50 protein-coding genes, 2 pseudogenes and 1 riboswitch (1 of these 53 running past the window's edge) are annotated in these 54,135 nt (G+C 62.9%); of the genes and pseudogenes, 26 read left to right on the top strand and 26 right to left on the bottom strand.

The window, feature by feature from the left end; all coding sequences use genetic code 11:
- The 3 genes from bamA to ACIP02_RS16950 form a co-directional block, all read left to right on the top strand.
- Positions 1 to 1,101 (top strand): outer membrane protein assembly factor BamA (gene bamA, locus ACIP02_RS16960; RefSeq protein WP_400618124.1); only part of this gene is annotated, 1,101 nt, incomplete at its 5' end.
- 252 nt (positions 1,102 to 1,353) lie between these two features.
- Positions 1,354 to 1,737: a hypothetical protein gene (locus tag ACIP02_RS16955; RefSeq protein WP_400618122.1), complete on the top strand. Its 384-nt coding sequence runs from the start codon at positions 1,354 to 1,356 to the stop codon at positions 1,735 to 1,737.
- Positions 1,738 to 1,751: 14 nt separating this feature from the next.
- Positions 1,752 to 2,717: an endonuclease gene (locus ACIP02_RS16950; RefSeq protein ID WP_400618121.1), complete on the top strand. Its 966-nt coding sequence runs from the start codon at positions 1,752 to 1,754 to the stop codon at positions 2,715 to 2,717.
- 175 nt (positions 2,718 to 2,892) lie between these two features.
- Here the strand turns inward: ACIP02_RS16950 and ACIP02_RS16945 are convergent, their stop codons facing one another.
- The 9 genes from ACIP02_RS16945 to ACIP02_RS16905 form a co-directional block, all read right to left on the bottom strand.
- Complete coding sequence (locus tag ACIP02_RS16945; RefSeq protein WP_400618119.1) at positions 2,893 to 3,855, bottom strand: 2-hydroxyacid dehydrogenase; 963 nt, start codon at positions 3,853 to 3,855, stop codon at positions 2,893 to 2,895.
- 10 nt (positions 3,856 to 3,865) lie between these two features.
- Positions 3,866 to 5,158, bottom strand: coding sequence for an MFS transporter (locus ACIP02_RS16940; protein ID WP_400618117.1), 1,293 nt, complete (start codon positions 5,156 to 5,158; stop codon positions 3,866 to 3,868).
- A gap of 57 nt (positions 5,159 to 5,215) precedes the next feature.
- Positions 5,216 to 6,166 (bottom strand): sugar kinase, encoded by a 951-nt coding sequence (locus ACIP02_RS16935; RefSeq protein WP_400618115.1) that lies wholly within the window; start codon positions 6,164 to 6,166, stop codon positions 5,216 to 5,218.
- Positions 6,153 to 6,938: a sugar phosphate isomerase/epimerase family protein gene (locus ACIP02_RS16930; RefSeq protein ID WP_400618113.1), complete on the bottom strand. Its 786-nt coding sequence runs from the start codon at positions 6,936 to 6,938 to the stop codon at positions 6,153 to 6,155. Before ACIP02_RS16930 ends, ACIP02_RS16935 begins: the two co-directional genes overlap by 14 nt.
- 66 nt (positions 6,939 to 7,004) lie before the next feature.
- A complete protein-coding gene (gene ptxS / locus ACIP02_RS16925) occupies positions 7,005 to 8,024 on the bottom strand; it encodes a transcriptional regulator PtxS (RefSeq protein ID WP_400618111.1) in 1,020 nt (339 codons plus the stop codon).
- 258 nt (positions 8,025 to 8,282) lie between these two features.
- Positions 8,283 to 9,530 (bottom strand): c-type cytochrome, encoded by a 1,248-nt coding sequence (locus ACIP02_RS16920; RefSeq protein WP_400618110.1) that lies wholly within the window; start codon positions 9,528 to 9,530, stop codon positions 8,283 to 8,285.
- 12 nt (positions 9,531 to 9,542) lie between these two features.
- Positions 9,543 to 11,327: a GMC family oxidoreductase gene (locus ACIP02_RS16915; RefSeq protein ID WP_400618108.1), complete on the bottom strand. Its 1,785-nt coding sequence runs from the start codon at positions 11,325 to 11,327 to the stop codon at positions 9,543 to 9,545.
- A gap of 3 nt (positions 11,328 to 11,330) precedes the next feature.
- Positions 11,331 to 12,071, bottom strand: a complete 741-nt coding sequence (locus tag ACIP02_RS16910; protein ID WP_400618106.1) for a gluconate 2-dehydrogenase subunit 3 family protein — start codon at positions 12,069 to 12,071, stop codon at positions 11,331 to 11,333.
- Positions 12,064 to 12,261: a hypothetical protein gene (locus tag ACIP02_RS16905; RefSeq protein ID WP_400618104.1), complete on the bottom strand. Its 198-nt coding sequence runs from the start codon at positions 12,259 to 12,261 to the stop codon at positions 12,064 to 12,066. The genes ACIP02_RS16910 and ACIP02_RS16905 overlap by 8 nt, the downstream gene beginning before the upstream one ends.
- Positions 12,262 to 12,356: 95 nt before the next feature.
- Here ACIP02_RS16905 and ACIP02_RS16900 point away from each other — a divergent pair, with 95 nt between their 5' ends.
- The 7 genes from ACIP02_RS16900 to alkB all read left to right on the top strand — a co-directional run bounded on the left by ACIP02_RS16900 (position 12,357) and on the right by alkB (position 20,616).
- Entirely contained in the window at positions 12,357 to 13,046 is a 690-nt protein-coding gene (locus tag ACIP02_RS16900; protein WP_400618102.1) for a histidine phosphatase family protein, read from the top strand.
- 2 nt (positions 13,047 to 13,048) lie between these two features.
- Entirely contained in the window at positions 13,049 to 13,885 is an 837-nt protein-coding gene (locus tag ACIP02_RS16895) for a phosphatase PAP2 family protein (RefSeq protein WP_400618100.1), read from the top strand.
- A gap of 311 nt (positions 13,886 to 14,196) precedes the next feature.
- A complete protein-coding gene (locus tag ACIP02_RS16890; protein ID WP_400618098.1) occupies positions 14,197 to 15,525 on the top strand; it encodes a hypothetical protein in 1,329 nt (442 codons plus the stop codon).
- 32 nt (positions 15,526 to 15,557) lie between these two features.
- Positions 15,558 to 17,789 carry an Ig-like domain-containing protein gene (locus ACIP02_RS16885; protein ID WP_400618096.1) on the top strand — a complete coding sequence of 744 codons (2,232 nt, stop codon included), beginning with the start codon at positions 15,558 to 15,560 and terminating at the stop codon, positions 17,787 to 17,789.
- Between the two features lie 15 nt (positions 17,790 to 17,804).
- Positions 17,805 to 18,278: a curlin gene (locus ACIP02_RS16880; protein WP_400618095.1), complete on the top strand. Its 474-nt coding sequence runs from the start codon at positions 17,805 to 17,807 to the stop codon at positions 18,276 to 18,278.
- Between the two features lie 16 nt (positions 18,279 to 18,294).
- Positions 18,295 to 19,740 (top strand): curlin, encoded by a 1,446-nt coding sequence (locus ACIP02_RS16875; RefSeq protein WP_400618093.1) that lies wholly within the window; start codon positions 18,295 to 18,297, stop codon positions 19,738 to 19,740.
- Between the two features lie 228 nt (positions 19,741 to 19,968).
- A complete protein-coding gene (gene alkB, locus ACIP02_RS16870; protein ID WP_400618134.1) occupies positions 19,969 to 20,616 on the top strand; it encodes a DNA oxidative demethylase AlkB in 648 nt (215 codons plus the stop codon).
- Positions 20,617 to 20,637: 21 nt separating this feature from the next.
- Here alkB and ACIP02_RS16865 read toward each other — a convergent pair whose 3' ends face one another.
- Complete coding sequence (locus ACIP02_RS16865) at positions 20,638 to 21,579, bottom strand: RHS repeat-associated core domain-containing protein (protein WP_400618091.1); 942 nt, start codon at positions 21,577 to 21,579, stop codon at positions 20,638 to 20,640.
- A gap of 270 nt (positions 21,580 to 21,849) precedes the next feature.
- On the opposite strand from ACIP02_RS16865, the gene ACIP02_RS16860 reads away from it, so the two are divergent.
- Positions 21,850 to 22,137: a hypothetical protein gene (locus tag ACIP02_RS16860; RefSeq protein WP_400618089.1), complete on the top strand. Its 288-nt coding sequence runs from the start codon at positions 21,850 to 21,852 to the stop codon at positions 22,135 to 22,137.
- Positions 22,138 to 22,223: 86 nt separating this feature from the next.
- A complete protein-coding gene (locus tag ACIP02_RS16855) occupies positions 22,224 to 22,838 on the top strand; it encodes a Yip1 family protein (RefSeq protein ID WP_400618087.1) in 615 nt (204 codons plus the stop codon).
- Between the two features lie 20 nt (positions 22,839 to 22,858).
- Here the strand turns inward: ACIP02_RS16855 and ACIP02_RS16850 are convergent, their stop codons facing one another.
- The 5 genes from ACIP02_RS16850 to ACIP02_RS16830 all read right to left on the bottom strand — a co-directional run bounded on the left by ACIP02_RS16850 (position 22,859) and on the right by ACIP02_RS16830 (position 27,069).
- Complete coding sequence (locus tag ACIP02_RS16850) at positions 22,859 to 23,119, bottom strand: DUF1652 domain-containing protein (protein WP_400618085.1); 261 nt, start codon at positions 23,117 to 23,119, stop codon at positions 22,859 to 22,861.
- 402 nt (positions 23,120 to 23,521) lie between these two features.
- On the bottom strand, positions 23,522 to 24,388 hold the full coding sequence (locus ACIP02_RS16845; RefSeq protein ID WP_400618083.1) for a pirin family protein: 867 nt from the start codon (positions 24,386 to 24,388) through the stop codon (positions 23,522 to 23,524).
- 107 nt (positions 24,389 to 24,495) lie between these two features.
- The gene (locus tag ACIP02_RS16840) at positions 24,496 to 25,470 is read right to left on the bottom strand and encodes a DUF294 nucleotidyltransferase-like domain-containing protein (protein ID WP_400618081.1); all 975 of its coding nucleotides are present in this window, start codon (positions 25,468 to 25,470) and stop codon (positions 24,496 to 24,498) included.
- A gap of 63 nt (positions 25,471 to 25,533) precedes the next feature.
- Positions 25,534 to 26,418, bottom strand: a complete 885-nt coding sequence (locus tag ACIP02_RS16835; protein WP_400618079.1) for an alpha/beta fold hydrolase — start codon at positions 26,416 to 26,418, stop codon at positions 25,534 to 25,536.
- Between the two features lie 21 nt (positions 26,419 to 26,439).
- Positions 26,440 to 27,069: a LysE family translocator gene (locus tag ACIP02_RS16830; protein WP_400618077.1), complete on the bottom strand. Its 630-nt coding sequence runs from the start codon at positions 27,067 to 27,069 to the stop codon at positions 26,440 to 26,442.
- Positions 27,070 to 27,192: 123 nt separating this feature from the next.
- Here ACIP02_RS16830 and ACIP02_RS16825 point away from each other — a divergent pair, with 123 nt between their 5' ends.
- Positions 27,193 to 27,672, top strand: coding sequence for a GNAT family N-acetyltransferase (locus ACIP02_RS16825; protein WP_400618075.1), 480 nt, complete (start codon positions 27,193 to 27,195; stop codon positions 27,670 to 27,672).
- 131 nt (positions 27,673 to 27,803) lie between these two features.
- Here ACIP02_RS16825 and ACIP02_RS16820 read toward each other — a convergent pair whose 3' ends face one another.
- From ACIP02_RS16820 to ACIP02_RS16805, 4 genes are all read right to left on the bottom strand, one after another.
- Positions 27,804 to 28,733 carry an aliphatic sulfonate ABC transporter substrate-binding protein gene (locus ACIP02_RS16820; protein ID WP_400618073.1) on the bottom strand — a complete coding sequence of 310 codons (930 nt, stop codon included), beginning with the start codon at positions 28,731 to 28,733 and terminating at the stop codon, positions 27,804 to 27,806.
- 3 nt (positions 28,734 to 28,736) lie between these two features.
- Positions 28,737 to 29,780: an L-glyceraldehyde 3-phosphate reductase gene (gene mgrA / locus ACIP02_RS16815; RefSeq protein ID WP_400618071.1), complete on the bottom strand. Its 1,044-nt coding sequence runs from the start codon at positions 29,778 to 29,780 to the stop codon at positions 28,737 to 28,739.
- A complete protein-coding gene (locus tag ACIP02_RS16810; RefSeq protein ID WP_400618069.1) occupies positions 29,777 to 31,111 on the bottom strand; it encodes an LLM class flavin-dependent oxidoreductase in 1,335 nt (444 codons plus the stop codon). Before ACIP02_RS16810 ends, mgrA begins: the two co-directional genes overlap by 4 nt.
- Positions 31,112 to 31,251: 140 nt before the next feature.
- The gene (locus ACIP02_RS16805) at positions 31,252 to 33,468 is read right to left on the bottom strand and encodes a TonB-dependent receptor (RefSeq protein WP_400618067.1); all 2,217 of its coding nucleotides are present in this window, start codon (positions 33,466 to 33,468) and stop codon (positions 31,252 to 31,254) included.
- A gap of 260 nt (positions 33,469 to 33,728) precedes the next feature.
- Between ACIP02_RS16805 and ACIP02_RS16800 the strand changes: the two genes are divergently transcribed.
- The 8 genes from ACIP02_RS16800 to ACIP02_RS16765 all read left to right on the top strand — a co-directional run bounded on the left by ACIP02_RS16800 (position 33,729) and on the right by ACIP02_RS16765 (position 41,664).
- Positions 33,729 to 34,775, top strand: coding sequence for a LacI family DNA-binding transcriptional regulator (locus ACIP02_RS16800; RefSeq protein ID WP_400618065.1), 1,047 nt, complete (start codon positions 33,729 to 33,731; stop codon positions 34,773 to 34,775).
- An 87-nt stretch (positions 34,776 to 34,862) separates the two neighbouring features.
- A riboswitch (cobalamin riboswitch) is annotated at positions 34,863 to 35,087 on the top strand.
- A gap of 92 nt (positions 35,088 to 35,179) precedes the next feature.
- Positions 35,180 to 35,368 carry a CbtB domain-containing protein gene (locus ACIP02_RS16795; protein WP_201207055.1) on the top strand — a complete coding sequence of 63 codons (189 nt, stop codon included), beginning with the start codon at positions 35,180 to 35,182 and terminating at the stop codon, positions 35,366 to 35,368.
- A gap of 9 nt (positions 35,369 to 35,377) precedes the next feature.
- Positions 35,378 to 36,064: a CbtA family protein gene (locus ACIP02_RS16790; RefSeq protein ID WP_400618063.1), complete on the top strand. Its 687-nt coding sequence runs from the start codon at positions 35,378 to 35,380 to the stop codon at positions 36,062 to 36,064.
- The gene (locus ACIP02_RS16785; protein ID WP_400618061.1) at positions 36,064 to 36,450 is read left to right on the top strand and encodes a cobalamin biosynthesis protein; all 387 of its coding nucleotides are present in this window, start codon (positions 36,064 to 36,066) and stop codon (positions 36,448 to 36,450) included. The genes ACIP02_RS16790 and ACIP02_RS16785 overlap by 1 nt, the downstream gene beginning before the upstream one ends.
- Before the next feature lie 34 nt (positions 36,451 to 36,484).
- Positions 36,485 to 37,237 (top strand): precorrin-4 C(11)-methyltransferase, encoded by a 753-nt coding sequence (cobM, locus tag ACIP02_RS16780; RefSeq protein WP_400618059.1) that lies wholly within the window; start codon positions 36,485 to 36,487, stop codon positions 37,235 to 37,237.
- Positions 37,238 to 37,303: 66 nt separating this feature from the next.
- Complete coding sequence (locus tag ACIP02_RS16775; protein ID WP_400618057.1) at positions 37,304 to 37,546, top strand: DUF1272 domain-containing protein; 243 nt, start codon at positions 37,304 to 37,306, stop codon at positions 37,544 to 37,546.
- A gap of 219 nt (positions 37,547 to 37,765) precedes the next feature.
- Complete coding sequence (locus ACIP02_RS16770; RefSeq protein WP_400618055.1) at positions 37,766 to 38,380, top strand: response regulator; 615 nt, start codon at positions 37,766 to 37,768, stop codon at positions 38,378 to 38,380.
- Between the two features lie 11 nt (positions 38,381 to 38,391).
- Positions 38,392 to 41,664: a transporter substrate-binding domain-containing protein gene (locus ACIP02_RS16765; RefSeq protein ID WP_400618053.1), complete on the top strand. Its 3,273-nt coding sequence runs from the start codon at positions 38,392 to 38,394 to the stop codon at positions 41,662 to 41,664.
- On the opposite strand, the pseudogene ACIP02_RS16760 reads toward ACIP02_RS16765, so the two are convergent.
- The 3 genes and pseudogenes from ACIP02_RS16760 to ACIP02_RS16750 all read right to left on the bottom strand — a co-directional run.
- A pseudogene (locus tag ACIP02_RS16760) lies at positions 41,639 to 42,064 on the bottom strand (methyl-accepting chemotaxis protein); the annotation flags it as partial. The gene ACIP02_RS16765 and the pseudogene ACIP02_RS16760 overlap by 26 nt on opposite strands.
- A gap of 111 nt (positions 42,065 to 42,175) precedes the next feature.
- A pseudogene (locus ACIP02_RS16755) lies at positions 42,176 to 42,853 on the bottom strand (PAS domain-containing protein); the annotation flags it as partial.
- A 470-nt stretch (positions 42,854 to 43,323) separates the two neighbouring features.
- The gene (locus ACIP02_RS16750; protein WP_400618051.1) at positions 43,324 to 44,343 is read right to left on the bottom strand and encodes a LacI family DNA-binding transcriptional regulator; all 1,020 of its coding nucleotides are present in this window, start codon (positions 44,341 to 44,343) and stop codon (positions 43,324 to 43,326) included.
- A 207-nt stretch (positions 44,344 to 44,550) separates the two neighbouring features.
- Here ACIP02_RS16750 and ACIP02_RS16745 point away from each other — a divergent pair, with 207 nt between their 5' ends.
- The 3 genes from ACIP02_RS16745 to ACIP02_RS16735 all read left to right on the top strand — a co-directional run bounded on the left by ACIP02_RS16745 (position 44,551) and on the right by ACIP02_RS16735 (position 46,939).
- Entirely contained in the window at positions 44,551 to 45,090 is a 540-nt protein-coding gene (locus ACIP02_RS16745; RefSeq protein WP_400618050.1) for a gluconokinase, read from the top strand.
- A gap of 109 nt (positions 45,091 to 45,199) precedes the next feature.
- Positions 45,200 to 46,552, top strand: coding sequence for a GntP family permease (locus ACIP02_RS16740; protein WP_201207320.1), 1,353 nt, complete (start codon positions 45,200 to 45,202; stop codon positions 46,550 to 46,552).
- Positions 46,553 to 46,636: 84 nt separating this feature from the next.
- Positions 46,637 to 46,939, top strand: a complete 303-nt coding sequence (locus tag ACIP02_RS16735; protein WP_400618048.1) for a hypothetical protein — start codon at positions 46,637 to 46,639, stop codon at positions 46,937 to 46,939.
- 125 nt (positions 46,940 to 47,064) lie between these two features.
- Here ACIP02_RS16735 and ACIP02_RS16730 read toward each other — a convergent pair whose 3' ends face one another.
- The 4 genes from ACIP02_RS16730 to ACIP02_RS16715 form a co-directional block, all read right to left on the bottom strand.
- Positions 47,065 to 48,492, bottom strand: a complete 1,428-nt coding sequence (locus ACIP02_RS16730; protein WP_201207318.1) for a sigma-54 dependent transcriptional regulator — start codon at positions 48,490 to 48,492, stop codon at positions 47,065 to 47,067.
- The gene (locus tag ACIP02_RS16725; RefSeq protein ID WP_400618046.1) at positions 48,461 to 49,954 is read right to left on the bottom strand and encodes a sensor histidine kinase; all 1,494 of its coding nucleotides are present in this window, start codon (positions 49,952 to 49,954) and stop codon (positions 48,461 to 48,463) included. The genes ACIP02_RS16730 and ACIP02_RS16725 overlap by 32 nt, the downstream gene beginning before the upstream one ends.
- Before the next feature lie 287 nt (positions 49,955 to 50,241).
- The gene (locus ACIP02_RS16720) at positions 50,242 to 51,702 is read right to left on the bottom strand and encodes a sensor histidine kinase (protein WP_400618044.1); all 1,461 of its coding nucleotides are present in this window, start codon (positions 51,700 to 51,702) and stop codon (positions 50,242 to 50,244) included.
- A gap of 143 nt (positions 51,703 to 51,845) precedes the next feature.
- A complete protein-coding gene (locus ACIP02_RS16715; RefSeq protein WP_400618042.1) occupies positions 51,846 to 52,439 on the bottom strand; it encodes a lytic transglycosylase domain-containing protein in 594 nt (197 codons plus the stop codon).
- 185 nt (positions 52,440 to 52,624) lie between these two features.
- Between ACIP02_RS16715 and gspG the strand changes: the two genes are divergently transcribed.
- Together gspG and ACIP02_RS16705 are read left to right on the top strand one after the other, a co-directional pair.
- Positions 52,625 to 53,050, top strand: coding sequence for a type II secretion system major pseudopilin GspG (gene gspG, locus ACIP02_RS16710; protein ID WP_400618132.1), 426 nt, complete (start codon positions 52,625 to 52,627; stop codon positions 53,048 to 53,050).
- Positions 53,051 to 53,061: 11 nt separating this feature from the next.
- Positions 53,062 to 54,135, top strand: partial view of a type II secretion system F family protein gene (locus tag ACIP02_RS16705; RefSeq protein ID WP_400618040.1) — the 5' portion only. The gene runs 117 nt beyond the window's last position; 1,074 of the gene's 1,191 nt are visible here — the first part of the coding sequence; it begins with the start codon at positions 53,062 to 53,064; the stop codon falls past the right edge of the window.

The raw sequence follows: 54,135 nt of genomic DNA, 5'->3' as shown, positions 1-54,135 counted from the left end.
TCCGGCTCGATCACCGCCAGCGTCGGTTTCGCCCAGAGTGCCGGCCTGATCCTGGGTGGTTCGATCAGCCAGAGCAACTTCCTCGGTACCGGTAATAAGGTGTCGGTCGGCCTGACCCGTTCGGAATACCAGACCAAGTACAACTTCGGTTTTGTCGACCCCTACTTCACTGCCGACGGCGTGAGCCTGGGCTACAACCTGTTCTACAACAGCACCGACTACAGCGACTATTACGACGATGGCGTTTCCTATTACGCGATCAACAGCTATGGCGGCGGGGTCAGCTTTGGCTACCCGATCAACGAAACCTCACGCCTGACCTACGGCCTGACACTGCAGCACGACGACATTTCGCCCGGCACCTACAGCGCCGACGAGATCTACGACTTCATTACCCGCGAGGGCAAGAGCTTCAATAACCTGAAGGCGTCGATCGGCTGGTCAGAGTCCACCCTTAACAAAGGCGTGCTGGCCACCCGTGGCCATTCGCAGAGCCTGACGCTGATGGCCACCACCCCAGGCAGCGACCTGTCGTTCTATAAGCTCGACTACAACGGCCAGACGTTCCTGCCAGTCACCAACAACACCACGCTGCGCCTGCACACCAGCCTGGGCTACGGCAACGGCTACGGGTCCACCGACGGTTTGCCGTTCTATGAAAGCTACACGGCCGGCGGCCAGGGCTCGGTACGGGGTTTCAAGGACGGCACCCTCGGCCCGCGCAGCACACCAGCTACCGGCACCTATTCCAGCGCGGGCCAGGCTTATTACTCCGACCGCGACACCGACGTGCTGGGGGGCAATATCCTGGTTACCGGTGGTGCCGAGTACCTGTTCCCGCTGCCCTTCGTGAAAGACCAGAGCCAGCTGCGCAGCTCGGTGTTCGTCGATGCCGGCAACGTGTATGCCGATACCTGCTACCTGTCGACCACCCAGGGCTGCGGTAGCGTCGACCTGGCGCAGATGGCGGTGTCGCTGGGGGTGGGTGTGACCTGGTACAGCCCGATGGGGCCACTGAGCTTCAGCCTGGCGGCGCCGCTGAAAAAACCGGATAACGCCGAAACCCAGATCTTCCAGTTCTCGCTGGGGCAGACGTTCTGATATCGGTCCCTGCAGCTCTCGCGATCCCCTGTAGGAGCGGCCTTGCGTCGCGATGGGCTGCGCAGCAGCCCCAAAATTGTTGAATTGGCGCTAAGTCCCTGGGGCTGCTGCGCAGCCCATCGCGACGCAAGGCCGCTCCTACAGAGGGGCGCGTTGCCAGGTATTACCCGCCTTTACCCCCGCTTAACCCAAGTTGACAGTCACCTTGCCTAAGCTGGCCAACCCTCGAACCCCGCCCAGCAGGACACATTCATGCCCCCGTTCACACCGTGCTTCCCTACCACCCTGCGCCACGATGAAGTGCCGGCCGCGTTGCTGGAGTTGGTCCAGCAGCGCCTGGCCAGCCTGCTAGGCCCCCATTTCAACGTGACACTGAACGGCAGCGGTAACGGCGACGGGGTCAGCCACTACCACTTGGCCATCCGCCACCCGCAGAGCGAGGTTTGCCTGGAAGACACCGGCGACGTCGGCAGCGGCTTCATCGAGCACCTGCTGCGCATGGCCACCCAAGTGCGGAAAATGCTCGACTCGGGCACCTTCAGCCGCATGGGCAGCAACGACCCCAACCGACCACTGGTGTGGCTGAGCGAGCTGGTCAGCGTTGGCGAAAGCATTACAATGCGCGCCCCAACCTGAAATATGTTTTCCTCATGAAATCACTGCTTTACGCCGTAACCTTATTATTTTCCTTTACCTTCCCCGCACTGGCCAACCCGCCAGCCACCTTCACTGAAGCCAAGGTGGTGGCCAAGCAGAAGGTGTACCTGGACCAGGCCAGCAGCGCCATGGGCGACCTGTACTGCGGGTGCAAATGGACCTGGGTGGGCAAGTCCGGCGGGCGCATCGATGCCGCCTCGTGCGGTTACCAGACGCGCAAGCAGCAAAACCGTGCCGAGCGCACCGAGTGGGAACATATCGTCCCCGCCTACACCTTTGGCAACCAGCGCCAGTGCTGGAAGAACGGCGGCCGCGAGCACTGCGTGGACAGCGACCCGGTGTTCCGCGCCATGGAGGCCGACCTGTTCAACCTGTACCCGGCCGTGGGTGAGGTCAACGGCGACCGCAGCAACTTCAACTACGGCATGGTCGCCGGCAATGCCGGCGAATATGGCCAGTGCAGCACCAAGGTCGATTTCGTCCAGCGCGCAGCCGAGCCGCGTGATGAAGTGAAAGGCCTGGTGGCGCGTACCACGTTCTACATGTTCGACCGTTACCAGTTGAGCATGTCGCGCCAACAGCAGCAGCTTCTGATGGCCTGGGACAAGCAGCACCCGGTAACGGCCTGGGAGAAAGAGCGTGACCGGCGCATTGCCGCGATCATGGGGCATGCCAACCCGTTCGTAAGCGGTGAGCGCAAATGGACAACGGGTTACAAGCCGGCTGGCGCTGGCATGGCACAGGCGGTGCCCGTGAAACCAGCCAAGGCCGAGGCCACGCCGAGCCTGGCCAGTGCCGGGTCGGTGGGGGCGGTGCTGGGCAACCGCAACAGCCATGTCTATCACTTGTCGGTCGGCTGCCCGGGGTACAACCAGGTAGCGGCAAAGAACCAGATCAACTTCGCCACCGAGGGTGAGGCGCAGGCTGCGGGCTATCGCAAGGCCGGTAACTGCCGTTAAGCAAGCTACTACGGTGCCTTGTAGGAGCGGCCTTGTGTCGCGAACGGGCCGCAAGGCGGCCCCGCGATATGTGCGCCGGTGCAAACATCAGGGGCCGCTCTGCGGCCCTTTCGCGACACAAGGCCGCTCCTACATAAACCGTGTAATCCTGTGGCAGCGGGTATACCTGCGAACATCAGCCGTTAACCAGATTAACCGGCCGCTCACCCGCCAGCGCACTGAGCAGGTTGTCCACCGCGCAACGCGCCATGGCCTGGCGGGTTTCTTCGGTTGCCGAACCGATATGCGGGGTCGCCACCACGTTGTCGAGCTGCAACAGTGGCGAGTCCACCGGCAACGGCTCCTGCACGAACACATCCAGCCCCGCACCGCGTATACGTTTGGCCTGCAACGCGTCGATCAACGCAGCCTCGTCCACCACCCGCCCCCGCGAGATATTCACCAGAATCGCCTCAGGCTTCATCAAGGCCAACTCCCGCGCGCCAATCAGCCCTTCTGTGCTGGCACTCAGTGGTACGGTCAGGCAGACGAAATCCGCCTGCTGCAACAGCTCATCCAGGCCGCATTGCCGTGCAGCATGGCGCGCCTCCACTTCAGGCTTCGGCCGCTGGCTGTGGTACAGCACGCGCATACCGAAGCCTGCCGCGGCGCGGCGGGCCAGCGCCTCGCCGATGCGGCCCATGCCGACAATGCCCAGCGTCTTGCCATGCACGTCGCTACCAAACTGCGCCGGCCCCAGGTTAGCCTGCCAATGGCCCTCACGCACCCAGTTCGACAGTTCCACCACCCGTCGGGCCGTGGCCAGGACCAGGGCAAAGCCAGTATCGGCAGTGGTTTCGGTCAACACGTCCGGGGTGTTGGTCAGCATCACGCCGCGGCGGCTGAGTTCGGCAATGTCATAGTTGTCTACGCCTACCGAAACGCTGGACACCACTTCCAGCTGTGGCGCCAGGTCGAGCAGGCTGGCATCCAGCCGCAAGCTGGCCCCCAGCAGGCCGTGCGCCCCCGGCAAGGCATCGCGCAAACGGGCCAGGCCATCGGGCTGGGCGGTATCCACCCACGTCACTTCAACCTGATCGTGCAGGCGGGCCATCAAGTCGTCGGACAGGCGCTTGTATAAAACGATTCGCTTCTTCATTGCAGGTTTCCTAAGGGTTCATGGCCAGGCGCGAGCCATTGCGCTTGGCGCGGCCAGAGGTTTGGGAAGTATTCAGGGCGGCGGTCAGCGCCACAGCGGTCAGCAACGCACCGCACATGAACAGGTAAGAAGCACCAGGGCCGCCGGTGGCGCCATTGAGGTAGCCCACCAGCCACGAGCCGCCGAACGACCCCAGCGCACCCATGCTGTTGATCAGCGCCATGGCGCCACCAGCCACGTTGGCCGGCAGGATCTCGGGCACGATGGCGAAGAACGGGCCGTAGGGCGCATACATGCAGGCACCGGCAACCACCAGCAACGCATACGACAGCCAGAAGTGCTCGGTACCCAGGGCATATGAGCCATAGAACGCCACGGCGGCAATCAGCAGCGGCGGCCAGACAAAGCGCTTGCGCTTTTGCAGGCGGTCGGACGCCCACGACACGCCCACCATGGCCAGTACCGCCGCCAGGTACGGCACCGACGCCAGCCAGCCGGCCTGGACGATATCGACATTCGCGGCCTGCTTCAGAATCGACGGCAGCCACAGCACGAAGCCATACACGCCAATGCTCCAGCAGAAGTACTGCAGTGCCAGGATGATCACCTGTGGCGAGCGGAACGCCTCGCGGTAGTTCTTCACCGGCTTGATACCCTGCTGCTCGGCGGCGAGCGCCTGCTGCAGGTCGGCCTTTTCCTGCGCGCTCAGCCAGTTGACCTGGGCCGGGCGGTCATCCACCAGGCGCCACCAGAAGAACGCCCAGATCACGGCCGGCAGGCCTTCGATGATGAACATCCAGCGCCAGTCGTAATGCTTGATCAGGTAACCCGACACCACCGACATCCACAGGATGGTCACCGGGTTGCCGAGCATCAGGAAGGTATTGGCACGTGAGCGCTCGGCACGGGTAAACCAGTGGCACAGGTACACCAGCATGGCCGGCATCACGGCAGCCTCGACCACCCCGAGCAGGAAGCGGATGCCAATCAGCATGTAGACGTTGCTGACCATGCCCGTGAGCGTGGCAAGGCCGCCCCAGAGGATCAGGCTGAAGAAGATCAGCTTTTTCACGCTGCGCTTTTCGGCGTAGATGGCCCCAGGCACCTGGAAGAAGAAGTAACCGAGGAAAAACAATGCCCCCAACAGGGACGACAGTACAGGGGTGATGTGCAGGTCTTCGGCCATGCCGGATGCGGCGGCAAAGCCGTAATTGGCGCGGTCCAGGTAGGCCAGACTGTAGGTGAAGAACACGATCGGGATGATGTACCACCAGCGGCGCGGTGCCAGGCGTTGGCTTTGCATGGTTTGTTTCTCCTGAGCTTGTTGTTTTTGTTGCAGCAGGTGATTCGGGGTAAGGGGTTACGCGCTTCTGCGCAGCTCAAAGGCCTCCAGCTCGTGGCGCAACGGCAACCCTTCCATGTCGCCACGCGACTGCACGGCGCGGCTGCCGCACCAGTTGCCACGCGCCACCGCCTCGGCCAACGGGCGCCCCTCCAGCAGCGCGCTGAGCACGCCGACGGCAAAGGCATCGCCGGCGCCGACGGTGTCCACCACACGGCTGACCGGCACAGGGGCGACTTGGCCCTCGCCTTTGGCGCTGCGGAAGTACGCGCCGGCATCGCCCAGCTTGATCACTACCAATTCCACCCCTTGGTCGAGGTAGAAACCGGCAATATCCGCCGGGTTGTGCTGGCCGGTCAGCAAGCGGCCCTCTTCCAGGCCTGGTAAAACCCAATCGGCCTTGACCGCCAAGGCGTTGATCTCGCGCACCATGCTGCTTTGGTCAGGCCATAGCGAGGGGCGCAGGTTGGGGTCGAACGAGATGCTGCGCCCGGCAGAACGCATGGCGTCCAGCAATGCGTGGGACAACCCCCGGCAACCCTCCGACAATGCGGGCGGGATACCCGTGGCGTGCAGGTGACGGGCCTGCAGCAGGCCAGGCTGCACCTGCGTTGGCGACAGCCGGCTGGCTGCCGAACCACGGCGGAAGTACTCCACGGCGGGATCACTGCCATCGTCGCAGCGGGCCTTGAGCTGAAAGCCGGTGGGGGCATTGCCGTCCACTTCGACAGCTGAACAGTCCAGGCCTTCGCGGCGCAGGCTGTCGAGCACAAAGCGGCCCAGCGAATCGTCACCTACCCGGCTCAGCCAGCGCACCGTGAAGCCCAGCCGTGCCAGGCCGATGGCGACGTTGCTGTCCGCGCCCGCGATGCGCTTGCCGAACTGGCCGACGCTGGCCAGGTCGCCCGTGTGCTCGGCCACGAACATGGCCATGGTTTCGCCAAAACACAGCACGTCATGCTGATGCAAGGGCCACCTCCTCGCCCGCGCCCAGCGCGGAAAGGCTATACACCTGGGCACGGGTCAGCGCCAGCAGGTCATCCCCGACCAAGGGGTACTCGACGGCGCGCACCACACCGGGGGCGAACTCGCCCATCAGCGCTGCCCACGCCTGCAGGTCCGCTGCTTGTGGCGGCACGGCAACCAGGCGACCATCGGCCCGGCGCTGAACCGCCTTGCAATGCACGTAGCGCACCCAGCGGCCAAGTTGCCGCGCGGCTTGCGCCGCCGACTCGCCTTGCCATTGCCAGTTACCGATATCGAAGGTCATGCCCAGGCGCAGCCCCAACAGGTCGGCCCCTTGGAAAAACCGCAGCAGCGGCTCGACTCTGCCGCCTTGAGCAGTCTGGTCGTTTTCCACCAACAGCAGCGGCCCATGCGCCGGTAGCAGCGCCGTTAAAGCCGACACTTCACAGCGTTCATCGAAGTGCCCGAGGGACACCTTCAGCGCAACCGCGCCAAGCGCCCGGGCGATTTCCAGCTTTTGCCCCAGCAATGGGTCAAGCACACCTTGCGCAGTCCACAGTTCAAGTGGCGTCGAGTACAAGCACTCCAGGCGCAGCGCGGCGATAACCGCACCCAGCGCAGCAGCGTCTGGCGCACTGGCGAACAATTCTTCGCGCAATTCCACGCGGCTTACGCCGGCGGCGGCCAGCAGGTCAAGGAACTGCTCCTGCCCACGCTGCCGGACAAAGTCGGCGCCGTAGCTGGAGAGGCTGATGGAAACGGGGTTCGGGTGCATTGTTTTTATCCTTATGAAACCGGTTTCATTTTAGATCAGCAGCAGCAAGCACAGGCCTGCCATCGCTTATTGGGGTTGGGTTGAGCCGCGGATGACCAGGTCGGCCTTGAAATCGATGCGCCGGGCTGCCCCGCTGTCGCCGCGCAGGCGACCGAGCAGGCTTTCGAAAGCCGCCACACCGATTCGCTCGGTGGGCTGCGCCAGGGCAGTGATGCCATTGCCGACCAGGGGGTACCAGTCGAGGTCGTCGAGGGCAATCAGGCCGACGTCGGCAAACAGGTTACACCGGGCCTCGTGCAGGGCCTGGGTAACCGCCAGGGTGGCGACGCCGTTGAAGGTGAAAATGGCCTGCGGGCCGTGGCCACGGCTGCTCAGGAATGCCGCCAGCTGCCCCGCCAGCCCGGCGCCGGTTTGCAGCACCTGCTGACGCATACCCGCGCGCCGGTTGATCGAGGCGTCAAAGGCCTGTACCCGCTCCAGGCGCGAGCTGGTGCCATCGAGCGGTTCACTGACCGCGAGAATGTCGCGGTAGCCTTGGGCCTGCAGATGGTCAAGGGCCTGCTCGACCGCGTCGGCGTTATCCAGGCCCACCAGGTCGACATTCAGCTCGGGCAGCTGGCGGTCGACCAACACCATGGGGATGTCACGCTGCAGGTTGAGCAGTTCACCCGGGTGATGGCCGAGCGTGTTCACGATCAGGCCTTCGACGTTGTAGCTCTGCAGGGCCACCAGATGGTGCCGTTCCTGCTCGTCGTCACGGTTGGTGTTGCACACCACAAGGCTGTAACCGTGCTGGCGGCAGGCGGTTTCCACACCATGCATCACGGCCACTGAATAGGGGTTGAGGATATCGGCCACCAGCATGCCGATCAGTCGAGTCTGGCCGCGCTTAAGGCCGCGGGCCATCTGGTTGGGGCGGTAGCCGAGGCGTTCGATCACCTCTTCCAGGCGCTTGGCCGTGGCTTCGGCCAGCAACTGCCGGTCGCCACCGATGTAGCGGGAGACAGTGGCTTTGGATACGCCAGCGACACGCGCAACTTCGCTGATGGTGACCCGTTCGCGGGCATGGGCAGGCGCGTCGGTCATGGGCTGTCCTTATGATTGTTGTGATAGCGATGAAACCGGTTTCAATACAGCAAGATTCTGAGAATTCGTCAAGCTGCCGTTGATCGCGAGTAGTTCGGCATCATGAGTAATGATATGAAGTATCAGGCATATATCTTTGATATTTATGAAGATTAATGTAGGAGCGGGTTTACCCGCGAATGCGATGGCGCATGTGCCGCCGCATTCGCGGGTAAACCCGCTCCTACAATGGATCGAGTCCAGCCTGGGAGCGTGCGGTTAGCGCAGCGATTTCACATCACTGGCCGAAACAGCTTCACCCTGATTACCCCAACTGGTCCTGATGAAGTTCACCACCTCAGCCACCTCCTGGTCACTCAGGCGCCAACCAAACGCTGGCATGGTGAAGTTCGACGGCGCCGTATGCGTGGCGGGGACCGTGCCGCCCGCGAGTACCACGTTGATCAACGACGTAGCATCCGCTGTCTGCACCACCGGGTTACCGGCCAGCGCCGGGAACACGCGGGTGTAGCCCTGGCCATCGGTACGGTGGCAGGCTGCACAGTTGTCGATGTACACCGCCGCGCCAGGCTTGCTGTCGTCGCCCTTCCACAGCGCATCCGCGACCTGCTTGTCGTACACATGCGGCTGGTCATCCGGGTTGCTCGGCGGCAGGGTCTTCAGGTAACGGGCGATCGCGGTCAGGTCGGCATCGGTCAGGTGCTGCAGGCTGTGCTCGACGACATCGCTCATGCCGCCGAACACCGCACTGCGATCGCTGCGCCCGGTCTTTAGAAACTGCACCAGCTGCGCTTCGCTCCAGCTGCCCAGGCCGTCCTTGTGGTCACCCCGCAGGTTCTTGGCAATCCAGCCTTCCAGCGGTGCGCTGCCAGCCAGGAACTGGTCGCCATCAGCAGGGCTGAGTGCCTTCTCCTGCATGGTCAGCGCCCGCGGCGTATGGCAGGCGCCACAATGCCCCAGGCCCTCCACCAGGTATGCACCACGGTTCACCACCGGGTCCGCTGCCGCTGAAGCCTGCCAGGGCCTGGCCTGCGGGGCGAACAGGCCACGCCAGATCGACAACGGCCAGCGCATGCTCAGCGGCCAAGGTATGTCAGTGGCCTTGTTCGGCTGCTCGACCGGCTCCACGCCTTTCATGAAATAGGCGTACAGCGCTTGCATGTCCTGCTCGTTGACCCGGGCGTACGACGGGTAAGGCATGGCCGGGTACAGGGTGCTGCCGTCCTTGCCAATGCCTTTGCGCACGGCCCGGTCGAAGTCTTCGAAGCTGTAGTGGCCGATGCCGCTGGCCGCCGGGGTGATGTTGGTGGAGTACACGGTGCCGATTGGCGTTTCCATCGGCAGGCCACCGGCAAAGGCCTTGCCGCCCTTGGCGGTATGGCAGGCCACACAGTCACCGGCACGGGCCAGGTATTCGCCCTGGCGCACCTGCGCATCGTCCTGGCTGGCCGCCTGCGCAGCCGTACCGGCACCGAGCAACAGGGTTGCGATCAACATTGTCTTCATGTTCATCGCTCCTCAAGCCTGGACCAGCGGGCCGGGGTTTTTCAGGTACTGCTCGCGAATGGCACGGGCCGACCAGTAGGTCAGCGCCGCCACCAGCCCGGTTGGGTTGTACCCCAGGCCTTGGGGGAACGCCGAAGCCCCCGGAACGAACACGTTGTGCACGTCCCAGCTTTGCAGGTAGCGATTCAGCGCACTGGTTTTCGGATCGGTGCCCATGATCGCGCCGCCGTTCAGGTGCGTGGTCTGGTAGGTGGCAGTGTTGAAGTGGTCCTTCACCTGCTTGCCCAGTACGGCAATGCTCTTCGGGTTCATTGCCTGGGCAATCTTGCTGAGCTTGTCGACCATGAACTGGTTCATCCTGATGTCGTTTTCCTGCCAGTCGAAGGTCATGCGCAGCAGCGGCTGGCCGTAGGCGTCGCGGTAGGTCGGGTCGAGGTCGAGATAATTGCCCCGGTAGGACTGGTGCGCGCCGTGGGCGTCCATCGATACCTGATGGGTGTAATAGTCGGCCGTGGCTTTCTTCCAGGCACTGCCCCAGGCCGGGGTGCCCGGCGGGTTCCCGGTGCCGGCAATCGGCCGGGTGCCGGCTTGGTTCACCCACATCGGCGAGCCACCGACGAAGCCGTGCGGGCCGTGGTCGAAGTTGTCGGCGTTGAAATCATCAATGGCAATGCCGTTACCACCGGCACCGATGAAGTTGTTGGTGTAGGTGTTCTTGTCGAAGAACGCCTTGACCGTGCCCATGTTCTGGTAGGCGAAATTGCGCCCGACCACCCCCTCGTTGCTCACCGGGTCATACGGCTTGCCAATGCCGGAGAGCAGCATCAGGCGCACGTTGTTGAACTGGAACGCAGAAAGGATCACCAGATCCGCCGGCTGTTCAACTTCGCGCCCCAGGGCATCGATGTAGGTCACCCCGGTGGCCTTGCGCTTGCTGTCGTCCAGGTTCACTCGCAGTACGTGGGCGTTGGGCCGCAGCTCGAAATTCGGCACCTGGCGCAGCGCCGGCAGGATGTTCACATTTGGCGAGGCCTTGGAGTACATGTAGCACACGTAGCCGCTGCAGAACCCACAGAAGTTGCACGGCCCCATCTGCGCCCCATAAGGGTTGGTGTAAGGCCCCGAGGTATTGGCCGACGGCAGGTTGTAAGGCTTGTAGCCCAGGCTGCTGGCGGCCTTTTCGAATAGCCTGGCCGAGACCACGTTCTTTTGCGCGGGCAGCGGGAACGGGTTGGAACGGTCTGGCGCATAGGGGTTGCCGCCCTTCCCTTCACCGACCACCTGACCCTTGACTGTCCACGCCTGGCCAGAGGTGCCGAAGACTTTTTCGGCAAAGTCAAAATACGGTTCCAGCTCTTCGTAGCTGACGCCGAAGTCCTGGATGGTCATGCCTTCGGGGATGAACTTGCGCCCGTAGCGCTCTTCGTAATGGCTGCGCAGGCGCAACTCGACCGGGTCGACCCGGAAGTGCACACCCGACCAGTGCAGGCCCGCACCACCCACGCCCTTGCCCGGCAGGAAGGCACCCAGCTGGCGATTGGGCAGTGCCACATCGTTCACGCTATGGCGGATGGTGACGGTTTCTTTCGACACATCGACGAACAGCTTCTTGCGCACGCTGTACGTCAGCTCGTCGATTACCTGCGGGTAACTGCCTTCCGGGTAGGTGTCCTGCATCGGCCCGCGCTCCAGCGCTACCACCTGCAGGCCGGCTTCGCTCAGCTCCTTGGCCATGATCGCGCCGGCCCAGCCGAAACCGACGATCACGGCATCCACTTTGTTCAACACAGTCGCCATGCCTTAGGCCCTCTCGCCGCGAATCGATACCGCCGGAAACGGGTAAGGCTCATTGCGCTCGACCCAGTCCATGAAATCGGCGCGGGCGCCGGGGAAGCCGATCTGGGTCCAGCCGACCATGCCTTTGTTGCCACCATGGATCGGGTCGCAGAAGAATCCTTCACGGGTGTTCTGCACCAGCAGGCTGAAAAACACCTTGGCCGGCACCGTGTCGAACACCAGCTCTCCCGCTTCGACTTTGCTGAGGATACGGTCCCGGGTAGCGCTATCTTGCGCTGCAAAAACTTGCCCGCCGTTGGCTTTGCACCAGCCGTCCACGGCTGCGATGCCCAAGCGGTAGATCTGTTGCGGGCTGAGCTGCAACTGGTAGCCCAGCTCCGGCGCGGCGTCGGCGTTGAACGGGCCTTGCATGTACCACTGCGCGCCGGTCGCGTAGGGAGTGTTCATCTGCCGGTCGATGAATTCGGCGGCGCCGGCTTCAAGTGCACCGGGGCCAAGCGCGTCTGCCGGAATGATGCGGGACACGGCCGCCTGCACGAAGGCCCACTCTTCGGCACTGAAGAACGTTGGCTGGTAGTTGCCCGCCGGTGGCGTGGCCGGCACATTCGGCGCCTGCTGTGGGGCTGCCAGCAGCTGGCTGGCCCCTGCCCCAAGCCCGGTGCTGGCTACGGTCACGACCGGGATCAAGGTCAGGGTCTTGCGCAGGAAGTCCCTGCGCGGGTTGTCTGGGGCATGCTCAGCCATGGTGAATCCTCATCGGCTTTGGGGTGGCCTTGATAAGCGCCATCTGGTTTTCCATGTAGGGGTGATCTTGATGGGCCATCAAGAAGACAGCCGAATAATCTAACGCGTTCAGAAATGTTTTGAAACCGGTTTCATAGTTGACTTGTTTGCCATTCAGTTGCTGGCGAGCCAGCTCCAGGCGGCCATCCATTCAAGGCTTTTTTCACATCCGGGTCACTCTCTGCTTACATTCCGCCGCCTACAGTGCCGACGCTCGCCAATCGAACGAGCAGACAGGAGTGGCACATGCTGCAAGGCGTCATCGACAATTCCCGGAACCACAGGCTTGCCCCTTCCTTGCGCTTGCCCACGCGCAGCGCATTGATCGCAGCGCTGTGCCTGCTGTTGACGCTTGTGGTGACAGCGGCCTGGGCGCATACCCGCGCTGCCGTACCCAACCTTGGTAACCCGAAGCACCTGCAAAGCAGCGGTTTGCGTGCCGACTGGGCGAAAGGCCTGGTAACTGTCGTACTGCGCCACGCCGAACGCTGCGACCGCTCGCGCGGCGCCTGCCTGGGTGACCCCAGCGGTATCACGGTTGCCGGCAGCCGGGTAGCCTCCGACGTAGGCGACGGCCTGCAACAACTTGGCCTGGGTAAAGCGGTTGTATGGGCCAGCCCGGAGGTACGTACCCGGCAGACTGCACACGCCATGTTCGGTAAGGCCATTGCCACACAGGGCTGGCTTAATCAGTGTGACGCGCACTTTGCCGACAACGCCTTTGCCCACAAACGTAACGGCCAGAATCTGGTGCTGGTGACCCACAGCGGCTGCATGGAACAACTGGAACAGGCACTGCATGTGCCCGCCAGCGCAACACCGAACAGTTACGCCAGCGCCCTGTTCATCACCCAGGGCAACGATGGCAAAACCAGGCTTTTGGGCCAGATGCCTGCCAGTGAATGGCGCAAACTCGTAGCTGCCAAGGAACTTTGAACATGCCCTCCCGCGCCGCCTTCTACCGCAACAACCTGCTGCTGCCGCTGCTGCTGGCCGCCATCGTGTTCATGGCCTTCGACCTCACAGAACTTGATCGCTGGATCAGTAACCTGCTGCTTGACCCGGCTACGGGCCAGTTCCCGCTGTTGCACAACCCGTGGTTCGAGAAAGTCACCCACAAATGGCCACGGATACTGCCCGACTGGACCGGCGAACTGGCCGTCATCGGCAGCTTGCTGTCGTTCATCTGGCCGCGTCTGGCCAAGCGCCCGCAACTGGGCCTGACCCGGCTTTTGGAACAGGCCCGCATCGCCCCCGTACTGCGCTTTACCACCCGCCACCGCCGCGACCTGCTGTTCGTGGTGGTGGCGTTTGCCCTGAGCACTACCGTGATTCACTACTTGAAAAGCCATACCAGCGTGTATTGCCCGGTGGAAACCACGCTGTACGGTGGTACCCAAGCCCGGGTGGAATGGTTCGAGAACTTCTCCTTGTGGAGCAAGGCTGGCGATGGCCGCTGCTGGCCGGGCGGCCATGCCTCCAGCGGGTTTACCTTGCTGGCGCTGTATTTCGTGGCCCTGCGCCACCGCTGGGCGCATGCGCGCACGTTGCTGGTGGCGATCCTGTTGATCGGTCTGGTGTATGGCACCACCCGGGTACTGCAGGGTTGGCACTACATGTCCCATACCTTCTGGGCTGGCATCTTTGTCTGGTTGACTACCTGGATTACTGCGCTGTTCTTCTATGGGCGTGTGGCATTGCAGGTGCCGGAGAGCAGCCAAGTGCCTGCACCTGCCCTTGTAGGAGCGGCCTTGTGTCGCGATCGGGCCGCGTAGCGGCCCCAACATTTTCAATGTTGTGGGAGCGGGCTTGTCCCGCGAACACCGGCAACGCCGGTGCCATGCACCGCGTCGCCTGCTTCGCGGGTAAACCCGCTCCCACAGGTTGGGCCGGAACGACCCACCCCATTCCCCCAACCTTGGGGGAAGGCTGCCCACCGGCAACGACCGGGTAAACGCCCCGCTGAGAAACTGAACCCCTCGTCCCACAAGGCCCGCAGCAGCATTTTCGGCTGTTGGCACAGCTCTTGCCGATTCCCTCCCAGACGCCCCAAGTCCATGGGCCCGTTTGCAGGAGGAATTGACTCATGCACCGACCGATACCCCACCCGCTGGCAGTGGCAATTTTCGCCGGCATGCTCCAGCTACCGGCGCAGGCTGCCTTGAATGCTGTCGATCCAGGCGCTTACGTCCCCGCTAACGGCGGTTTCCCCGCCTGGTACCAGGACAGTCACGGCCGTACCCTCGACCTGTGCCTGACTAAGGCGGTCAGCTCACGGGTCGCCGGCGCCCCCGGCGCGCCATCGTACATGTGCACGCTGCTGCCAACGCCCGGCGTGTTCGACGACACACAACCCATCGTGTTCCCCACCAACTTCCCTGACGAAGCCTTCTGGTTCACGGCCGACGCCGCTATCGTCGACGCCGCCCGTGGCATCGATCTAAGCTACGGCACGGCAATCGAAGCGGCATTCGCCGCAGAAGAACCGGTCGAAGGCGACCAGGTCAGCTTCGCCCGCGTACGCATCCGGGTCGATGTGCCAACCGCCGGTACCTACGTGGTCACCCACCCCTACGGCGTCGAAGTATTCGACGTACCTGCCGCCGGGCGCCGGGCAATCAACATGACCCGCGACATCGGCATTGCCGGCGCCGGCGACTTCAGCGGCGCGCTCAAGGGTGATGTCGGGCCGTTCCTGCGCAGTGTCAACGGGCCGTACACCGAAGGCAACGAGCGTTTCATCGGCGACCCGAACCTCGAAGAGCGGGTAACCGGCAGCCCGTTCAACACCAACTTCGTGCGTATCGAAGGCCCTGGCGGCATCGACCTGCGCACCGAGCTGTTCGCGATCTCGGGCAAGCTTTCGACCGTCGCCCTGCCAACCCCCCTGATGCCACAGCGCAGTACCTATTCGCGGCACAGCGAAAACGGCGACCTGCGGGCGCAGCAAGACATCTTCGTGATGGCCCCGCCACCACCGGCCAGCGTCACCCTGACCAGCCAGACGCCCAACCTGAACCTCACCGAGGCCAATGGCACTGGAGCCTGGTACGCCCAGTCGGCGCTCAACCCGGCGGCCGGCACCCTCGTTACCCTGACCGCCGACAACAGCGTGGCGATCCCCACCAGCAGCCTGACTACCAGCAACCTGCCACTGACCGACCTGGTCACCATCACCCAGGCCCAGTACCGCCTGTCCACCGGCGAGCTGACCTTGGTGGCCAGCACCAGCGACGAAACCTCACCGCCAGTGCTCACCGCGCACACCGGCAATGGTGCGTTGATCGGCAACCTGGGCGGCAACGGCGCCGTGAAAACGTTGAGCATGACCCTCTCGCCCATCCCGCCGGCCAAGGTGCAGGTCACCAGTGCCAACGGTGGTAGCGACACCGAAGACGTGGTGCTGGTGCCATGAACAGACAAAGGCTCAGCCTTCAAGGAGGCAGCATGAACACTTGGTCGCGCCGTGCGCTGTTGGCCACCGGTTTCTCCCTTACCGTAACCAGCGCCGCGTTTGCCGCGCTGTCTGATGTCGACCCAGGGCCTTATACCTTCGCCACTGGCGGTTATCCAATGTGGTACAAGGACAGCCTCGATCAGTCCCTGGAGCTGTGCCAGTCCAGGGCGACCAGTACCCGTGCCCCAGGCGCGCCAGGGGCGCCGGCTTATATGTGCACCTTGTTGCCCGAGCCCGGCATCTATGACGATGCACTGCCGCTGGTGTTTCCTGACAACTGGCCACCAGAGATGTTCTGGTTCCTCGCCGAAACCACGATTCCGCAGGTAGGCAACAGTGGCTACGAGCTGGAAGTCTATGTGGCCGGTGTGGAGGCAGCCTTCGCTGCAGAAAACCCGGTAGACGGCGACCAGCAGAGCTTCGCGCGTATCCGTATCCGCGCTTCGGTACCGCGCACAGGTACCTACACCATCACTCACCCCTATGGGGTGGAAACGGTCAACGTCACCACTGCGGGCCGCCGGGCGATCAACATTACCCGTGATATCGGCATAGGCGCCCCCGGCAACTTCAGTGGCGCCTTGACTGGCGCCATCGGGCCTTGGCTTAAAGGCGTTGCCGGGCCCTACAAAGAGGTCAATCCGGACACGGGCGCCACCGAAACCTTTATCGGCGACCCGAATATTACCGAAGCGGTTACCGGTAGCCCGTTCAATACCAACTTCGTGCGCATCGAAGGCCCGCCCGGTGCCATCGAGACCAGTGTCTTCAGCGTTTCGGGCAAAGTGCTTGACCAACGTGCGCAAACCCCGGCCACCCTCGAACGGGCAACCTACTCGCGCAATGGCAGTGGCACCCGCACGGAAGTGTTCGCCAAGGCGCCCAAAGACGCCAGCCTGTGCCTGCGCAATGGCTTGGCTTTGGTTGGCACCCCGCCGTCGCCGTGCCAGTTCACCCTGACCGCCGACAATAACGGGCTGTTCTTCCATCACCAATTTTCCCAGGACGCGCCGCCAGCGGTAGTGGTAGTAACTGCCAGCAACGCTACCGGCGGCACCCAGCCGACCGCACTGTCGAGCAAGCTGACCGACGTGGTCAAGGTCAGCACTGCACGTTACGACTGGGCCAACAAGCGCCTGCTTATCGAGGCCAGCTCCAGCGACGAAGTGGCAATCCCCGACCTGCTCGCCCAAGGCTATGGCCGCATGTCGAAGTCTGGCACGGTGCAATCGCTGACGGTCAATGACGTGCTGCAGCCACCGGCCAGCGTCACCATCAAGTCCGCCCATGGCGGCAGCGATGTCGAACCGGTGATCGTCGTCGGCAACGCCCCGGTCGAAGCGGCCAACCAGCCACCGCTGGCCCAGGCCGATATCGGCAGTACCAGCGTCGGTGTGCCTATCACCCTCAACCTGCTACAGAACGACAGCGACCCGGACGGCAACGTGCCGCTGACCATCAGCGACCTGACCCAACCCGGCACCGGCCTTGGCGGCGTAGTGCTCAATGGCACCACCTCGGTTACCTACACCCCGCCAGCCGGGGCCACGCAACCGCTGGTGGCCACCTTCAGCTATCGGGCGATGGATGCCAAGGGCCTGAAGTCGGAACCGGCCACGGTCACAATCAACGTCGCGCCTAACCAGTCACCAACCGCGAACCCGGAAACCGTCGCCACCCTGGGCGTGCCATTGACCATCAACGTGCTGGCCAACGACACCGATCCGGAAGGCAACGTACCGCTGAGCGTCGCCGCCGTCACCCAGCCGGCTGCCGGGCGCGGCACCGTCAGCACCGACGGCGCCACCGTGACCTACACCCCACCGGCCACGGTAACCGCGGCCTTCACCACCACCTTCACCTACCAGGCACGTGACTCGCTGGGGGCGCTGTCCACCCCAGGCACGGTCACCGTCAACGTATCGCCACGGCCTGCCGCCGAAACCTTCGCGGTCACCGCAGCCACGGTAACGGCGCGCTCCAACAACCGTTACAACTGGGACATCAGCGGTACCTCTTCGGTCACGACCGGCAACGTCGTCACCGTCAGGGTAACTACCACCACCGGGGTGCAGACACTGGGCACCGCGACTGTACCGGTGACGGGCCGCTGGCGCCTGGCAGTCAGCAACAGCACCACAGTGATCCCGACCGCCGCGCCGACGGCGACCATCACCACCAGCCCGGGTACCACCCGTACCGTCAACGTGGTCGTGCAGTAAAGGCGGGGTAACGCCATGAAATGCCTGTACTCCTTGCTGCTCAGCCTGGCCCTGGTGGGCCAGGCCAGTTGGGCCGACGACCTGATGGACAATGCCGACCTCGCGCCCGGCAACGACCTCGGTGACCCGGTGATCGTCCGCCTGCTCCCGGCCGGCGCCGGCCAAGCTGCGGTGATCGAGCAGCAAGGGTCGGGCAACCGCGCCGCGCTCGACCAGAACGGCCAGGCCCTGTTGGGCCGTATCGTCCAGGCCGGTGGCGCGCAGGAGGCGTACATCCTGCAAGAAGGCAGTGACCTGATGGCCAGCATCAGCCAGCAGGGAAATGGCAACAGCGCATCGATCCGCCAAAGCGGCAGCAGCAACCGTGCAGCCATCGAGCAGATCGGCAACGACAACAGCGCCAGCATCGTGCAGTCCGGCACGGGCCTCAACAGCTCCGTGACCCAGGCTGGCAATGGCCAGCATGTTCAGATCACCCAATACCGATAGACCTGGAGGCACCACCATGTACAAGCTCGCTCCCTTAAGTGCCGCTATCGTCCTGGCCCTCGCAGGTCAGGCCATGGCTGCAGACAGCACCTCGTCCCAGACCCAGGACGGTAAGGAAAACATCGCCGAAGTCAGCCAGACCCAGGCCTCCTTCGCCTCGGCCACGCAGAACCAGACCGGTATGGGCCACAACCACCTGGCGGTGCAGGCCGAAAGCACCAGCGATATCAAGCAGACCGCGACCGGTTCGTACAACGCCGGCTACGCCGAGCAACTGTTCGAAAACGGCAGCCAGATAACCCAGCAGGCCGGCGGCTCATACAACGATGCCTTCGCCAGCCAGTCGCTGGGCATCAACAACCAGGCTGAGCAAACCCAACAGGGCAGTGAAAACAAATCGACCGTGTGGCAGGACGGCCAAGACGGCAGCAAGGCCACCACCTTGCAATCCGGCCAACGCAACGAAGCCTTCATCGAGCAGACTTTCGGCGGCCTCAACAACAAGAGCACCATCAACCAGGCCGGCCAGGGCAACTATGCGGCTGCCGAACACCTGAACCACGTCGACGGCGACATCCAGGTCTATCAGGACGGCCGCGACAACTTCGCCTACGGCGACCAGCGTGATGGCACCGGCGGCACCATCGGCATCGGCCAGTACGGCACCGGCAACTCGGTGGAAGTGTGGCAAGACACCCAGATTGGCAGCCAGGCAACCGTGACCCAGTCCGGCCAGCTCAACGAAGGTATGGTCGACCAGAGTTTCGGCAGCGACAACAAAGTCAGCCTGTCGCAACAGGGCAAGGCCAACGCCAGCTGGTCAGACCAGTTCGAGACCAACAACTCGAACACCAGCATCAGCCAGACGGGTAACAACAACCTGCATTTCACCTACCAGAACGGTGAGAACCTCAACCTCACCATCAACACCAAAGGCAATGGCAACACCATCACCGCCAGCAACTGGAAAGGCGCCAAGATGGGCGGCCAGTTCGGTACCAACCAGAAAGCCACCATCAACCAGGACGGCAACGGCAACGGCGTCAACCTGACCCAGAACGGCGAAAACCAGCTTGCCACGCTGAACCAGAAAGGCACTGGCAACCAGATGCAGACCAAGCAGGCCGACAGTAACAACGAGCTGTACTTCGAACAGAACGGCACCGACAACATCCTGATCGCCGACCAGCGCGGTACCGACAACTACGCCTACGGCAACAGCCTGGGCACCGGCAACTCCATCACCCTGGACCAGTCCGGCTACAACAACCAGAGCATCACCAACCAGCTGTACGGGGGCGGCAACGACGCCAATATCAAGCAAGTTGACAGCATGAACGTCGCCTACGTGACCCAGGGAGGCCAGGGCAACAGGGCGATCGTCGACCAGAGCGGTATAGCCCAAACCGCCACCATCACCCAGCTGGGCAGCACGAACCTGGCCACTGTGACCCAGAAGTAAGCGTCTCCCCCTTGAACCGCGGTGCTCCTCTCCCTGGTGCCGCGGTTCCTTTTTTTCCTGTGCCATTTCCTGTTTGTTTTACCGGCCTATTCGCGGGTGAACCCGCTCCTACAAGGATCACCACAGGTCCGAAACCTGTGTGGTCCCTGTAGGAGCGGGTTCACCCGCGAATAGGCCAGACCTGCCAAGCGCATTACAATGAACCACCCACAGCGCGATACCCAGCCCATGATCCAGTCCGACCTCGACCTGTTCGGCCCCCAGCCGCAACGCCTGGCCAGCCATACCGTGCTGTTGCCCGGCTTCGCCCTGGCCGAGATCGAGCCGCTGCTCGACGCCCTGCGCCCAGTGCTGCGCGCTGCGCCGTTTCGGCACATGCACACGCCAGGTGGCCTACGCATGGCGGTTAGCCTGAGCAACTGCGGCGCTCTGGGCTGGGTCAGCGACGAACAGGGCTACCGCTACAGCCCCTACGACCCGCTCAGCGGCCGCCCCTGGCCCGCCCTGCCCCCCGTTCTGCTCACCCTGGCCGCCCGCGCCGCCGCCATGTCCGGTTTCGACGGCTTCGTCCCGGATGCCTGCCTGGTCAACCATTACCTGCCCGGCACCCGCCTGAGCCTGCACCAGGACCGCGACGAGCAGGACTTCAGCCAGCCGATCGTGTCGGTATCGCTGGGCCTGCCGGCGGTATTTCTGTTCGGCGGCCTGCAGCGCGCCGACAAGGCCCAACGTATCCCGCTCAGCCACGGCGATGTGCTGGTCTGGGGTGGCGAAGACCGCTTGCGCTTCCATGGCGTGCAGCCCATCAAGCCCGGCGTGCATCCGCGCCTGGGTGAACGACGGATCAACCTGACCTTGCGCAAGGCCGGCAAGTGACCCAGAGTAATCATGACCCTACTAAGGTGTCGACCACTCGAAATATTTCTTCCGATAAACTTTCTCATAGAGTCCAACATCTTGAGTGTCGCGCAGCTCCCCTGCTGCCTGAGACAAACTTCGATTCAGACCTGGAATCCTTTTACCCGTTTGCGTTGCGACATCCGCCACATATAGCGACAGTTCATTTTGCATCGCAGAATACTCTTTTTCCATTAGCGCAAGCTTCGCCCATTCAGTTTCAGCTTGTTTGGCAGCGCTCGATAACTTTGCTTGCGAATCAATAAAACGTGCATAATCAGATGCTCTACCTTTAAAGTTAGCCATTCCTAGCTTAGGGAATTCAGGAGGAGCCACTGGCAAGCGAGGCATATTAGCTTCCAAATCATGAAGTGTTCCAACATGCTTGACAAACCCCTCTACAACAGCCTCCCGCTTGAAAACCAATTCTCTCGCTCGCTTCAGCCTGTCCGCAGGAGGAACAGCCAATGGCTGCCTGTTTTTCATCATATGGCCAGATGGGTCGGAACGATTCACCGGGTCTCCTGAAACGTAGCAGTAAGAATTAATACCGCCTTTGAAAAAGGGGGACAGGTTATCGGCAGATAGAAATCTGTACAGCACCGGTGATAAACTGCGATAGCCACGCCCTAATGGATAAGTCATGGACTGCCTATCAATATATTCACCATTAAACCCAAGCGTGGACTGCAGACTAAAAATAGAGGCAGAATAACCATAAACCGTATAACTAGCAGGCCGGCACCCACCTTTACTTAAAACGCCCAGCACACTTCCCATCTGATCCACCGCGAAGAGGCTGGCGCGAACCATCCCACTCCTTACTTCCGATAAATTAATGCCACCTCCTCGAAAAAAACTGCAAAAATTGACACCTTGAGACACACCCATCAAGATTCCATTGTTGTAATAAAAGCGCAAAATATCTTTTTTTGCGTCCATCTGAATGCCTCACCGTATGTTTCGATTCATTCCAATCTCGCCAGCGGTTTTCTGCAACTGGCAGAAATGACAGGTGAAGGCCTTAGGCTCACGTAATCGTCATCAGGTGTAGATCGTTGTCAGGCGACCAAACAAGATGAACGTACATGAAACACGTTGAACATCTTGCTCAGGCAAGCTTCAAATAATAAGTCGCACCGTCCCTTGCCAGGAGCCAGCCATGCCCAACCCGCCCTGCCCTACAAGCCTTCGCCACGGAGCTGTGCACCGATGAAGATGCCCGGCCGCGCGCCCAATGCCTCGCTGCAGCTCGATTACGTACGCGACACCCTGTTTGGCCCGGTAGCGCAAAGCGTCGAGTGCCAATGCCAGTTGGCCCCACTCAACCTGCAAGGCCGCCCGGCGCTGCGCCTGCATATTTGCCCGCCATTGCCCGACAAGGTTGACCGCGCCCATAGCGTGGCCTTCATGTGGGACGGGCGCAGCTACCATGGCGTGGTGCGTGACCAGGGCAAGTGCGGCGACGGCGGCCTGAACCTGTTGGTAGAGCTGCAGTAAGCCGATCAACGGCAGCCCACCCGGCTGAACCGGCCAAGCATGGCGTGTCTCCATAGCAAAAGGGCATACGCCCTGCGGAGAATGCCATGAACAGTCCATTGCTCAAGCTCTTCACTCACCCCGCCGACGCCTGGCTGGAAATTCGCCGCGCCGAGGAAGATCACCCCCAGCAATACCTGCCGCGCCTGCTGGTGCTGGCGTTGATCCCCGCCGTGTGCCTGTTCGTCGGCACCACCAGCTTCGGCTGGAGCCTGGCAGCCGAAGAGCGGGTGCGCCTTAGCATGGGCAGCGCCGCGCAACTGGCAGGCCTGCTGTATGCGACCACTGTAATCGGGGTAATGCTGATGGGGGTGATGATTCGCTGGATGTCGCGCGGGTTCGATGTGCAGCCCAACCTTAACCAATGCATCGGCTTTGCCGCCTATTGCGCCACGCCGTGGTTCTTTGCCGGGGTTGTCGGCTTGGTGCCGATGCGTTGGCTGGCGTTCGCGGCGCTGATGGCCGCTTCGGCCTATGCCAGCGTCCTGCTTTACGGCGGGTTGCAGACCTTTCTGCGGCTGAAGAAGGAACAGGCGATGCTGTTCGCGACATGCGTCTGGGGTGTGGGGTTACTGTTGCTGGTTACCATCCTGGTGGCGATGATCCTGTTCTGGTTCAACGGCCTGATGCCGGAATACGTACGCCCGGCCAGCCTGGGCTGACCGGGGCACGGCGGGCGCGCTCAGGCAATGGCCTTGAGTGGCGCCGGGTGGCTGTCTCTTAATGTATGCAGCTGCCCCACCAGGTTGACCAGGTCACGGCAACTGTTGAGGCTTTGCAGCGGGACCCCGCTGAGGGTCACGCCCTCTTCGAGACTCTGGCCCTGACCCAGGCGGATGGTCAGGTTGGCGCCGTCCGGGCAGCTGACTTCACAGCGATCTGGCAGGCAGGCCTGTTCGATCAGCTGCCGCATTTCTAGCATCGAAACTCCAATCAACGACATGGTACGACCCTCTCAGTGGGATGGCCTGTTGTGTGGAAGTACGCCTTTGTCGGGCGGGGCGCCAATTGATAATGCGCATGCCCAGGCAGGCGTCCATGCGCCGGGGCAATGACCATGCGGGGAATCCTCTAGCACCTTAGTGGAAGATTGCCCGGCTGGGCCAAGTGTTCGAATGCAATGGCCTACTTAACGACGAGTGGTCCCGGCGGGCCCCAGTGAATTTGAAAATGATCGGCGCACGGCGCGCAGGGTGGAGACTTTGGGCATAAGTGGATGATGCCAGAAAAGCTGGGGGCGCTTTGCGCCCCAATCGCGACGCAAGGCCGCTCCCACAGGGTGGACGCGAACTTTTGTAGGAGCGGCCTTGCGTCGCGATTGGGCTGCAAAGCAGCCCCGGCTTTTTCAGCCTTGCATCTGCCCGAACCGCCCGGCATGGAAATCGTCGAACGACTCGGCAATTTCCGCCTGGCTGTTCATCACGAACGGGCCATAACCGACGATCGGTTCATCGATCGGCTCACCGCTAAGCAACAGCACGCTGGCACCGTCCAGTGCCTCCACGCTGACATCCTCACCTGCCCGGTCAAGCAGCACCAGGCTGGCCGGCCCGGCTTCGCGCTCGCCGTTAACCCGCACATTACCGCGCAGCACCACCAGCGCCGCATTGCGCCCGGCGGCCACTGGCAGTTGCAAGCTGGCGCCAGCGTTCAGCCGCAGGTCCCAGACATCCATCGCGGTAAAGGTCCGTGCCGGCCCCTGGTGGCCAAGGTAGTCACCGGCAATCACCCGCAAACTACCGGCATCAGCGCCCAGCGCCACGACCGGGATGTCATCGGCCAGCAACGTCTGGTAACCCGCCGCTGCGCGCTTGTCCCGCGCCGGCAGGTTGACCCACAGTTGCACCATCTCCAGCGTACCACCACTGCGGGCAAAGCCCGGGGCATGGAACTCTTCATGGATGATGCCGTTGGCAGCGGTCATCCACTGCACGTCACCGGGGCCGATCAAGCCACCCGCACCGGTGGAATCGCGGTGCTCCAGCTCGCCCTGGTAGACGATGGTCACCGTCTCGAAACCACGGTGCGGGTGTTGGCCGACGCCACGCCGCGCAGTGGTCGGGGTGAAATCATGCGGGCCGGCATAGTCCAGCAACAGGAACGGGCTGATGCGGCTGGCCAGGTTGTCGTAGGTGAACAGGCTGCGCACCGGGAAACCATCACCCACCCAATGGGCGTGATAGCTGCGGTGGATACCCAGAATGTTTTTCATGAGAAGGCTCCTCTCTCGGTTGGGGTAACCTTACCAGTGACAACAATAACTCTGTAGACAGGAAAAACAGCACTAATCGTTCTACCAGCGGAACAACCCCTGGCATTTTAAAAACACAACGCATGCAGGATCGGATGCCCCGGATACTGCGCTCTCAACCACTGCTCGAGCTTTTCAGAAAAAGCATTGCCAATGGCTTTGATCTCGCGATATACCGGATCGGCCGATGCATGAGCAGCAGATAACTGGTCTAGGTGCTGACGATAGTGGGCTGAGGAAATCAATTTCAGGAAAACGGCGTACCATTCGAATAGCTGTTCAGTATGCTCATTCGACTGTCCAATTGTTGCCAGGCGTTGCAAAGGCGTGTGAGCCAACAGGTATTCAAACCGTCTGACTCTTGCATGCGCAGGTAGGCCGAAGGCCTCGGCAATCACGACGATGCCTCCGATGAAGAGCAGTTTTCGAGAGAACTGCAGTTTGATGTTACGTACGCCCCAGGCCTTGCCTTCAGCCTGCTTCTCTTCAAAATTTGCCATCAAGGTTCGGTAATAGCGAACGAGATCATTGAGCATGAATCGCGAAAGCCCAGTGCCTTGCTCGCCAGGCACGTATCGGCGCAACAGGTCGTTTTTCCAGTGATCGTGTGCAGCATCCCCAAATAATGAGCAGCCCTCGAGCAACAACAGCATCCGCCGGGTCAGCGCAGTACTGCTTTCACGCTTCCACCCCATGTGGCAACTCAAACTGGAGTACAGGGACAACGCGTCCCTGCCGAATTTCGCATGGTCGCTCTCGCCCCGCTGGCTGAGGGGGCGAACATGAGCGTTGACCTGATTCAAAATCGCCTCCAACCGCTCATCTGGCAGGCGACCGTCATGGACGATAAAGAAATCGATGTCCGATACGCACGAAGCTTCACGCCGTCCATAAGACCCGACTGCAACGACAGTCAAGGGTGACTGGCCTACCAAGGGTGCAACAGTCTCTTTCAGGGCTCGGCGTAGCGAATCGATGACCTTGCATGAGTACTCAAAACGCTTTCGCAAATAAGGAGGTTCCAGCACGGTGTGGTGGGTCATTGGCGTCTGCTCGGGAAAAAACCAAGCGTACTGACGACTCGCACACGCGCACTGCCTGGAAAACTACCCCTCAACAGCTCCCAGCAGGAAGGCAATCACCTCTTGCGCACACTGTTTGGGGTCTTCCTGCATGAAGCAATGCCCACCGGCGACCTGCTGCGCGCTGACATGGCGGTTGAGCGACACCAGGCGGCTCACCGAGTGTGGCACGAAGGGATAAGTGTGTTCGCCATACAGCACGCGGGTCGGTGTACTGATTGCGCCTAGGCTGGCCCACATACGCTTGGGGAACGAGCTGAAGATTTCCACTTCGCGGCTGGGCCGGCACTTGAGCACCACCGACTCGCCGCAATCACCGATGGCATGCTCCACATAGGCCTGCAGCGCCGCATCGGTCCAACCTTTGAAAATGCCACGGCCTTGCAGCGAAGCCAGCGCCGCTTCGCGGTCAGGCCAATGGCTGCGGCGGCTGGCGGCCTTGCGCGCCAGGGCATGGCGCTGGTGCAGGCCGACCAGTGCGGCCGCGCCCATCACGCCGAGCATGCGCCGGCTGAACAATACCGGGTCGAGCAGCACCGCACGCGCGAACAACTGCGGGTTGCTGGCCAGAATCAGCCCGGTGAGCACGCCACCAAAACTATGGCCTACAGCAAACCGCGGAACGTCGGCATACTCGCCCCGCCCTGTTTCAAAGGCTTCCACAGCCAGTGCCGCCGTGCAGTTCCAACCACGAAACACGCCCCCATGGTCACTGTCACCGTGCCCCTGCACATCACAAAGCCACAGGTCGAAATGCTCGCCCAAGCGCATCAGCAACGGCTGGTAAGCCAGGCAGCAGAACCCGTTGCCATGCAAAAAATGCAGCAGCGGCTTACCAGTGGCCGGCGTCCGCCAGCCACGCAAGGTAAAGCCTTCGGCGCATTCGTGGGACCAGGGAATCAACTGCATGGGCGTGCTGTACTCGCGGGGCTAAGAAAACGCCGATTCTACAAACAGCAGCGGGTACAGTGAAACCACCAGCAGCAGGGCCATCAGGACATTGAACAGCATCAGCCAGCGCGGGTTCTGCAACAGGTTGCGCAAAGCGCTGCCGAACATCACCCACACACCCACGCTGGGTAGGTTGACCAAGGCGAACAGGGCCGCGATGACGATCACGTTGGTGACATAGCCTTGTGCCGGTGTGTAAGTGGTGATTGCCCCCACCGCCATCACCCAGGCCTTGGGGTTGACCCACTGGAACGCCGCCGCGCCCCAGAAGCCCAGCGGCTTGCGCGCACTGGGCGAGGTGCTGCCGACCGGCCCGGAGGTGGCAATCTTCCAGGCCAGGTACAGCAGGTAAGCCGCACCGGTGTAGCGCAGCACCGTGTACAACGGTGGCCAGGCCTTGAACACCTCGCCCAGGCCCAGGCCGACTGCCAGCACCATGACCATGAACCCACAGCTGATGCCCAAGGCATGGGGAATCGAGCGGCGCACGCCGAAGTTCACCCCCGACGCCAGCAACATGGTGTTGTTGGGGCCGGGGGTAATCGAAGACACAAAGGCAAACAGCACAAAGGCGGTCAGCAGGTCGGCAGAGGCAAGCATGGCGGGCATTCCACTTTTTTTACAGGTGCTGTCACACTAACGGAGTCGCCCTCTTCTGCGACCGCTACAGTTCTATTAAATTATGTAGATACACATTACTGTACCGTTACCCTGGATCAAGGAAGCCGTCCCATGAGCCTCACCATTCGCCCCGCCGTTCGCACCGATGCCGCACAGATTCTGGCCTTCATCACCGAACTGGCCGAGTACGAGCGCGCCCGCCACGAAGTGGTTGCCAGCCTTACCGACATCGAGCACAGCCTGTTCGACGCAGGCAGCACGGTGCACAGCCTGATCTGCGAACGCGATGGCCGGGCGATCGGCTTTGCCGTGTACTTCTACAGCTATTCGACTTGGCTGGGGCGCAACGGCATTTACCTCGAAGACCTGTACGTAACGCCCGAGCAGCGCGGCGATGGTGCTGGCCGGCAAGTGCTGCAGCACATTGCCCGCGAGGCGGTGGCTAACAATTGCGGGCGGTTGGAATGGAGCGTGCTGGACTGGAACGAGCCGGCGATCGGCTTTTATCAGAAGCTGGGGGCCGAGGCGCAGGATGAGTGGGTGCGCTACCGGCTGGATGGGGAGAAGCTGGCGGCGTTTGCCCGCGGATAACGCTGTACTTGTGGGAGCGGCTTTAGCCGCGAAGAATCCGACGCGGTGCATGGCACCGGCTGCGCCGGTGTTCGCGGCTAAAGCCGCTCCCACAGGGTTCGCGCCAATTCAATGAGTTGTGTGCAGGGCTCTCACTCCCGTCGCCACACCGCCCCGGCAATCTCGACCCGCTTTGGCAGCAACTTGTTGTCAAAGAACAGCTGCGCCGTACGCTGCTGCGCCGCCACCATCGCCTCACTCACCGGCGACACCGGTGACGCCGGCCGGTGGCTGAAACTGCGGCGTACTACGTCCTCCGACAAGCCCATGAACTGCGCCAGCAGGCGAATGCTGCCGGCTTCGTCACTGCGGGTAAGCGCTTCGGCACGGCTGATTTCCTCCAGCAACTCCCCGACAAATGCACCATTGGCCTCGACATACGGGCGCGCGCCGAGCATGAACGGCCCGATCAACCCCAGGCCCTGGCCGTCAGCCAGCAACCGCGCCTTGCCTTCCAGGTCGATGGCCGAATAGAACGGGTCCCAGATCACCCAGGCATCCACGCTGCCGCGCTCGAATGCCGCCCGGGCGTCAGCCGGTGCCAGGTACACCGGCTGCACGTCAGCAATGCCCAGCCCTGCCTTGGCCAGGGTGCGCAGCAACAGGTTGTGTGCACTGGAGCCCTTCTGCAGGGCAATTCGCTTGCCCTTGAGTTCATCCACAGCGGTGATCGGGCTGTCTTTGGGCACCAGTATCACTTCGGCCTGCGGTTTCGGCGGCTCGGCACCGATGTACAGCAGGTCGGCCCCCGCCGCCTGGGCGAAGATCGGTGGAATATCACCGGTAGAGCCGATATCGAGGCTGCCGATGTTCAAGGCTTCGAGCATCTGCGGCCCGGCCGGGAACTCGATCCACTCCACCCGGGTATGGGCAAAACGCTGTTCCAGCAAGCGATGCTGCTTGGCCAGTACCAGGCTGATCGAACCTTTCTGGTAGCCGATTCGCAGCGCCTGTGGGTCTGCAGCCTGGGCCGAACCCATGCAACCCAGCAGCAACAACATGGCAAGGTGTAGCACGCGCATCGCTTACTCCTTCCAGTCGGTCGAGGGTTTTTCCCACAGGTTGATACCGCCTTCAACGGCGTACTGGTCGATGGCCGCCAGTTCCTCGTCGGTGAACGCCAGGTTGTCGAGCGCGGCGACGTTCTCGGTGATCTGCTCGGGCCGGCTGGCACCGATCAGCGCCGAGGTCACCCGCGGGTCGCGCAGGGTCCAGGCCAGGGCCAACTGGGCCAGGCTCTGCCCGCGCTGGCGAGCAATCTCGTTCAGTGCGCGGGCACGGACGATGTTGGCTTCGGACAAATGTTCTGGCAGCAACGAACCGCCACCCGCGCGGTTGACCCGGGCGTCGGCAGGGATACCGTTCAGGTACTTGTCGCTGAGCAGGCCCTGGGCCAGCGCGGTGAACACGATCACCCCGGCGCCGACAGCGTCCGTGGTATCGAGCAAATCGCGCTCGATCCAGCGGTTGAACAGGTTATACGAAGGCTGGTGGATCAACAGCGGCACCTTCAGCGCTTGCAGCAGCGCCGCCATTTCAGCGGTTTTGCCGGCTGAGTAGGAGGAAATGCCGATGTACAGCGCTTTGCCCTGGCGAACGATATCGGCCAGGGCAATGGCGGTTTCTTCCAGCGGCGTGTCAGCATCGAAACGGTGTGAATAGAAGATGTCGACGTAGTCCAGCCCAAGGCGTGCCAGGCTCTGGTCGAGGCTGGCGATCAGGTATTTGCGCGAACTGCCGCCCTGCCCGTACGGCCCCGGCCACATGTCCCAGCCAGCCTTGCTGGAAATGATCAGCTCGTCGCGGTAACTGCGCAGGTCTTCGCGCAGCAACCGGCCGAAGTTGCTCTCTGCGCTGCCATAGGGCGGGCCGTAATTGTTGGCCAGGTCGAAATGGTTGATGCCGGCATCGAACGCGGTGTGCAGCAAGGCGCGTTGAGTCGCGATGGGGGTGGCGTCGCCAAAGTTGTGCCACAGGCCCAGCGACAAGGCCGGCAGCACCAGGCCGCTGCGGCCGACACGGCGGTAAGGCATACGCGCGTAGCGCTCGGGGTTGGCAGAATAGCTCATGGTTGGCCTCGATCGGCAAAGAATGGATTGGCCGGGCGCGACAGGCCCAGGTGTTCACGCAGGGTGCGGCCCTGGTAATGCCGACGGAACAGCCCACGGCGTTGCAATTCGGGCACCACCTGGCTGGCAAAATCCTCAAGGCCCAGCGGCAGGTGCGGTACCAGCACATTGAAACCATCGGCCGCACCGCCTTCGAACCAGGCTTGCAGTTCGTCGGCGATCTGCACCGGGGTGCCGATCAGGCTGTAGTGCCCTCGCCCACCCGCAATGCGCCGGCCGAGCTGGGCCAGGGTCAGGTGTTCGTTGCCGGCCAGCTCGGTCAGCAGTTGTTGGCGACTGCGCTGGCCGTCTTCGGTGGGCGGCAAGTCCGGCAGCGGGCCATCGAGCGGGTAGCCTGAAAGGTCGAAGTTACCGAGCATGCGCCCCAGCAGGCCAACCCCCACTTGCGGGTCGACCAGGGCCTGGAACGCCTCGTACTTGTCCTCGGCCTGCGCCTGGCTCTGCCCCACCACCACGAACACCCCGGGCATCACCTTGAGCGAATGCTCGCCCCGACCATGGCGCGCCAGGCGGCCCTTGAGGTCGGCATAGAAGGCCTGGGCGCGGGCCAGGCTCGGCTGCGCGGTAAACACCACTTCGGCGCTTTGCGCTGCCAGCTCGCGGCCGGTTTCGGACGAACCGGCCTGGACCAGTACCGGCCGGCCCTGCGGCGAGCGGGCCACGTTCAGGGGGCCTTTGACGCGAAAGTGTTCACCGGCATGGTCAAGGCTGCGGACGGCATGCGGGTGGTGGAACAGGCCGCTGGCCTTGTCGCGCACGAAGGCATCATCCGCCCAACTGTCCCACAAGCCCTGCACCACCTGCTGGAATTCCTGGGCCCGGGCATAGCGCTCGGCGTGCGGAATATGCCCCTGGCGGCCGAAGTTTCCTGCTTCGGCGGCGGCATCGGAGGTGACCAGGTTCCACCCGGCGCGCCCTGCCGACAAATGATCCAGTGAGGCGAACTTGCGTGCCACATGGTATGGCTCGTTGTAGCTGGTGGTGGCCGTGGCGATCAGGCCGATGCGCTCGGTGACTGCGCTCAGTGCCGACAATAATGTCAGCGGTTCGAAGTACACCGAGCGGGCGCTGTGGCTGGCCAATGGATCAGTAGGCGCAGCCACGCTGTCGGCGACGAACAGTGCGTCAAAGCAGGCCGCTTCGGCGATTTGCGCCGTGCGCCGGTAGCTGGCGAAATCCAGCGGGTCGGCTGGTACGTCCGGGTGACGCCAGGCGGCCACATGGTGACCGGTAGCCATGAGGAAGGCACCCAGGCTCATTTGGCGGGGCATATTGGTCTCCTTTTGCGCAATATCCATGCTCATGAAACTGCACATCACTCAATGAATTAGCAGGGCCCCTGTAGGAGCGGGTTCACCCGCGAACACCGGCGCAGCCGGTGCCATATCCCGCGTTACAAAGCCCTTCAGCCTTAAAAATCCTTGCGTACCTGCACACCGAAATAACGCCCGTCATCCCGCGGCACCGAGCGGTAGATGTAGTCGCCGCCACTGGCCAGCATCTGCGCGTACGACTTGTCGCCCAGGTTCTTGCCCAGCAGCGCCACGCGCCAGCCGTCGTTGTAGTCGGCCAAGGCAATGCTGGCGTTCCAGATGCCATAGGCGCCCTGTACGGTGTCCGGGTTCTGGTCGAGGCTGAACTGCACCGAATCCTGCCAGCTGTAGTCACTGCTCAGTTCCACATCCAGGCCGTTGTCCAGCGGGATCACATAGTCGGCGCGCAGGTAGGTTTTCCAGTCTGGGGTGAACGGCAAGCGCCCACCGTCGATGTTGCAGTTTGCCGCGGCACCCACCGGGCAGTTGAAGTGGTCTACGCGGGCCTTGGTGTAGGCCGCGGCAGCTGACAATTTCAAGCTGGAAGTCGCCTGGAAGCTGGCGTCCAGCTCCACGCCCTGGGTTTTGACCTTGCCGGCATTGACCAGGCGGGTGACCACCTGGTTGGCCACGGTGTCGTAGAAGTTGGCCTGGTAGTTGTCGTAATCGGTGTGGAACACCGCCAGGTTGGCACTCAGGCGTTGGTCCAGCGCAGTGCCTTTCAGGCCGATTTCGTAGGCGTCGGAGGTTTCCGGCTTGAGCGCTTCGGTGTCGCGCGGCTGCATGTTGAAAAACACGTTGTAGGCCGGGCCCTTGTAGCCACGCGAGTAGGTAACGTAGCCGGTCAGGTTGTCGGTGAAGTCGTATTGCAGGCCGGTGCGCCCGCTCCAGCCATCTTCGTCGACCGAGCCGGAGCTGGCCGTCGAGGGCTGGATGCCGGTGACCGCCGCAGCCGAGGTGGATACGCGGCGGTGGTCGTACTCCAGGTCATCGTGGGTCCAGCGCAAGCCGAAGATGGCACGCAAATCATCGGTGAAGTTGAAGGTGTTCTCACCGAACAAGGCGACACTGTCGTTGGTAGTGGAATAGTCGGCACGGCCGCTGTTGGCGACACCGCCGTTGACCGACAGGCGCTGGTAGGTCTCGTTGGACGTGCCGTGCATGTAGAAGGCACCCAGCACGTACTCGTTGAACTGCCCTTTCGGCGAGGTCAGGCGAAACTCCTGGCTGTACTGGTCGTAGTCCACCGTGCCTTTGTCGTGCGACGCCGTCACCGGGAGCAAGGCACGGCGATCACCGTCCTGGTACTGGGTGTTGTCCCAGCCGCGCCAAGCGCTAATCGAGGTCAGCGTGTAGTCACCCAGTTGCCAGTCCAACTGCGCCGAAAGCCCTTGGTTTTCGTCTTCGACATGGGTCTTGAAGTCGCTGTTGATGTCACGGTTGTGCGCGCTTGGTGTTACCGGGCGCAACTGGCTGGCAATGGCGGCACTGGCGCTGGTGACCACCCCGTTGGGCAAGGTGTCTTCGCCCTTCATGTAGTCGGCGATCAAGGTCAGGCGCAGGTCTTCACTGGGCTCGAACTCCAGCTTGCCGCGAGCACCCTTGCGTTCATAGCCATTGACGTCGTGGCCGTTGGCAACGTTCTCGACATTGCCGTCGTAGTCACCCCACAAGGTGCTCAGCGAGCCTTTCAGTTGCTCGTTCAGGCGCCCGCCGATACCAAAGCGCAGGCGGTTTTCATCGCCGCCGCCGAAGTGCGAGTAGTCCACATAGCCTTGGGTTTGTTCAGGGATCGCCTTGCTGACCACGTTGAGCACACCCGCCGAGGCGTTCTTGCCGAACAAGGTGCCCTGCGGGCCACGCAGTACTTCGATGCGCTCAAGGTCGAGCAGGTCAAGGGTCGACTGGCCCGGGCGACCGAAAACCACGCCATCCACCACCGTGGCCACCGTCGGCTCGACACCTGGGGATGTGGAAATGGTGCCAACGCCACGAATGAACAGTGATGTGTCCTTGTTGGAAGCGCCGGCACGGTAGTTGAGGGTGGGCACCTGCTGGACGATGCTGGCGACATTGTTGCGGTTGTCACGTTCCAGTTGCTCGCCATCGATGACCGACACCGCCACCGGTACTTCTTGCAGGGTGGCTTCGCGGCGGGTGGCGGTAACGGTTACCGCGCCCAGCGCAGTGGCTTGCGGGGCGCCCGCCTCGGCTGGCTCGGCGGCCTGCGCAGCCTGGCCGACAGCCGCCAGCAGAATGGCTGCAGCAAGCGGCCGACGTTGGGTAGCGGGGAATGGGAAACGGCTTTTGTACATGGTGCTCACTGCCTCGGGAAACCAGACCAGGCCCCTGCTTGCGGGGCCGACATGAAGTTGCTGGGGTTGTCTGGTCTCGCTCGTGCGAGTGGCAGGCGCTTGCCAACACCGGCGCTTGTTAGCGCTAACATCCGCAAGTATCAGAGGTGGCCGCTTAGCACGTCAAATACTTAAAAGTATGCTTTATATGCAATAAAGCTATTTGCCATGCTGTGTCTCGTTAGCGCTACCATCGCGCCATTTCCCCAGGAGGCAGCCCGGTGAGCCAAGCCAAGGATCCACCCCGCAAACGCCGTGGTGCAGGCCGAGTCACCCTGGCCGAAGTAGCGCGCGCAGCCGAGGTTTCGGCGATCAGCGTGTCACGCTACTTCAACCAGCCAGACCAGGTATCCCCGCCCTTGCGCGAGCGCATCGAGGCCGCTGTGCAGGCGTTGGGCTATGTGCCCAACCTGGTTGCTGGCGGCCTGGCCTCGGCGCGCGGGCGCATTGTGGGCATGGTGATCCCGAACATCTCCGGGCCGATCTTTGCCCAGACCATCCAGGCCTTCAGCGATACCCTCAGCCGGCATGGCTACCAACTGCTGCTGGCCTCCAGCTATTTCAGCGAGGCGCAAGAAGAAAGCGCCGTGCGCGCTTTTCTCGGCTGGTCGCCGGCGGCATTGGTGGTGACCAGCCACTTCCACAACCCGACCACCGAGAAGCTGCTGGCCGATGCCGATGTGCCAGTGGTGGAAATCTGGGACTACTGCCCGGATCGTGCGCCTGTGCAGGTAGGTTTCCTGCACCACCAGGTAGGCGTGCAGGCTTGCCGCTACTTGCTGGACAAGGGCTACCGGCGCATCGCCTTCGTGCAGAACAGTGCGCCCGGCGACCTCAGTGCCCTGGAGCGCCGCGATGGCTACATCGAGGCACTGGCTGAGCGCGGCCTGGAACCCTGGGTGTTCGTGCCTTCAGCCGACTGCGCGCCGTTCGAGGCGGGCAAGCAGGCCATGGACGCCTTGGTCCGCCGTGACCCGCGGCCCGAGGCGATCATCTTTGCCAACGACAACTTGGCTGCCGGCGCCCTGCTGGCGGGCCAGCGCGCCGGTTTGCGGCTGCCTGAAGACATGGCGATCGTCGGCTTTGGCGATTACCCCTTCGCCGAGATGCTGTTGCCCAGCCTGACCACCCTGCGGCCACCCTCGCGGGAAATTGGCGAGGTGGCGGCATTGCGGGTGCTGCAGCACCTGGGTGTGGCCGCGTGCGAGGGCGAGGTGCAGCGGCTGAACCTGTTGGCGTGTGAGTTGATTGCCCGCGAGAGCGGTTGAGAGACCTTTGGCGGCACACAGGTACTGCACAGGCCTAAAGTACAAGTTGTAGCGGTGGCAATTGACGCCACGCCCGCCCCATGCTCTCCTTATGCCTCACGTTCAGGTGCCCCCACAGGGGGTGAAACGGGAAACCGGTGCGTCGCAGGCCCTCATCAGGGCCGGACAATACCGGTGCTGCCCCCGCAACGGTAAGCGAGCGAAACGTCTGTACCACTGTGCCTTGTAGTGCGGCATGGGAAGGTGACGTTTTTCCAGGAGCCCTGCTCCTCCTCGCAAGCCCGGAGACCGGCCTGGCGTTCATGAACACCCCGCGGTGGGCGGGCGCTGTTGCATTCCCCTGGGTTTCCATGCCCGGGGCTGCCGCGCTTGCCCATTGCCCACAAAAAGCAGAGGAACGCGTCATGCCCGTCACCAGCACCAAGCCTCACAGCCTAGCCACCCCCGTTACCCTCAGCCAGCGCGTAGTCATCGCTGTCGGCGCCAGCCTGCTGGGCTTGTGCCTGGTGTACTTCGCCGGTTTCTCGCACATCGAGGCCGTGCACAACGCCGCCCACGACACCCGCCACAGCGCCGCCTTCCCCTGCCACTGAGTACCCCCGATGATTACGCGCATTGCCCGTACCGCGGGCTTCAGTGGGCTGCTTGCGGCCTTGTTGCTGACCTTGCTGCAAAGTTTCTGGGTCGCCCCGCTGATTCTTCAAGCGGAAACCTACGAGTCCTCGACCCCGGCCGCCCACCACGAACATGGCAGCGAAGCGCCTGCCCATGAACACAGCGCCGAAGCCTGGTCGCCGGAAGACGGCTGGCAACGTGTGCTGTCTACCACCGGTGGCAACCTGGTGGTGGCGGTCGGCTTCGCCCTCATCCTCGCCGCCCTGTACAGCCTGCGCGAGCCAACGCGCGCCGGCACTGGCGCCTTGTGGGGCCTGGCCGGCTTCGCCGTGTTCTGCCTGGCGCCAACCCTCGGCCTGCCGCCGGAATTGCCGGGTACCGCGGCTGCCGACCTGGGGCAACGCCAGGCCTGGTGGATCGGAACCGCCGGTGCCACCGCCCTGGGCCTGGCGTTGCTGGTGTTCGCCCGCCACTGGCTGCTGAAGGCGCTGGGCGCCGTGCTGCTGGTGATCCCCCATGTGATCGGTGCTCCGCAACCGGACGTGCACGAGAGCCTGGCCCCCGAAGCACTGGAAACCCAGTTCAAGGTGGCCTCGTGGCTGACCAATGCTGCCTTCTGGCTGGCCTTGGGGCTGCTCAGCGCGTGGCTGTTCCGCCGCTCCAGTCAGGCCTGATGCCGGCCTTCTACGCCGGTTTCGGCTGCCGCCGGGGTTGCCCGGCGGATACCCTGCAGCGCGTACTGTGCCAAGCCCTGGACAACCTGGACCTGGCACTGGCTGACCTGCGCGGCATCGCCAGCATCAGCCTGAAGGCCGACGAACCCGGCTTGCAGCAATTGGCCGAACGCCTCGGTTTGCCCCTTGTGCTGTACCATAGCGAGCAGTTGCAAGCTTACGAGCCACTACTCAGCCACCGCTCCGCCACCGCCTATGCCCACACGGGCTGCTGGGCCGTGGCCGAGAGCGCAGCGCTAGCCCTGGCCAGCCAACAGCCAGGCACGCCCCGACTGCTGCTGACTCGCCAGGTTCTGGGCCCGGCGACCCTCGCCCTGGCCTGCTGAACGTTTCATCCCTCTTTTTTTGCAAGGACACTCCATGACCGTCTACTTCATCGGCGCTGGCCCCGGCGACCCGGAACTGATCACGGTCAAAGGCCAACGGCTGATTCGCCAGTGCCCGGTGATCATCTTTGCCGGCTCGCTGGTGCCTGCCGCCGTGCTCGAAGGCCACCAGGCCGAAACGGTAATCAACAGTGCCGAGTTGCACCTGGAGCAGATCATTACGGCCATGCACCATGCCCACCAACAAGGCCAGGATGTGGCCCGGGTGCACAGCGGCGACCCCAGCCTGTACGGCGCGATCGGCGAGCAGATCCGCCACCTGCAGGCCTTGGGCATCGACTACCAGATTATTCCCGGGGTCACCGCCACGGCGGCCAGCGCTGCGTTGCTCGGCTGCGAACTGACCCTGCCTCAGGTCGCGCAGACGGTGATCCTCACCCGCTATGGCGACAGCTCGCCCATGCCGCCCGGCGAGCAACTGGGCGATTTGGCGCGCCATGGCAGCACGCTGGCGATTCACCTGGGGGTCAAGCACCTGTCGCGGATTGTCGACGAGTTGCTGCCGCACTACGGCGGGCACTGCCCGGTGGCGGTGGTGCACCGCGCCACCTGGCCGGACCAGGACTGGGTACGCGGCACGCTCGGCGACATCGTCGAGCGCGTGGCCGCCAAGGGTTTCCGCCGCACGGCGCTGATCCTGGTCGGCCACGTGCTGGGGGATACGCCGTTCGCCGAATCGGCCTTGTACCGCGCTGGCCACGCCCACCTGTATCGCCCTGGCGACTAAACGTTGCCAGCCTTGTCATTGGCGTAGCAGACTCCGGGTTCCCGCCTGCAAACAGGAGCCACGCCCATGCTGCAATTACGCCCCAACTGCGAATGCTGCGATACCGACCTGCCGGGTGACAGCCCCGACGCGCTGATCTGCTCCTTCGAATGTACGTTCTGCCGTAGCTGTGCCGAATCCCGCTTTCAAGGCCGCTGCCCGAACTGCAGTGGCCAGCTGGTAACTCGCCCAACGCGGGTCGGCCTGGCGCTCGCTAACAACCCCGCCTCGACCCTACGTGTAGACAAAGCCCACACCGCCTGCGCTTGACAGCCTCAAAACCCGGACATCACCGCTTTGACAGGGTGATGTTTTCCCGTTATTTGTAGGAATTTTCAACAGCAGGCCTGGGAACTATCAACACTTCTATACTCGGCATTACCAAACTTCGGGATTGGCCGTATCGTGCTGCGCTTCCGATTAACCCACTTGCAGACGTATTCCTGAGTGATCCAGGAAGCGGACCACATCCCGACAGGAGTTTCCCACATGACAACCGTGCTGATCGTCGACGACCATCCTATCGTCCGGCTTTCCCTGCGACTTCTGCTGGAGCGTGAGCGTTTTCATGTTGTCGGCGAAGTCGGCAACGGCAGCGAAGTAGCGCAGGTAGCCCGCGAACTGCGCCCGGACGTGGTCGTCCTGGACATCGGCCTGCCGGGCCTGGACGGCATGGAAGTGATCAAGCGCCTGCAATGCCTGGAGCCCGTACCGAAGATCATGGTGCTCACTGGCCAGGCCACCGACCTCTACGTGCGCCGCTGCCTGGATGCCGGTATCGGCGCCTTCGTCACCAAGGAAGAAGACCACGAAGCGCTGCTGTTCGCCCTCAAGGCCCTGGTCAAGGGCTACTCCACCTTCCCGCAGATGTCGGTCAACAGCAACTCGCTGGAGAGCGAACCGGTGCGCCTGAGCAGCCTTTCCAACCGGGAAATGGAAGTACTGCGGCGCCTGGCACGCGGCGAGAACAACAAGAACATTGGCACTTGCATGAACCTCAGCGCCAAGACCATCAGCACCTACCGGGGCCGCATCATGGAAAAGCTCAAGACCGAATCGCTGGTCGAAATGGTCGACCTGGCCAAACGTAACTGCGTCTACTGAGCACCCCTGCCATGAAACACCTGCTGGCGAGCGTTCTTTTGGCCATCGGCCTGGTCAATTCCACCGGGTTGCTGGCCAGCAGCGAACCTCGCCAACTGCTGGCCCGTTCGGCCAGCGCCGCTGCCCCGCTGGCACTGTCCAGCGACGACCGCCTGTGGCTGCAACGACACCAGCACCTGGTACTGGGCAGTTCACGCCCGGACTACCCGCCTTTCGAAATCAACATCAGCCCGCGTGACTACGAGGGCTTGAGCGCGGATTACGCCGGCATCATCGGCGAGCAGCTGGGCATCGACATCGAGGTGCGTCGCTTTGACAGCCGTCACGAAGCCATCACCGCCCTGCGCGAGGGCCGCATTGATCTGCTGGGCAGCTCCAACGCCTTCGAGGCAGCAGACGCCCAGCTCAGCCTCAGCACACCTTATGCCGACGACCTGCCTGTGATCGTCACCCGTGAAGGGCGCAGCTTGAAAAACACGCCTGACCTCGCCGGCCTGCGCCTGGCCATGGTCGATCACTACTTGCCGGCCAGCAGCGTGCGCAGCCTGTACCCCAAGGCACAACTGAGCCTGTACCGCTCGACCCTGGCCGGGCTTGCGGCCGTTGAACTGGGCGAGGCAGACGCCTACCTGGGTGACGCCATCAGCACCGACTTCATGATCGGAAAAAGTTTTCAAGGTACATTGAAAATCGACCACTTTTCCCCGGCTGCCCCCGAGGCCTTTGCCTTTGCGCTGGCAAGCGACAGCCTGCGCCTGCGCCAGTTGGTCGACAAGGCGCTGGCACGCATCAGCGAAAGCGAACGCCTGAACATCCTGCGCCGCTGGAGCAGCGGCAACACCAGCCTGCTGTTGCAGCGCCACCTTGCCGCCCTGAGTGACGAGGAAGAAACCTGGATTGCCGAGCACCCGACCGTCGACGTGCTGATCAACACCGCGCTGGCGCCGCTGACGTTCAACGATGCCCAACACAACCCCAGCGACATTACTCTCGACCTGCTGAAGCAGATCGGCTTACGCACAGGGCTGCAATTCAACGCCGTCGAAAGCACGTCCGCCCATGCCATGGTCGAACGCCTGAACCAAGGGGACGCACTGATGATTGGTGCCTTGGGCTACGGCGCCGACCGTTCGAAACAACTGCGCTACACCCGCCCGTACCTGGTCAGCCCAAGGGTACTGGTCACACGCAACGTCAATACGGCGCCCGCACAGGCCAAGGCTTTGGATGGACAGCGCATCGCTGTGGTAAGGGGCTCACCGCAACGCGCCGTCCTGCAGCAACGCTACCCGCAGGCCCGGCTGATAGAGGTGGATAACCCGCTGGGGCTGATGGAGGCCGTGGCCAATGACCGCGCCGACGTTGCCCTGAGCAGCCACATCAATGCCGCCTACTACATCAGCCATGTGTTCAAGGACCGCTTGCGCATCGCCAGCGTACTTGACGACGAGCCGGCCATTGCCGCCTTTGCCGTGGCTGCCGATCAACCCCAGCTACAGGCCATCCTCGACAAGGCATTGCTGAGCATTCCGCCCGAAGAGCTCGACCAACTGATCAACCGCTGGCGTACCAGCACCCTGGTCAGCGACAGCCCGTGGCGCGACTACCGCACCCTGGCTTTGCAGGTGCTGGTGCTGTCGGCGTTGCTGCTGGCCGGCGTGGTGTTCTGGAACAGCTACCTGCGCAAGCTGATCAACCAGCGCACCGAGGCCCAGCACGCGCTGCAAGCCCAGCTGGCGTTGAGCCGCGGCCTGCTCGAACAACTGCGCCAGGCCAAGGACGATGCCGAACAGGCCAGCCAGACCAAAAGCACCTTCCTGGCCACCATGAGCCATGAAATCCGCACCCCGATGAATGCCGTGATCGGCCTGCTGGAATTGGCCCTGGAAGACAGCCGTAGCGGGCGCAGCGATATCCAGACCCTGCAGACAGCCCACGACTCGGCGCTTGGCCTGCTCGAGCTGATTGGCGACATTCTCGATATTTCGCGGATCGAGTCCGGGCACATTACCCTGCAACCAACGCCTACCGACCTGCGCGAGCTGGTGCGTGCCACGCTGCGGGTATTCGAAGGCAACGCACAGGCCAAAGGCTTGTGCCTGCACGGCGAGCTGCCTGCAGAGCCGGTCTGGGTGCTGGCTGACCCGCTGCGGCTCAAGCAGGTGTTGTCCAACCTGATCAGCAACGCCATCAAATTCACCGACCGTGGCGAGGTACAGGCCAGCCTGCTGCTGCCAAAGGTTGCCGGCCATGACGCCCTGGCAATCGAACTGGACGTGCGCGACACCGGTATCGGCATCAGCCCTGCCGACCAGGCGCGCTTGTTCAGTGCCTTCGTCCAGGCCGACGGCCCAAGGGCACGCCAGGGTGCAGGCCTGGGCCTGGTCATCAGCCGTACTTTGGCGGAACTGATGGGCGGCACCTTGGACCTGCAGAGTGTCGAGGGCGTCGGCACCCGGGTGCAGGTCAGCCTGCAACTGCCCACTTGCGCAGCCCCGGCACAAGCCGAACAGGGGCAACCGGCACATGAAAGCAGCTGCGGCCCGCTGAACATCCTGATAGTCGATGATTACCCGGCCAACCTGCTATTGCTGGAACGGCAGCTGCATTCCCTGGGGCACCAGGTGACCCTGGCTGAAAACGGCGAAGTCGCCCTGGCTCACTGGCATGCCACGCGCTTCGACCTGGTGATCACCGATTGCAGCATGCCGGTCATGGACGGCCACGAACTCACCCGGCGCATTCGCCAGCTGGAGGGCGAACGCGGCCTGCCGGCCTGCCGAATTCTCGGTGTCACCGCCAACGCCCAGGCCGAGGAACGTACCCGCTGCCTGGCCAGCGGCATGGACGTGTGCCTGTTCAAGCCCATTGGCTTGCGCACCCTCAAGGCGCATCTGCCCGCGGCCCACTCCCAGCTGCCAGCGCCAGCAGCACGCCACAGCGGGTTTGACCTGGCCGAACTGCGCCACCTGACCCAGGACGACGAGCAACTGACGCGGCACCTGCTCGAGCAATTGTCGATCAGCGTTGACGAAGACCTGGCCGCCTTGCGTGCGCTGGCGGCAGACGCGCCTGATGAGGCCGTGCGTACCTTGGCCCACCGCATCAAGGGGGGGGCCAAGATGATCAGGGTGCGCACCGTGGTCAACGACTGCGAAGCCATCGAACACGCCCACGCGCAGGGCTTGCCGACGGTCGAGCAACGCGCATTGCTACAAGCCAGCCTGCAAGCCCTGCTTGACGAAATGCGCGATGCACTCAGTGCAATTGCAGCGTCGAACTGATCTGACTGATGGCGTCCACCACGTGCCGTGAGCCTTGCTGGATTTCCATGATCACCGTCCCGGCCTCGTTGGCCAGCGCCACCCCGTGACCGGTGCGGTTCAGGCTTGACTGCATACTGGCCACCGCCAGCAGCGACAGGTCGTGGTTCTGCCGCACTACATCGACAATCTCCAGGGTTGCCTTGCTGGTTCGCGCGGCCAGGTTACGCACCTCATCGGCGACCACGGCAAAGCCGCGCCCGTGTTCGCCGGCACGGGCGGCTTCGATGGCCGCATTCAGCGCCAGCAAGTTGGTCTGGTCGGCGATACCCCGAATAGTCAGCACAATTTGCCCGATTACATCCGACTGCTTGCTGACCGCATCGATGCTGCGTGCCGCGTCGTTAAGCTCGTGGGAAATCTGCTCGATGACCTGTACAGCCTGCTGCACCACCTCGGTGCCCTTGCGGGCGCACGCGTCGGTCTGCACCGAACTGGCATGGGCAGCATCGGCGGCGCTTTGCTGGGTACAGACCTGGTGAGTGATGTCGCTGGCGAACTTGACCACCTTGTAAAGGCGGCCCTTGCTGTCGAAGATCGGGTTGTAGGAGGCCTCCAGGTACACGGTCTGGCCTTGTTTGTTGACGCGCTCGAAGCGGTGCGAGTGGTATTCGCCACGGTTGAGCGAAGCCCAGAACTGGCGGTACTCGGCTGATTCGCGCTCATGCGCCAGGCAGAACAGACCATGGTGGCGACCCACCACTTCGTCGAGGCGGTAGCCCATGGTATCGAGGAAGTTCTGGTTGGCTTTGATCACCCGCCCTTGCGGGGTGAACTCGATCACCGCCATCGAGCGGCTGATGGCCTTGAGCAGGCTTTCGCTCTCGTGTTCCAGCACAACGCGTTGGCTGATGTCGGACGCCACCTTGATCACGCTGGTCACCTGGCGCTGCTCATCCAGTACCGGCATATAACTGGCTTCAAGCCAGACCTCACGGCCACCCTTGTCGACGCGCTCGAACGTACCGCTGATGGCCTTGCCCTGCCCCAGCTCGTGCCACAGTTGCTGGTACTCAGCGCTTTTTGCGTAGTCCGGTTCGCAGAACAGCCGGTGGTGCTTGCCGCGTAGCTCGTCGGCGCTGTAACCCATGGCCTGGCAGAAGCGCTCGTTGGCATCGAGGATGGTGCCGTCGGGGGCGAACTCGATCATGGCCATGGCGCGGCCGATGGCGGCCAGTTTGGCTTGTGCGTTAGCCAGGGCCTGGTGACTGCGTTGGATCTCGACCAAGTCGGACTTGCGATGGAAATCGAACATGACGCCAGGCTCCTTTATGCGCGGTTTTCTGAGCATAGATTGACTTGCGTATGTCGTTATTTTTGTAGCGCCTACAAGATCGAGCGCCGCCCGCGCGGCGCTTCGCGGGACAAGCCCGCTCCCACATTTGTTTCGGGCCAGCATTGCCTGTGCCAGGCGCGCGCGACCGCCTTGTTTGTACGACGCGATATCGAGACATGCGCCAAGGCGTTCGCGCAAATTTCACAGGAATAATTGGCCCGAAACAAATGTGGGAGCGGGCTTGTCCCGCGAAGCGCCGCGCGGGCGGCGCTCGATCTCATAGGCGCTGAAAATACATCGGCGAACACCTGGCCGCGCTCGATCTTACCCCCCTCAAGACGAACTCAAGAGCTCTCCCGCACCATCAACTCAAACCCCAGGTCCTGCTGCGCGTTGGCCACCCGCTTGCCATCCAGCAACGCCAGCAGCGCCTGCGCGGCGCCCCGACCAACGGCGGCCCGCGGCGTGCGGATCGAGGTAAGCCGCGGCACCATATGCGCCGAGGCCGGCAGGTCGTTGAAGCCGACCATGGCAACCTGGCGCGGCACTTCAACTCCTTGGCGCAACGCCTGCAGCACCGCGCCCTGGGCCAGGTCATCGTTACAGAAAAAGATGCCATCCACATCCGGCGCCTGCGCCATCAGCTGACTGAACAGCATGCTGCCCAAGGCAATCGACGAAGGCTCCGGCGCCAATACCTCCAGCTCGGTGGCCTGCATGCCGGCCTCGGCCAACGCCTGGCGGAAGCCTTCGGCACGCTGCATTACCCGTGGGTCGAGCTGCGCGGCAATGAACGCCAAGCGCTTGCGCCCACGCTCGATCAGGTGTCGGGCGGCGGCGCGACCGGCCTGCTGCTGTGAAAAGCCGACCGACAACGCCCCTGGCTCGCCATTGAGCTCCATCATGTGCACGCACGGCACGCCGCTGGCGGCCAGCATTTGCCGCGCCGCGTCGCTGCGTTCGAAACCGGTCAGCAACATGCCGCAGGGCTGGTAGGCCAGGTAGTTGCGGATCAGGTTCTCTTCTTCGGCAAGGTCATAGTGATAGTTGCCGATCAGCACTTCGAGCCCACGCGGGCGCATGACCTCGTGAATGGCTTCCAGTGTGTCGATGAACAGTTGGTTGGACAGCGACGGGATCAACACCACCACCGACTGGCTGCGTGCCGAGGCCAGCGCGCGCGCCGCCGGGTTTGCCACATAGCCCAGGCTCGCCGCAGCGGCGACGACCTTTTCCACCAGCTCCGGCGCAACCGTGCTGACCCCGCGCAAGGCGCGCGAAGCGGTAATCGGGGAAACCCCGGAAAGCCTGGCAACTTCAGCCAGGGTGGGACGACCTGTAGTACGGGAGCCGGTGCGGGACATGGATGTTGTAATTTTACTACTTGCAAGGAGAGGGAACGGCCACTAAGGTAGCGCTGTCTCAGGACGCAGGCAATGTAATCTTTGGTAGCAGCCACCACGCGCTCGCCACCAGGCGTCCATACTGCGTAAGGACAAGACCAATAACACCGGGGAGGTGGCTGTTCGTCGGCGACGAGACAGCGCTATCTCACCCCGCAGGAGGTACTGATGAATTCTCCCCTGTCCGCCATTGTGGTGATGGGCGTGGCCGGTTGCGGCAAAAGCTGCATCGGCGCTGCCATTGCTGCCAAAAGCGGCGGTCGCCTGATCGAAGGCGACGCTTTCCACCCTGCCGAAAACATCCGCAAGATGAGCGCTGGCATCCCCCTGGACGACAGTGACCGTGCCGGTTGGCTGGTGCGCCTGGGCGAAGAACTGCAAACCATCAGCCAAGCTGGCGAGCGCCCGATCCTCACCTGCTCGGCACTCAAGCGCCGCTACCGAGATACCCTGCGCGAGGCCATGCCTGGGCTGGTATTCGTGTTCCTCGAACTGACCCCTGCCGAAGCCGAAAAGCGCGTACTGGCCCGCCCGGGGCACTTCATGCCGGCCAGCCTGATCGACAGCCAGTTCGCAGCCCTGGAATCGCCACGCGGCGAACCACTGACCCTGGCGCTGGACGCGACCCAGCCCATGGACGCCCTGGCCGAAGCAGTGGACCGCTGGCTAAAGCGCTACGGTGAGCAGGGCCTGGCGCAAACCGCCTGACCCGGCGGTTTTCCGGCTCACCAAAGACAGCGCTACCCCGACCCGCCAACGCGGGCAAAGTTCCAAAAAGCTCCGCCCAAAACAACGATAAGACCGAGGCCTTCACACCATGTTCGGACTGGCTACTGATACCTTCCTGCTGCTCGACGCGCTGGTTACCATCGTCGGGCTGATCCTGCTGATCACCCATTTCAAGGTTCACCCTTTCGTCGCCCTTACCCTTGCGGCGGGTTTCCTGGGCCTGACCTCCGGCATGCCGGTGGCCAAGGTCATGAAATCGTTCCAGGACGGTTTTGGCGGCGTACTCGGCTTTGTCGGTATCGTGCTCGCCCTGGGCACCATGCTCGGCAAGCTGATGGCCGACTCCGGCGGTGCCGACCAGATCGCACAAACCCTGATCCGTGCCTTCGGCAAGAAGAACGTGCATTGGGCGATGATGTTCGCCGCCTTCCTGGTGGGCATCCCGCTGTTCTTCGAAATCGGCTTCGTGCTACTCATTCCGTTGGTGTTCATCGTCGCCCGGCGCTCTGGGGTATCACTGGTGAAAATCGGCATTCCGCTGCTGGCCGGCCTTTCTGTCGTCCACGGCCTGGTGCCACCACACCCGGGCCCGTTGCTGGCGATCGGCATTTTCCACGCCGACATCGGCAAGACCATCTTCTATGGCCTGATCGTGGCACTGCCCACCGCGATCATCGCCGGGCCGCTGTTCGGTAACTTCATTTCCCGCTACATCCCGGGCAACCCCTCGCAGGAGCTGATGGACCAGATCGCCAAGGAGTCCGACCAGGGCAACCTGCCGAGCTTCAGCATCACCCTGATCACCGTGCTGCTGCCGGTGGCATTGATGCTGCTGAAAACCTTCGCCGACGTGGTACTGCCTGCCGAGCACATCGTGCGCCAGTGGATGGACCTGATCGGCCACCCGATCACCGCCCTGCTCGCCGCCCTGCTGCTGGCCTTCTATACCTTTGGCTCGGCCCGTGGTTTCAACCGCCAGCAGATCATGAAAATGCTCGACCAGAGCCTGGCGCCGACCGCTGCCATCGTACTGATCGTCGGCGCTGGCGGTGGTTTCAAGCAGATGCTGGTGGACACTGGCGTGGGCAACGTGATCGGGCAGATGGCCGTGCAGGCCGAGATTTCGCCGATCATGCTGGCCTGGCTGGTGGCCGCAGTGATCCGCATCGCCACCGGCTCAGCCACGGTCGCGACCATTACCGGCGCGGGCATCGTTGCACCGGTGATCGACCTGGTGCCTGGGGTGAACCGTGAGCTGCTGGTGCTGGCCACCGGTGCCGGCTCGCTGATCCTGTCGCACGTGAACGACGCCGGCTTCTGGCTGGTGAAGCAGTACTTCAACATGACCGTGGCAGAAACCTTCAAGACCTGGAGCATGATGGAGACCATTCTTTCGGTGGTTGGCATCATCTTCATCATGTTGCTGTCAATGGTGGTGTGACCGTTGATCGGGGTGATGGCACCTTGACGTTTCGGGTGGGGCCGAAGGGAAATATAAGCCCTACCCGACGCAATGGAGACTGCCATGACCCGCTCAAGCATCCTGTTGATTGCCCTGCTCGCGTCACCGCTGGCGCTCGCCGCCGGCACCGGCCCGACCTACCCCGACGACCCGCACAGTAGCGCGCCGCAGCCCGGCGCGGACAGCACCCTGAACCCGATCGAGAAACCCATGCCCCGGGACACCGACCCGCGCATCAAGGGCAACGACCCGGACAGCCCGCCGGCGGAGCAGAATGACAATCGCGATCTGCCGGGCATGGATGGCAGTGGCTCGGAAGGAACTGGCCGGCAAGGTGACAGCGGCACGAGCACTGGCAACCCCTGACCGCCCCGCTCAACCCGCAAGGATTTTGCAATCCATGTAGGAGCGGGTTTACCCGCGAAAGCGCCGATGGCTCAAGCATCGCATTCGCGGGTAAACCCGCTCCTACACAAATGATTGACGGTTAATCACCACTGTCGCTTGTCAGGCCGCGTCAGCCCCAGCTTCTCGATGCGATAACGCAGCATGTCCCGCGACAACCCGAGCATCCGCGCCGACTTGGTCACATTCCAGTCCGTACGGTCCAGGGTCTTGCACACCAGGTCGCGTTCCATGTCCGGCAAGCTGGTACCCGGTTCCGGTTCATGCCGCGGCATTTCATATACAGTCGCTGTGGGCTGAGCCACCAGCGGCTCGTCCACCAAAGTCAGGCACAGGTTCAGCTGGTGCGCCTGCACCACCTCGTTCGGTGCCAGCAATACCGTCTGCTCCAGCATGTTACGCAGTTCGCGCACATTGCCGGGCCAGCTGTAACCCAGCATCAGGCTTTCCGCCTCGGCAGAAAAACGCAGGTTGGGCTTGCCATAACGTCGGCCATGGTGGGCCAGGAAGTGCCGCGCCAGCAGCAACACGTCCTGCCCGCGGGCATACAGGCGCGGCACCTTCAACGCAATGATGCGCAGGCGGAAGAACAGGTCGCGGCGGAACTTGCCCTGTTGCACCATCTGTTCAAGGTTGCAGTTGGTGGCACTGATCACCCGCAGGTCGACCTTGCGCTCCTTCACCGCACCAATGCGGCGGATGCTGCGGTCTTCCAGCAGCTTGAGCAGCTTGGCCTGCAGCACCAGGTCCATCTCGCCGATCTCATCGAGGAACAGCGTGCCCCCGTCGGCAGCCTCCACCAGGCCCACCCGACGCTCCTTGGCATCAGTAAAGGCGCCCTTTTCGTGACCAAACAGCTCGGCTTCCAGCAGGTTGGCCGGGATCGAGGCGCAGTTGAACTCGATGAACGGCCCTTTACTGCGCGAGCCGTCAAAATGCAGGGCACGCGCCACCAGCTCCTTGCCGGTACCGGTTTCGCCTTCTACCAGCACCGGGGGCAGGTCGTCACTGGCCATGCGCCGCTCGGCATCGAGCACCTGGCGCAGGGTGTGCTTGAGGGTGAGCATCGCCGGCGACTCGCCGATCAGCGCCTGCAACCCGGACTTCTGCGCCTCGCGCTCCTGATAGAACGACAGCGTGCGCTCCATGCGCTCTGCCGCCAGGGCCTTGTCCAGGGTCAGCTTGAGCTCGGCCAGCACGACCGGTTTGGTCAGGTAATGGAAGGCGCCCTCCTTCATCGCCTGCACGGCATCTTCGACGTTGCCGTAGCCGGTCATCATGATCACTTTCAGCTCCGGCGCCTGCGCCACCAAGGTGCGCAGCAGGTCGTGGCCGCTCATGCCCGGCAGCGAGTTGTCGGTCAGCACCGCATCGGGCTGGGCCCGTTTGATCTGCTCCAGCGCCAGTTCCGCGCTGTGGCACACGGTGACCTCGTAGCCCTTGAGGCTGAGGTAGGTACGAATGTTGTCGGCAAGGATTTCATCATCCTCGACTACCAGGATGCTGTGCTCCATGGTCCCCTCCCGCTGCGATATTGAATGTAAGGCTGACGCGGGTTCCTTCCTCTTCGCGGCTGCTCAGGCTGACCGAGCCGCCAAAACGCTCCATGATGCGTTTGACCAGGGCCAGGCCTACACCGAGGCCACCCTGCTTGGTCGTGAAGAACGGCTTGAACACCATCCGTTCCTGCTGTTGGCTCATGCCCTTGCCGGTGTCGGTAAGGACGAGTTCGGCACGCAGGCCCTCCTGTACAATGACCTGGGCATTGAGCGTGCCGCCCGCAGGCATGGCCTCCAGGGCATTGGAAAACAGGCTGTTGAGAATCTGCGTCAGCTGCAACGGCTGGCTGGCCACCCACTGCATGTCAGGCCCTTCGAAATGAAAGCGCACGCCGTTGCGCTCGATCTGCTGGGTAAAGGCCAGGTGGGTGTCCTCGATGGCTGCCACCAGGTCCACGGCCTCGGGTTCGTCGCTGACCGGGCGCAACGACACCAGCAGGTCGCGCACCCAGCGTGACATGCGGTCGACCTGGCTGATGATGTCGGTAATGTTCTTCTGCGCCGCGGGGTTGGCGATTTCCTGGGCCAGTTCGGCGCTGGAGCGGATGTTGGCCAGCGGGTTGCGCAGGCTGTGGGCGACTGCCGAGGACATTTCGCCCAGCGCCACGTAGGTTTCGCTGGCCACCAGCCGGTCCTGCTGCAGACGCAGCATGTGCGCCGCCCGGCGTACGATCCAGAACAAGCCAAAGTAGATCAGCGCACCGCCAACCAGGGTCGAAGCCCAGATCAGCACATAGCCACGCTGAATGCGACGGATCAGGTCCTGCGGTTCTTTGTAGATTTCCACCATGGCGAGCACCTGCTCGCCCTGGCTGTCGAACAGCGGAATATAGTTCTCGATGAACAGGTAGCGCGGTTCGCGCAAGAATTTTTGCTCTTCGCGGTCATCCTCGGCCTTGTGGTAGCTGGCCGACACAGCCTTGCGCGAACGGAAAGCGCGGTCCAGGTCGCCATCGGCTTCGATGCGCTGGCCGATCAGCTGCGGGTTGGTCGACCAGACAATGCTGCGATCGCGGGCATAGACATTGGCGAGCAAGGTATCCGGCAGGTGCTCGACATGGTCGAGGAATTCCACCCGGGTCGATTCGGCCAGCTGCGGGGAGAACTGCAGGTGCTGCAGGTCCAGGCGCGGGTCGAGCAGCTCACCCATGGTGGTGCCCGGCGGCAGTTGCGAATGGCGCACTTCGGCCTGGGCCATGGCCTGGATGAACTGTGCAGTGAGCATGGCATCGCGCTGCACGCTGTCGCGCACCACGAAGCGGGTCGACACGTAACCCAGGCCGCCGGCTACCGAGGCAATAATCAACAGGCTGATGACCGAAAACCAGCGCAGCAGGTTGAATTCGCGCAATGGAACGGCCAGACCGCTGGTGGTCGCGCTGGCCTTGTCGGGCACTTCGTTTTCCAGCATCTGCATCGCGTGGTTCCCGCGCAGGGCGTGCGTTCAGAACTGCATCAAGGTCAGCCGCAAGCGGCTTTTGACAGCAATCCACCTGTGCAGCCGCAGCTGCCATTTGTCGCGTGTTTCGCTCTACAGATCACACTGCAAAAACTCAGCCATTCAAATCAATACGTTATTTTTCAATGCGTTATCGTATTCTTTTAAACATCGCCTGAGGAACTTGCCCCACATGTGGGTAATTGTCACCCAACATGCTGTAAATCTATGTATATCAATAGTTTATGGTTTGTTATTAATCACAATTATGAAGAGCCAGCCAGGCGGAAAGTCAACGAGACCCGCGTGCCGTGGCCCTCACTGCTGCTGAGCCGGACCGTGCCACCGAAACGCTCCATGATACGTTTCACCAGCACCAGCCCCACGCCCAGCCCGCCTTGCTTGGTGGTAAAGAACGGCCGGAAGGCCATTCGCAGCTGCTCTTCGTTCATGCCCTTGCCATTATCCGACAGACGCAGGGTCAGGCAGCGCCGATTGTGGCGCACTACCTCGACACGCAACCGCCCACTTTCCTCCATCGATTCCAGGGCGTTGGCGATCAAGCTGCTGAACACCTGGCGCAGTAACGCCGGATGCCCCAGTACCTGCACGGCCGGTAACGGTTGCAGGTCAAGGGTTACCCCGCCGCGTGCCAGTGGCACTGCGTAGCTCTGCAGGCATTCCTGCAATGCCTGGGGCAGGTCCACCGCCACGGCCTCATCGTTCAGCGGGCGCAGCGACTGCAGCATCTGGCGAATCCACAGGGACATGCGATCGACCTGGCTGATAATATCGTTGACCTGGCGTTGTGCTGGGCCTTCATCGAACGCCTGAGCCAGCTCTGCACTGGAGCGGATGCTGGCCAGCGGGTTGCGCAAGCTGTGGGCCACGGCCGATGACACTTCACCCAGTGCCACGTAGGTTTCGCTGCTGATCAGGCGCTTCTGCTGCACCTTCAGCAAGCGTGCGGCGCGGTGCATGATGCCGTACAGGCCGATATACACCAGTGCAGCGCCGACGGTGATCGCCAGCCAGATCAGGATCAGCCCGTGTTCGATGCGCACGATCAGATCATGGGGTTCTTTGTAGATCTCGACCATGGCCGTAACGTGCTCACCCTCGGCGTCGAACAGCGGTATGTAGTTTTCGATGAACAGTTGCTCGGGCGGAGTAATGAACTTCTGCTCGGCGCGGGCCTGTTCAAAGTTGTGGTAGCTGGCCGAAACCCGCATCTTGTACTCGAACGCCTGGTCCAGGTCGTCGTCGCCCTCGATCAGCTTGCCGACCAACGCCGGGTTACTGGACCAGATCACGGTGCGGTCCGGGGCATAGATGTTGGCCAGCAGCATGTCGGGCAAGTGGGCGATATGGTCGAGGAATTCGCCCCGGGCCTTGCGCCGGGCATCCGGGTCGACATCGGGCAGGTTCGCGCGGTCGGTACGCGGGTCGAGCAGTTCACCCATAGTACGCAGGTTGGGGATCGACACATGGCGCACTTCGGCGTCGGCAATGGAAGTGATGAATTGGGCCGTGAGCAAGGCATCGCGCTCGACGCTTTCGTCGATGATGAAGCGACTGGAAATCAGCCCCAGCCCTGCGGCCACCGAAAGAATGATGGCCAGGCTGACCCAGGCATACCAGCGCAGCAGGTTGAAAGGCTTGCGCGGGGCGGCCAGCTCGCTACCGGCAGGCACGTCAATAGCGTCGGAACGAGGGGCGAGGTCCATGGCGGACTCCACAGCTGGGCACCTTCAGAAGGTTATAGCCCAGAGATGGGGAAACCATAGTGCTAAATTGATAGCATCCGCCGAAGGGTCATGCCTGAACTGAAGGCGCTCCTACACGGGATCGCGTACATGCTGACGGACACTTACAGCGGTGAATCATCCGCCAGCCCCTGCAACTTGCGGTACTCGCGCAACACCGTGGGCACATAGCGCCGGGTCTCGGCAAACGGCGGTACCGCGCCCCGCCGCAGCACGGCTTCCGGGCCGGCGTTGTAGGCGGCCACGGCCAGCGTGATGTCATTGTCGAACAGGGTAAGCATCTGTTTGATGTAGCGTGCCCCGCCCTGCACGTTGTCTTCCGGGTCGAGGCGGTCTTCCACACCCATTTCGCGGGCGGTATCCGGCATCAATTGCATCAACCCCACCGCCCCCGCCCGCGAGCGGGCCTTGGGGTTGTAGCCAGACTCGGCCTTGATCAACGCATGCAACAGCGCCGGTGGCACATTGTGGATACGTGCCGCAGTGGCGACCACTTCGGCGTACGGCCGGCCAGTGATCATCTGCGCATTGACCGGCCCGCCCTGGGCCAGCGGTTCGTTGATCACTTTTTGATAATGCCGCCCGGGTCGATGAACGTTGGTCAGTACGTAGCCACCCTTGGCATCGATCGAGATGTACACATCGGCCTGGGCAATACCTGCCGCCAGCCACAGCAAACCAAGGATGAGTCCACGCATGTCGGTCGCCTCTTCGTCGTGGCCCCCGATGTGGGGGAAATGCCCCGGAAAACCCAAGGACCATGACCACGACGCAAGCACTGTGCCGCTTCCTGCGCCGCATGGCGCAAGGCCCCGAGGCAGACGTGCACGGCTGTTGCATGGTGCAGGGCAACCCGTGTCCCCATGCAGTGGAGGGCTTCACCATGCAGCGCAGATCCAACCCGCAACGTGGCTTCACCCTGCTCGAACTTCTGGTGGTACTGGTGGTGCTCGGCCTGCTGGCCGGCATCGTAGCGCCCAAGTACTTCAGCCAACTGGGCCGCTCCGAGGCCAAGGTGGCGCGGGCGCAGATCGAGGGGCTGAGCAAGGCCCTGGACCTGTACCGCCTGGAGGTCGGCCACTATCCGAACAGTGAACAAGGCCTGCAGGCCCTGGTGATCGCCCCCAGCGGTGAAGCCCGCTGGACCGGGCCCTATCTGCAGAAGGCTGTGCCGCAGGACCCGTGGGGCCGCCCGTACATCTACCGGCAGCCTGGCGAGAACGGCGGCGAATACGACCTGCTGTCGATGGGCAAGGACGGCCAGCCCGGTGGCGATGGCGAAAACGCTGAAATCACCAGTTGGCAGTAAGGAGAGCGGCCATGCGCTACAGCCTCAAGGCCCTGGGTAGGCAGGGTGTGGTGCAATTACAGATCGACGCCGAGGACGCCGAGCAGGCGCGCCGCCAGGCTGAAGACCAGGGCCTGCGCGTGCTCAGCCTGCGCGGCAGCGGCGGCACCTTGCGCGGTATGGCCTGGCGCCGCGAGGCGGCCTTCGACCTGGTGCTGTTCAGCCAGGAGCTGTCGACCTTGCTCAATGCCGGCCTGCCACTGATCGACGCGCTGGAAAGCCTGGCAGAGAAAGCCCCTGCGCCAGCAACGCGCAAGGTGCTGGCCGAACTGGTCCGCCAGCTGTACGAAGGCCGCTCGCTGTCCCAGACCCTGGGCCAGCAACCGCGGGTATTCCCGCCGCTGTACGTAGCGTTGGTGCAGTCCAGCGAACGCACCGGGGCGCTAGGTGATGCCCTCGCCCGCTACATCAGCTACCGCCAGCGCCTGGACCTGGTCCGGCAGAAGCTGGTGGGTGCGTCGGTGTACCCGTTGTTGCTGTTGCTGGTGGGCGGTGGCGTGGTGCTGTTCCTGCTTGGCTATGTGGTACCGCGCTTCAGCCAGGTATTCGAAGGCATGGGTACCGAACTGCCCTGGCTTTCACGGGTACTGATGCAAATCGGCCTGTTCCTGCATGCCGAGCAACTGCCACTGGCGCTGGGCACTGTAGGCGGGGTCACGGCGCTGTGGCTGCTGCGCCGCCACCCACGGGTGCGGCACTGGGCGTCCTGCCAGTTGCGGCGCCTGCCGGCACTGCACCAGCGCCTGATGATGTACGAGTTGGCGCGCTTTTACCGGTCGCTGGGTATTCTGCTGCAAGGCGGTATTCCCATCCTTACCGCCATGGGCATGGCCCGCGGCCTGCTCGGCAGCGCGGCGGCACAGGGCCTGGCGCAAGCCAGCCAGCGGGTCGGCGAGGGCCTGCCGCTGTCCGATGCGCTGGAAGCCGGGAAACTGATCACACCGGTGTCGCTACGCCTGCTGCGGGCCGGCGAGCAATCCGGCAACCTGGGCGAGATGCTGGAGCGCTGCGCCGACTTCCACGATCAGGAAATCGGCCGCTGGGTG

It is taken from the genome of Pseudomonas sp. NPDC089408, from assembly GCF_044749445.1.
GTDB lineage: Bacteria > Pseudomonadota > Gammaproteobacteria > Pseudomonadales > Pseudomonadaceae > Aquipseudomonas.
Note: the sequence above shows the minus strand (reverse complement) of the source record. Positions and strands in the feature narration are given on the sequence as shown.

Excerpts from the sequence above, each read along its gene's own strand:
- ACIP02_RS16955 (WP_400618122.1), top strand. The coding sequence starts at position 1,354 with ATGCCCCCGTTCACACCGTGCTTCCCTACCACCCTGCGCCACGATGAA.
- ACIP02_RS16950 (WP_400618121.1), top strand. The coding sequence starts at position 1,752 with ATGAAATCACTGCTTTACGCCGTAACCTTATTATTTTCCTTTACCTTC.
- ACIP02_RS16945 (WP_400618119.1), bottom strand. The coding sequence starts at position 3,855 with ATGAAGAAGCGAATCGTTTTATACAAGCGCCTGTCCGACGACTTGATG.
- ACIP02_RS16940 (WP_400618117.1), bottom strand. The coding sequence starts at position 5,158 with ATGCAAAGCCAACGCCTGGCACCGCGCCGCTGGTGGTACATCATCCCG.
- ACIP02_RS16930 (WP_400618113.1), bottom strand. The coding sequence starts at position 6,938 with ATGCACCCGAACCCCGTTTCCATCAGCCTCTCCAGCTACGGCGCCGAC.
- ptxS (WP_400618111.1), bottom strand. The coding sequence starts at position 8,024 with ATGACCGACGCGCCTGCCCATGCCCGCGAACGGGTCACCATCAGCGAA.
- ACIP02_RS16920 (WP_400618110.1), bottom strand. The coding sequence starts at position 9,530 with ATGAAGACAATGTTGATCGCAACCCTGTTGCTCGGTGCCGGTACGGCT.
- ACIP02_RS16915 (WP_400618108.1), bottom strand. The coding sequence starts at position 11,327 with ATGGCGACTGTGTTGAACAAAGTGGATGCCGTGATCGTCGGTTTCGGC.
- ACIP02_RS16910 (WP_400618106.1), bottom strand. The coding sequence starts at position 12,071 with ATGGCTGAGCATGCCCCAGACAACCCGCGCAGGGACTTCCTGCGCAAG.
- ACIP02_RS16905 (WP_400618104.1), bottom strand. The coding sequence starts at position 12,261 with ATGGATGGCCGCCTGGAGCTGGCTCGCCAGCAACTGAATGGCAAACAA.
- ACIP02_RS16900 (WP_400618102.1), top strand. The coding sequence starts at position 12,357 with ATGCTGCAAGGCGTCATCGACAATTCCCGGAACCACAGGCTTGCCCCT.
- ACIP02_RS16895 (WP_400618100.1), top strand. The coding sequence starts at position 13,049 with ATGCCCTCCCGCGCCGCCTTCTACCGCAACAACCTGCTGCTGCCGCTG.
- ACIP02_RS16890 (WP_400618098.1), top strand. The coding sequence starts at position 14,197 with ATGCACCGACCGATACCCCACCCGCTGGCAGTGGCAATTTTCGCCGGC.
- ACIP02_RS16885 (WP_400618096.1), top strand. The coding sequence starts at position 15,558 with ATGAACACTTGGTCGCGCCGTGCGCTGTTGGCCACCGGTTTCTCCCTT.
- ACIP02_RS16880 (WP_400618095.1), top strand. The coding sequence starts at position 17,805 with ATGAAATGCCTGTACTCCTTGCTGCTCAGCCTGGCCCTGGTGGGCCAG.
- ACIP02_RS16875 (WP_400618093.1), top strand. The coding sequence starts at position 18,295 with ATGTACAAGCTCGCTCCCTTAAGTGCCGCTATCGTCCTGGCCCTCGCA.
- alkB (WP_400618134.1), top strand. The coding sequence starts at position 19,969 with ATGATCCAGTCCGACCTCGACCTGTTCGGCCCCCAGCCGCAACGCCTG.
- ACIP02_RS16865 (WP_400618091.1), bottom strand. The coding sequence starts at position 21,579 with ATGGACGCAAAAAAAGATATTTTGCGCTTTTATTACAACAATGGAATC.
- ACIP02_RS16860 (WP_400618089.1), top strand. The coding sequence starts at position 21,850 with ATGAAGATGCCCGGCCGCGCGCCCAATGCCTCGCTGCAGCTCGATTAC.
- ACIP02_RS16855 (WP_400618087.1), top strand. The coding sequence starts at position 22,224 with ATGAACAGTCCATTGCTCAAGCTCTTCACTCACCCCGCCGACGCCTGG.
- ACIP02_RS16850 (WP_400618085.1), bottom strand. The coding sequence starts at position 23,119 with ATGTCGTTGATTGGAGTTTCGATGCTAGAAATGCGGCAGCTGATCGAA.
- ACIP02_RS16845 (WP_400618083.1), bottom strand. The coding sequence starts at position 24,388 with ATGAAAAACATTCTGGGTATCCACCGCAGCTATCACGCCCATTGGGTG.
- ACIP02_RS16840 (WP_400618081.1), bottom strand. The coding sequence starts at position 25,470 with ATGACCCACCACACCGTGCTGGAACCTCCTTATTTGCGAAAGCGTTTT.
- ACIP02_RS16835 (WP_400618079.1), bottom strand. The coding sequence starts at position 26,418 with ATGCAGTTGATTCCCTGGTCCCACGAATGCGCCGAAGGCTTTACCTTG.
- ACIP02_RS16830 (WP_400618077.1), bottom strand. The coding sequence starts at position 27,069 with ATGCCCGCCATGCTTGCCTCTGCCGACCTGCTGACCGCCTTTGTGCTG.
- ACIP02_RS16825 (WP_400618075.1), top strand. The coding sequence starts at position 27,193 with ATGAGCCTCACCATTCGCCCCGCCGTTCGCACCGATGCCGCACAGATT.
- ACIP02_RS16820 (WP_400618073.1), bottom strand. The coding sequence starts at position 28,733 with ATGCGCGTGCTACACCTTGCCATGTTGTTGCTGCTGGGTTGCATGGGT.
- mgrA (WP_400618071.1), bottom strand. The coding sequence starts at position 29,780 with ATGAGCTATTCTGCCAACCCCGAGCGCTACGCGCGTATGCCTTACCGC.
- ACIP02_RS16810 (WP_400618069.1), bottom strand. The coding sequence starts at position 31,111 with ATGCCCCGCCAAATGAGCCTGGGTGCCTTCCTCATGGCTACCGGTCAC.
- ACIP02_RS16805 (WP_400618067.1), bottom strand. The coding sequence starts at position 33,468 with ATGTACAAAAGCCGTTTCCCATTCCCCGCTACCCAACGTCGGCCGCTT.
- ACIP02_RS16795 (WP_201207055.1), top strand. The coding sequence starts at position 35,180 with ATGCCCGTCACCAGCACCAAGCCTCACAGCCTAGCCACCCCCGTTACC.
- ACIP02_RS16790 (WP_400618063.1), top strand. The coding sequence starts at position 35,378 with ATGATTACGCGCATTGCCCGTACCGCGGGCTTCAGTGGGCTGCTTGCG.
- ACIP02_RS16785 (WP_400618061.1), top strand. The coding sequence starts at position 36,064 with ATGCCGGCCTTCTACGCCGGTTTCGGCTGCCGCCGGGGTTGCCCGGCG.
- cobM (WP_400618059.1), top strand. The coding sequence starts at position 36,485 with ATGACCGTCTACTTCATCGGCGCTGGCCCCGGCGACCCGGAACTGATC.
- ACIP02_RS16775 (WP_400618057.1), top strand. The coding sequence starts at position 37,304 with ATGCTGCAATTACGCCCCAACTGCGAATGCTGCGATACCGACCTGCCG.
- ACIP02_RS16770 (WP_400618055.1), top strand. The coding sequence starts at position 37,766 with ATGACAACCGTGCTGATCGTCGACGACCATCCTATCGTCCGGCTTTCC.
- ACIP02_RS16765 (WP_400618053.1), top strand. The coding sequence starts at position 38,392 with ATGAAACACCTGCTGGCGAGCGTTCTTTTGGCCATCGGCCTGGTCAAT.
- ACIP02_RS16750 (WP_400618051.1), bottom strand. The coding sequence starts at position 44,343 with ATGTCCCGCACCGGCTCCCGTACTACAGGTCGTCCCACCCTGGCTGAA.
- ACIP02_RS16745 (WP_400618050.1), top strand. The coding sequence starts at position 44,551 with ATGAATTCTCCCCTGTCCGCCATTGTGGTGATGGGCGTGGCCGGTTGC.
- ACIP02_RS16740 (WP_201207320.1), top strand. The coding sequence starts at position 45,200 with ATGTTCGGACTGGCTACTGATACCTTCCTGCTGCTCGACGCGCTGGTT.
- ACIP02_RS16735 (WP_400618048.1), top strand. The coding sequence starts at position 46,637 with ATGACCCGCTCAAGCATCCTGTTGATTGCCCTGCTCGCGTCACCGCTG.
- ACIP02_RS16730 (WP_201207318.1), bottom strand. The coding sequence starts at position 48,492 with ATGGAGCACAGCATCCTGGTAGTCGAGGATGATGAAATCCTTGCCGAC.
- ACIP02_RS16725 (WP_400618046.1), bottom strand. The coding sequence starts at position 49,954 with ATGCAGATGCTGGAAAACGAAGTGCCCGACAAGGCCAGCGCGACCACC.
- ACIP02_RS16720 (WP_400618044.1), bottom strand. The coding sequence starts at position 51,702 with ATGGACCTCGCCCCTCGTTCCGACGCTATTGACGTGCCTGCCGGTAGC.
- ACIP02_RS16715 (WP_400618042.1), bottom strand. The coding sequence starts at position 52,439 with ATGCGTGGACTCATCCTTGGTTTGCTGTGGCTGGCGGCAGGTATTGCC.
- gspG (WP_400618132.1), top strand. The coding sequence starts at position 52,625 with ATGCAGCGCAGATCCAACCCGCAACGTGGCTTCACCCTGCTCGAACTT.